This window comes from Ekhidna lutea (genome assembly GCF_900188325.1).
In the GTDB taxonomy this organism is placed as follows: Bacteria; Bacteroidota; Bacteroidia; order Cytophagales; family Cyclobacteriaceae; genus Ekhidna; species Ekhidna lutea.
Window position 1 is genome coordinate 115344 of sequence record NZ_FZPD01000003.1, and the last position, 57671, is coordinate 173014.

Genomic DNA, 57671 nt, shown 5'->3' on the forward strand with positions numbered 1-57671 from the left:
GAAAATAGCTGCAAATAAATGCCATTCCATTTCGAAAGAAGCTGCAGAAGTGATACTCAATGAATAACGAAGAATTACATCAATAACGATGACCAGCACCAACACAAGTGTGAGCCAGGAAACACCTTTTCCTATTGCGCTATTCAGTTTGTCGATCAGAGTCACTCGACGAAAATAGTAAAAGAACCGAAACCATCTTCATACCTTTGCAGAATGAAGGATATTAGGAAAGAGACGTTGGAGGGTTTGATGGATTGGTTTGAGGCAAACGGGGAAAAGAAGTTTCGCGCGAAACAGGTGTGGGAATGGTTGTGGGCGAAATCCGCGAAGACCTTTGATGAGATGTCAAATCTTTCAAAGCCACTTCGGGACAAATTGAAAGAAGAGTTTTCCATCAATCATATCTCGATTGATAATTCTCAACTCTCTAATGATGGCACCATAAAATCGGCGTTTCGTCTTCACGATAAACACTTAATAGAAGGGGTACTAATCCCTGCCGATGATCGAATGACAGCTTGTGTTTCTTCTCAAGTAGGTTGCTCGTTGAGTTGTAAATTTTGTGCTACCGGATTCATGAAACGTGAGCGTAATTTGGATGGAGGGGAAATTTATGATCAAGTAGTGGCAATCCGTGATCAGGCAGAGGAGCATTACAAGAAGCCACTTTCCAACATTGTTTTCATGGGGATGGGTGAACCTTTGCTCAACTACAAAGGGATGATGGAAGGGATTGATCGAATCACATCCGAGGATGGGCTGAATATGTCTCCAAAGCGAATTACTGTATCTACAGCTGGCATTGCTAAGATGATCAATAAGCTGGCGGATGATGAAGTCAAGTTTAATCTTGCGCTCTCTTTGCATGCGGCAGATGATAAAAAAAGGGACTCCATCATGCCTATCAATGAGACCAACACGCTTGATGCTTTGTTGAAATCACTAAACTATTTCTACGACAAAACAGGCAATCGGATCACCTTCGAATACATTCTTTTTTATGACTTCAACGATTCCATTGAGGATGCTGAGAAATTGTTGAAATACGCTCGTAAAGTTCCGGGAGTGCGCATCAACATTATCGAGTACAACCCCATATCGGAAGCATCCTTTACCAAAGCAGATCCGGAAACAATCGACCGGTTTGCCAATCACTTGATAAAGGGTGGAATTCATACCAGTGTAAGAAGGAGTCGTGGAAAAGATATTGATGCTGCCTGTGGGCAGCTGGCTAATAAATCGAAAGTTGCATAACATGGCCTGATCTTGGCACTTAAAAATTTAAAACGTTACAAATCAATTGCCCCGTAGAATAACTGATCGATTGGTTATAAAAAAAGTATTAGGTTTGCAGACCATTTTTCCTTAAGAGTGATTAAAAGAACTATCTCCCTACTTTCGATAATTGCAATTATTGTGTGTGAATCATTTATCGCCCCTACGCGATTATTTTCTACACAAAAAGTGGCAGCTGTTATTACTGATAGCAGACTTGTAGAGGCTTCCGGCCTGGATCAATCATATACTAATCCTGGATATTTCTGGACCCACAATGATAGTGGAGGGGAGCCGAAATTATACCTGATTGATACCAAGGGACACATTCAGATGGAGGTGGAGCTTGAGGGAGTTGCCAACATGGATTGGGAAGAGATTGTGACAGTTCAGGACGGTGATAAATCATACATATATGTTGCTGAGATTGGCGACAATAAAGCGGTAAGAGATGATATAAGCATTATTCGATTGGAGGAACCAAAAAAGATTCATAATGCAGTCCTTACTATCAAGAATGAAAACTTAACTATCATGCCTTTGCAGTATGCGGAAGGAGCCAGAGATGCAGAGGCATTAATGTTTGATCGTGTTTCAGAAGAGTTTGTATTGATCACCAAACGTGAGGAGAACTCCCTGATATATTCATTTCCATTCCAGCCAGGAAGTGAAAGGATTACAATTAAATCTAAAGGGACGATTCCAACTCGACTTTTCACTGCGGCAGACATGAACGAGCAGGGCGAGATTTTACTTAAACATTATGATGCCATTTACTTCTGGGGTGCTTCACAAGAGCCTGCTGTTGATCGTATTTTAGCATGGAATCCAATATCTATTGATTATTCTCCTGAGCCTCAGGGTGAAGCCATTTGCTGGTACCAAAAGAATTTCTACACCCTCAGCGAAAAGAACGTAGGCAAGCGTCAGGAGATGCTTTTCTTCGAGCGGTTGCGATAGCTATTTTAAACTTCCTGGCAATCTCCTGAGATGCACTCCACTACCGGTGGATTCTCGATTGCGCAATTTGATATAGCATCCGTCAACTCATTGTATTTTGCATTCAGCTCATTGTAACGCCCTCGGAGCTCTTCAAATCTCCCCTCATCAGCAATACTTGCATAGATGATGTAATCAGCGGGACCACCGCATGGTTTTACTCCATAGGCTACAGCTTTACAAGAATTATTATTTGTGCATGATAAATTGGTTAGCGAAACCATCTGAGCATATATGTCACTCATCTCATCCTGAAGCTCATCTGCTGTTAGATCATTATCATCGCTGCATGCGATTAGGCATACGCTTAGAAGAATTATTATGTATTTGCTCATGCTAAATCTGTTTGTAAGATTAATAAGCAAAATCTGTGCTATTTCTTGCTAGCATTGAAAAGCTTCTGCTTTTCATCCTTGCTAAGGCTCTCGTACCCCTTCTCTGAGATCTTGTCCAGAATGGCATCTATTTCAGCCTGAGGAGTTTTTCCTGCTTCCGTTGTGTTTTTTCCAGCCTTCTTCGCCGAGGGCCTTCTGCTTCCACTCCTGTGAGTAACCTTGATCTTTGGCTGGGGCTTAAACATACTTTTCACGAACTGGATAAATGAAATTACCCAGCTACCAATGTCTGTTCCTTTATTTAACTGTGATATGTAGATCCATCCCACTAAAGCACCACCAAGATGAGCTACATTTCCTCCAAAATTGCTATTTGCATTTATACCTACAAGAGAAAGCACAATCACAAAAAAAGCAATGTATTTTATTCTGACTGGTCCAAATAATAGTAAATGGAATGTGTAATTAGGCATTTTAGTTGCGGCAGCAACCACCACAGCATAAACTGCAGCTGATGCACCAACCATTCCCCAATCAGGTTGATTTAATAATGTGTTTGTTGCTGAATTATTATATGTAGGTATCAAATTGTAGGCCAGTAAATAAAGAATTCCTCCTCCTATCGCACCAAGGACATAAAGGCTAAGAACCTTGTTGCTTCCAAGATATTCATTGATTAATCTTCCAAATATGTAGAAAACATACATATTGAATAGAATATGAAAAATACCCGTAAGACTATGAGTAAACCCATAAGTCATGATTGTGTATGGTCTGAAAATAAATCGATCGAAAAGTGGAGGTATAACAAAGTGTTTATGAATTTCTTCAAAAATTGAAGCTGGTAAGAATATCTGTAGCAGTAAAAGAATTAAAAAAATTACTACGTTGATAATAATAATCTGAACTACAGCATTATTAGGCTTGCTCCAGGCGTTTGAAAATTCCTCTTTTATTCCTCCGTTCATTGTTTAATAAAATCTGCGGGTATTGTTTTTCCAGAGCTTTAACAAAATAAAAGCAATTAGCATTCCACTCAGGTGAGCGAGGTGCGCAACGTTATCGCCTGGCATCCGATTAAACTCTGCATATAGCTCATACATGGCGTAAAAGAATACAAGATACTTTGCTTTTATGGGTATAGGAGGAAAGAGCAAAAACAGTTCAGTATTTGGGAATAAGAACGCAAAAGCAAACAGTATTCCGAACACTGCACCTGAAGCTCCAACCATGGTTCCATTAGTCACCACACCCTGATAAATACTTCTTACTGCTGCTACTGTCTGTGATTCGTATGCAGCACTTTCATAATATAAGTCGATCAATTCCCCAGCTCTGGCCACATTGATATAGCCTTTGTTATTTATAACAAAGCTTTCAAAAGCCTCGGGACTTGGATCTTGCATGTAAGCTTCCGCCGCGTTTTTCAAAGGCAGTTTTTCAATTGCATCAGCAGCGCCATAGAGTATTCCGGCACCAATTCCGCAAACCAGATAAAAGATTAAGAATCGTTTAGATCCCCAGACTGTCTCCAGCATTGGTGCAAATACCAAAACCGCAATCATATTACCTACCAGGTGCCACATGCCACCGTGTAACCACATGTACGTGAGAAACTGGTATGGTGCAAACTCTGATGAGTAAATCACTCGCAATCCAAACCAATCATTGAGCGGCAACCTCAATACAGACGCGAGCAGCAAAATCGCAATGTTGATGATTAAAATATTTTTTGCAACTGGGGTGAGTCTTCTAAACACGTTTATTAATTCTAATTTCTAAACTTCTAATTCTAAACTTCCTGGTCAACTTCTAGCCCTTCTTAAACCAATCATTTATTTGCTCTAAACTAACCAAAACATACGTAGGATTCCCATCCGGCGTATAATTTGGTTGTTCACAGGCAAAGAGTCGATCCATCAAATGATCCATCTCTTCTTCCTTCAATTTATTACAGCGATTACCCGCTGTTCGCTTTGCCAGAGCCCTTGCCAGGCTTTCATTCTTGGGAAGATCAAGCTTCTCAGCATTAAACTTATATTGTTCTATTAGACCTTCAAATACCTCCTTTTCGTTGCAGGGAGCCAATTCTGAGGGTATTCCCTGGATTACAATCATGTTTTCGCTCATCTGCTCAAACTCAAACCCTAACTGGTTGATTTCACTTTTTAGCTCCATGGTCAAAGCAAAATCCGAAGGATTCAAATTAACCTGTTGTGGAAACATGCATGATTGTGAGGTGCCTATCCCACTTTTCATTGACTTCTGGTATTGCTCAAACAAAATTCGTTCAAGCGCAGATACTTTGTCAAGCACCACCATCCCACTCTTCACCTGCCGAAGCAAATAACGTCCGTGGAGGTGATAGGTTGGCTTTTTTTCTTCCTGCTCCGTGGGTTGATTCATAGAGCTGCTGAAAGTCGTCTGAACTACCCGTTCTTTCTCAGCTTCTTCGATGGTGGCAATTTCTTCCTGAGAAGCAGAAGCATAAAGCTCATTGAGTTTGTCCAATCGTTCCTGATTGCTTTCCAGTGATTTAAACGAACTGTAATCCCGATCTTTCTGAGAAGAAATGGTTTGGTTTTCTCGTTGGATATTGAGGTGTTCAAAGCTAACATCTGCCGAAAAATCCAATGAAGGTGTCACGTTAAAAGACGCTAGTGCCTGGCGAACAGCTGAGTTGATTACTCCATATAACATCCGGTCATCATCGAATTTCACTTCCGTTTTTGTTGGATGCACATTGATATCTACATGCACCGGATCAATCTCTATAAATAGCACATAGAAAGGAAAGTAATCTTCTTTTAAAAGTCCTTCATACGCCCGTGTAACCGAATGGTTGAGGTAGCTATTCTTGATGAATCGGTTGTTGATAAAAAAGAATTGTTCGCCCCGTGTTTTCTTGGCGTTTTCCGGTTTGCCAATATATCCGGTCACTTTTACCAGTTCGGTCTCCTCACTGCATGGCACAAGTTGCTGCTGATAATTCTTTCCAAAAAGCTGTACGATACGCTTACTTAGTTTCCCTCCATCCAGCTTATAGGTTTCCAAATCGTTCTGTACCATGGAAAATGCAATCTCTGGGTTAGCTAGAGCTATCCGCTGAAATTCATCATTGATGTGACGAAGCTCCACAGGATTTGATTTTAGGAAATTTCTTCTGGCGGGCACATTATAAAAAAGATTTTTCACACAGATCGATGTGCCTTGATTGTAGGCGATTGGCTCCTGGCTTTTTACTTCGGAAGACTCGATGATCAACTGAGTACCCAATTCATCATCCGCATGTCTGGTTTTGAGTTCTACCTGTGCTACTGCTGCGATTGAAGCCATGGCTTCTCCTCTGAATCCCAGCGTACGAATTTTAAATAAATCTTCGGAAGACCGAATTTTTGAAGTAGCGTGACGTTCGAAACTCATTCGTGCATCCGTGCCACTCATCCCGGACCCATTATCCACTACCTGGATAAGGGCTTTTCCGGCATCTTTTACAATCAATTTTACAGATGTAGCACCAGCATCCACGCTGTTTTCCAGCATTTCTTTTACGACAGAAGCAGGGCGTTGCACCACCTCACCAGCGGCAATTTGGTTAGCGATGCTATCAGGCAATAAGTGAATGACGTCACTCATTTGCGTTTTCTTAAAGATTTGAGCCGGTAGATTAAATAACCGGGCACGATGATCCAAAGTAGGTAATAGAAAAGATCATTTCCGAATTGTAACCATCCTAATACCATAACCCCAAGCAATGCGGCAATCCCTAATTGAAGCATGGAAGTAAAGGGGGCCGATTTTGTTTTTCTTTTAAAGCTGATACCAGAAGAATGGTAATCTCTTGTTTCTTTTCCTTCTATTTCTTCCTTTATTCGCTCTGTGCGTTCTTTTATTTCTTCCTTCACCGGATCATAATACCGTGGCTTGATCCGAAATTGCTGATGTTTTGGTAGACGAAATAAGGATGGAAATCGCATTGGGTATAGTTATTGGTCGAATGTTGTGTAAATGAACACGACATGAATGAAAAATTGTTCAAATTTAATCCCGACAAATGAGAATGGGTCAATAACAATGACCTGATTTAGCATTCTCACCAGTCAAAAATGAATTGCCGTCTATGAGGTATTGTTTCCGGCTGATATCCATTATTATGTGTGCTTCGGTTTTTGCCAATGAGTCAAAGACTACAGAAGAGGTATGGATTGATGGTGACTCTTTTTACGAGGCTATAAAACACAAAAAGAAGTCGACAATTTATTTCAAAAACTGGTCCCCCTATATCAGTCATTTTTTGGAGGATGAAAACTATTTTGTGGCTATACAATTAGGAAACACTTTCGATCCATTACCTCACGATCAGGTGGTACTTCCTTCACTTAATGCATTAGCCGCTATTGAGGATGATCAGCTTAGGGCCGATTATTTTATGTTTTTAGAAAGTTTCGGACGTACCAATGGAATCAACCATATGGTTTTACCCGATACTACTGGTTTTTCTTCATTTGAAAAGGAAGTAATCAAGCAGGCAAATGAGCGATCGCCATTTTACTTTTTACATAAATCATCCCTTTCCTATTCAATTCCCGAATCACGAAAGGAATTTGAAAACGTAGCTAAATCGAAACCAACCATCTGGATTGCAGATCAAGATGCCAGCCTTCGAAAATTTAATCGATGGAGTGGTAAACTAGGTGGCGCGAACCAGGCATCATTTTACTCAAAAATAAGAAAGGCCAAGCAGGAAGAATTCTTGCCGGCCTATGACATTCCTGAATCCCTTGGGCGGTCACTTTTCAACGCCAGTGTTGTAGCGATTGATCCAGCGCAAAAACTACCTCTTCAGGAAAAGGTCATTACCTATCTGGGTTCGGATGAACTGTTTCGAAAAAGACTAATGCAATATGCTCATGTTATTGAACATAGAGCCGAGGGAGTCCAATGTATTGTGGATAATCGGTTAAACGATCAGGAGGTTAAAACGGATGATATCGTCATCAATCACCGGTTTGAGAGTCAATACGAAACGGCGTTGATTATTTCAGGCATTGGTGTGGAGCGACAAGATGTGGTTTTAGGTAAAATGCTTTTTGGAGCGATGGAAATTGTAGGAAGAAGCTCAGTTTCTGGAGTCAGAAAAATTTATAACCCTGCGTTTCTTGGATACGCAGATGCGAAATGGGAAGGGATGAACCCTCAACATTTGCTGTGGATCGATTCGCTTGCCAAAGAAGCAATCGGTAAATATGCTACTCCTGGAATTCAACTTGCCGTTGTTAAAAATGGATCGATCGTTTTGGAAAAATCATATGGTTATTACACCTACGACAGCCTCCGACCAGTTCATAATCACACCCGTTATGATATAGCCTCTCTGACAAAAGTAATAGGCACTCTTCCTGCCATTGCCTTATTGGTTGATCAGGGAAAAATCAACCTCGATGACTCTGTAAGTATGCACTTAAGCGCTTTTAGGGGGTCTAACAAATCAAATGTCTCTATACGTCAATTACTTGCACATCACGGAGGTTTGAGATCCTATGTCCCATTTTGGAGTATGATGATGGATGGAGATCGACTGGATGCTTTCTACTATAAAACAAAAGAGGATGAAGAGAGAGACATAAGGACTTATGGAATGGATCCGCACCCTTCAATGCTTGACTCATTGAAGAGCTTCATCGTAAGATCAAAACTGATAAAAAACCCATCTGAATATCATTACAGTGATTTAGGATTTATGATTTTGCATTGGTTGGTTGAAGAAGTTTCAGGCCAACCATTCGATTCATTTCTGGAAGAGAATTTTTATAAGCCAATGAAGCTAACTTACACTTCATTTAACCCGCTTTCTAAGGGTGTTTCACCAACGGCCATTGCACCCACAGAATATGATCATCGTTACAGAAACTACCAGGTTTGGGGCGAAGTTCATGACCGGAATGCCCTGGTATTTGGAGGAGTAGCAGGGCATGCCGGACTATTTTCTACCGCAAGTGATTTAGCCAAAATACTGGCTATGATTATGAATGGAGGCTATTATGGAGGAAAAAAATACATCTCAAAATCCACGCTCGATCAGTTTAATGTCCGATATTTTGAGCATAATCGAAGAGGTCTTGGATGGGATAAAAAGGACGGGATAAAGGATTCGGCTTCCTCTTTAGCCAGCGATCAAAGCTATGGGCATACGGGTTTTACCGGCACGATGGTTTGGGCAGATCCTCAGGAAAATTTAATTTATGTGTTCCTTTCCAACCGCATATATCCGGATGCAAATAACTGGAAATTGGGAGAGTTAAATACCCGAACCCACATCCACGACATTATCTATCAGTCAATTCAGGATTGAAATTGAAACTTATTGAAGCCGGTAGCGGTTTAATCAACTTGAAGAAAAACACCTAATAAATGAAGGTAGGAATTGTATGTTACCCCACTTATGGTGGTAGTGGAGTTGTAGCCACAGAACTTGGGAAGTCTTTAGCCAAAAAAGGGCATGAAATCCACTTTATAACCTATTCCCAACCTACCCGATTGGATTTCTTCAACCCGAATCTTTATTATCACGAAGTAAGCGTAAAGTCATACCCCCTTTTTCAATATCCTCCATACGAGCTTGCGCTGGCAAGTAAAATGGTAGATGTGGTTTTAAATGAAAAGCTTGATTTGTTACATGTGCATTATGCGGTACCTCATGCATCCGCTGCATACATGGCACAGCAGATTTTAAAAACTAAAGGCTGTGAAATTCCATTCATCACAACCCTTCATGGTACGGACATTACCATTGTTGGGAAGGATGCAACGAATGAACCAGTGGTTACATTTTCTATCAATAAATCCGATGGAGTGACAGCTGTATCCCAGGATTTAAAAAATGACACGCTTGAGCATTTTGATATCTCAGTTCCAATCGAAGTAATACCAAACTTCATTGATTTGGAGCGTTTCAAGAAACAGCCCAAGGAACATTTTAAGAAAGCGATTTGTCCTAATGATGAGAAGTTGGTCGTTCATACATCAAACTTCAGGAAAGTGAAGCGTGTTGATGATGTGCTGAAAGTTTTTTGTGAGGTAAGAAAAGTAGTTCCGTCAAAGCTATTATTAATAGGAGATGGGCCTGAAAGAAAGAAGATGGAAGACATGGCCAGGGATATTTGTACAGAAGATATTCGCTTCTTAGGGAAACTAGAAGCCGTAGAAGAGGTCCTTTCAGTAAGTGATTTGTTTTTGATGACATCAGAGAAGGAAAGTTTTGGTCTTGCGGCATTGGAAGCGATGGCATGTGAGGTGCCCGTTATTTCATCCAACGCGGGAGGTTTACCTGAGCTAAATAATGAGGGTAAATCAGGGTATGTATGTGAAATTGGAGATGTAGATACTATGGTAAAACGAGCCATACATATTTTGGACAATAAAAACCTGAGCACTTTCAAAAAGGGAGCTCTGGCAAGAGCAAAAGAATTTGATGTAAACAATGTTCTGCCAATGTATGAATCTTTTTATCAATCCGTTTTAGAGAAACATAAAAAATCATTATCAGAGAGTTTGTAAAAAATTAGGGTTTGTTTTCCCTAATTTTGCCGACAATTAAACGAAGCAATGGAACTTAAGAATAAGCCACACGCCAAAGGAACAAAAGCACTTTTCAAGAATAAATTCATGGAAAGGCTTACGAGAACGCATATAGCTATTCCGCTTGTTGTATTCTCTGTGATTTCCATAGGACTGATGGTCTATGGATTTCAGCAATCGTACTTAAACACTACAAATGCCATACTTCTGTTCATAGGTGGGTTTATGGGATTTACCCTAGTTGAGTATTTGATGCATCGGTTCGTTTTTCATTTAACTCCCTCTACTGAAAAGCGAGAAAAATTTGCTTACACGGTACATGGGGTTCATCATGACTACCCGAAAGACAAAGATCGGTTGGCCATGCCGATCCCACTCAGCTTAACACTATCCACTGTCTTTTTCCTCTTGTTTCAATTAATCATGGGAGTCCATGTGTTTGCTTTTTTACCCGGCTTTTTGATGGGTTATGCTTACTACTTATGGATTCACTATATGGTACATGCATATCAACCGCCTAAAAATTTCTGGAAAGTGCTTTGGGTGCATCACGGCATTCACCATTATAAAGATCCGGGAAATGCATTTGGCGTATCATCCCCATTCTGGGATGTAGTGTTTGGCACAATGCCTAAGAAATAATTACTTATTTTCTTTCTTATTCTTCTTGGCAGCCTTTTTTGCCTCTCTGGCTTTTCGCTTTTCTGGGGAGGCAGGTTCTAGCGTGGCTTTAAACAAAAAATCCCTTGTTCCCCAAAATAAACTGGTGATTAATGTTGCGAATATGGGTCTTCTACCGGGCATAGTTTGTTAAAAATCTAACGTTAATTTAACGCAAAAAATTCTCATTTACATATTCCTTCAACGGAAGGAAATCATTCTTGTCGGTTTTTAGTTAAGTTAATGCTATGATCGGATACCGATTTACTGAATTTATACCCGAGAAAAATCCAGAGCAGACCACCTTTGATAATCTGCTCAATATTTTTCTTCAACTACTTGTCATCACCTCCGGAGATGTCAATGAGGCACTGAGCTGGCTAACCAACCTGGACAGAGAGCATTCAATCTCAACCGCTGATTATGGGATAGGAGATTTTATAGATGACCTTAAAAATAAAGGTTACATCGATGATAAAAACGAGAAAGGTGAGTTTAGAATCACTGCCAAAAGTGAGCAGGAAATAAGGAAAAGCGCACTCGAAGAAATCTTCGGTAAGCTGAAGAAATCTGGTAAAGGCAGTCATAAAACGGATCACACAGGAATAGGGGATGAGATTACCTCTGATTATCGCGAGTTTCAATTTGGCGACTCACTCGAGCAAATTGAAATGACTGAAAGTCTACGTAATGCACAAATCAATCATGGCTTAAATGATCTAACACTCACCGAGAATGATCTTGAGATTCGGGAGCGGGAATATAAAACGCAGACATCCACGGTACTGATGATCGACATTAGTCACTCCATGATACTTTATGGGGAAGATCGGATCACACCAGCGAAAAAGGTAGCAATGGCTTTGGCTGAGCTGGTGAAAAGAAAGTATCCAAAAGATACCCTTGATGTAATTGTCTTTGGCAATGACGCCTGGCAGATTGAAGTCAAAGATTTACCGTATTTAAACGTAGGTCCATTTCATACCAACACGGTTGCTGGCCTGGAACTTGCGATGGATTTACTCCGCAGAAGGAAAAACAAAAACAAACAGATTTTTATGATCACTGATGGCAAACCTACTTGCCTGAAAGAGGGAATTAAATATTATAAAAACAGCTTCGGGCTTGATCCGAAAATTTTAAATGAAACGCTAAACCTAGCTGCACAGTGTCGCAGGATTAAAATCCCGATCACAACCTTTATGATAGCTTCTGACCCATATCTTCAGGAGTTTGTGAGAGAGTTTACAGAAGTGAACAATGGCAATGCGTATTACAGCAGTTTGCAGGGGTTGGGTAATCTCATTTTTGAGGATTATCGCAGAAATAGAAGAAAAAATCTTTAGTGCCATTCGCACATTGAAAAAAATTATTGATGAAATACCAGGATTTAAATGCTGAGCAAAAGACTCGGATCAGTACGTTAGGAGAATTAAAAAATACAGGATATGGATCGCAATCCATAAAAGAAGAGCTGCGCAACAACCTGATCAAAACGAAGCGTGCAGGCGAAAATATTTTTGAGGGAATATGGGGCTATGAAGACTCAGTAATTCCTGATGTCGAACGCGCCATCCTTTCTCGTCACAACATTAACTTTTTAGGATTGAGAGGCCAGGCAAAAACCCGAATGGCACGAATGATGACGCGATTGCTGGATGAGTACATTCCGGTGATAAAAGACGCTCCGCTCAATGACGATCCACTTAATCCCATTTCAAAATTTGCGCGGGATCAAGTAAATGAACTCGGTGAAGATACACCCATTGGTTGGATGCATCGAGATGAGCGTTACACGGAAAAGCTGGCAACACCTGATGTGACCATTGCTGATTTGATTGGTGATGTAGATCCCATTAAAGCAGCCAGTTTAAAACTTCCTTATTCCGATGAGCGTGTGATTCACTTTGGGTTGGTACCAAGATCACATCGGGGGATTTTCGTCATCAACGAGCTACCTGATTTGCAAGCCAGGATTCAGGTAGCACTTTTTAACATTCTTCAGGAGGGAGATATTCAAATCAGAGGATTCAAATTAAGAATGCCTCTGGATGTGCAGTTTGTTTTTACTGCTAACCCTGAGGATTATACGAATCGGGGATCGATTGTAACACCATTAAAAGACCGGATCGATAGTCAGATCATCACACACTATCCATCATCGATTGATATAGGGAAGAAGATCACCAAACAAGAAGCAATTCTGGCTAAGGAACAGCAGGACAATATTGAGATTTTCGATCTAGCCAAAGACCTGATTGAACAAATCGCAATTGAAGCAAGAGATAGTGAATATGTGGATGCGAAAAGTGGGGTGTCCGCTCGCTTGACTATTTCCGCTTATGAAAATCTAGTCAGTGCCTGTGAGCGCCGGATGCTTATCAGTGGTGAGGCTAAAGCCAATGTTCGATTAACTGATTTTATCGGGGTGATTCCTGCCATTACAGGAAAGGTGGAGCTTGTCTATGAAGGAGAGCAAGAAGGGCCTGGAATTGTGGCCAACAATCTGGTTGGAAAAGCCATCCGTTCACAATTCATCAACTACTTTCCTGATCCGGAAAAGGAACGTAAAAAAGAAAAAGGGAACACTTATGAGCCGATCAAAGAATGGTTCGAAAAAGGAAACATGGTAGACCTGATTTTTGACGCGAAGGAGAAAGATTACCAGAAAGAACTAAAGGAGATTCCCGGCTTAGAAAAGCTCGTAGATAAGTACCAGAAAACTTCTCATGAAGGGTTTAAGTACTTTTTGATGGAATTCGCGTTATTTGGATTAGCGGAATATAGCATGCTCAGCAAGCATCAGCTGGAGCAAGGCATGCAGTTCAAAGATTTATTTACAAGCATGTTTTCCATGCCGGAAATGGGGGATGATGAATGAGAAGGTCAAAGAAGCACTTAAGTTAATTCGACAAGGAGAAGGCCAGTTTGTAGAGTTTAAGAACAAGGCGAAGTTTCCAGAGAAGATCATTCGTGAAGTGGTTGCTTTTGCCAACTCCAGTGGAGGTCATTTATTTATTGGAGTTAACGATAATGGATCACTGGCGGGCTTAAAATACCCTGAAGACGAGGAGTATGTTTTAACCAAAGCAATTGCAGAACTGTGCAGGCCGGCTATCAATTTCACCGTTGATTTATTGCAAGTGAAAGAAGACAAAGAGATTCTTCATTACCACATACCCGAAAGTAAAGACAAACCTCATTTTGCATTTCTTGAAAAGAAGCATCGTTATGGAAAAGCATTTGTGCGATCAGCAGATCACTCCATACAGGCTAGTTATGAAGTGAGGCAGATTTTAAAGAGAAGCAAGAGAGCGCATCAACCCATAGAATTTGAAGAAAAAACAAAACAGCTATTTCAATACTTTGAAAGTCACCCAGGGATTACGTTGAGTGAGTATATTGAATTAAGCGGCCTGAATAAAAAGCTTGCTTCTAATAAGTTAATCCATTTGGCTTTATCCGGTGCTTTAAAAATTGAGCCAAAGGAAGGTGGTGATATCTTCATGCCTACCGAATAATTTTCTTCAAATTCTATCTGTTTCACTTCTTTTTTTCAAGTGAAACTCCAATATTACAGATGATCCTCATCGGAACTATAAACCGCTAATCCGTATGGCTAAATCCTCCAGACAGAAAAAGATTTTCATTCTCGATACCTCAGTTATTCTTTACTCTCACGATTCCATTCTCAATTTTGCGGAGCACGATGTGGGGATTCCCATTACTGTTTTGGAAGAGCTAGACCAGTTTAAGAAGGGAAATGACACAAAGAACTTTGAGGCCAGGGAATTTATCCGGCTGCTAGATCGATTAGCTAAGGATCATAGCCTTCAAGACTGGATTCCATTAAATGGAAAAACAAAAGGTTGCTTTAAGGTCATAATGGATTCTGACAGTACGCTCGATGCTACCCAGGTTTTCAACGATGGCAAAAATGATCACCGCATATTAAATGCCGCGCTTACGATTAAAGAGCAAGAGCCAAAGCGAAAAGTCATCCTGGTTTCAAAGGACATCAACCTGCGTTTGAAAGCGAAATCCCTTGAGTTGCCTGCTGAGGATTACGAGACCGGTAAAATCAAAAATGTCAATACGCTCACCACTGGAAAAACTGAACTCGAAGACATTAATTCAGAACACATCGATGAACTATTCAAGAGGAATGTGATAGATCGAAAGAAAATCCTGAAGCGTAAGAAATTTCCGGCCAACAACTATTTTATTCTTAAGAGCGAGAAAAATTCTGTGCTAGGGTATTACAATCCTATTGAGGATACAGTTGAAAAGGTGGAAAAGCAGATGGTCTACGGGATCAAGCCAAAAAATGCCGAACAAACTTTTGCAATGCATGCCATCTTAAATCCGGAGATCAAGCTAGTCAGCATCAATGGAGTTGCAGGGACAGGTAAAACGCTTTTGGCGTTAGCATCTGCGCTGGAACAAAGGCGGAATTATAAGCAGATCTATTTGGCAAGGCCTATCGTGCCGTTGAGCAATAAAGACATTGGATATCTGCCTGGTGACATCAAATCAAAGCTAAATCCTTACATGGAGCCACTATGGGACAACTTGAAATTCATCCAGCATCAGTTCAAGGAAAATGACAAGGAGTTTACCCGTATTTCTGACATGGTGACTCAGGAAAAGCTGATGATTACTCCATTAGCATATATCCGTGGTAGAAGCTTATCAAACATCTTTTTCATTGTTGATGAGGCACAAAATCTAACGCCACATGAAATAAAAACCATAATTACGCGTGCAGGTGAAAACACAAAAATCATTTTTACGGGAGATATTTATCAGATTGACACGCCTTATCTGGATTCACAATCCAATGGCTTATCCTATTTGATTGACCGTATAAAAGATCATCCGATGTTCGCACATATCACGCTCGAAAAAGGTGAAAGATCCGAGCTTGCTAACCTTGCAAATGAATTATTGTAATGCCTTTTATTGACACCATTCAACCAGAACAAGCCGAAGGACAATTAAAGGAAATATATGATGGCTTGATCAAGAGTCGGGGGAAAATAGCTGAGGTGCATAAAATCCAGTCATTGAACCCAGAGTCAATTACCAATCACATGGATTTGTACATGACCATTATGTTTGGAAAATCGCCCCTGAGGAGGGTGCAAAGGGAGATGATGGCTGTTATTGTATCTATTTCCAATAAATGTGAGTACTGTCAGATCCATCATCTAGAGGCAGTAAAAAATTTCTGGAAGGATGACGAGAAGCTAAAAGCTTTTCAGGCAGATTTCGAAAACGCCCCATTGAATGACCGTGAAAAAGCACTTTGTAGGTTTGCAAAAGCATTAACGGAAACACCTGAAAAATCAAATGATGCAGGCCTTGTAAACCCTCTTAAAAACGCTGGATTCAATGACCGTGAAATTCTGGATGCAACGCTGGTCATTGCCTACTTCAATTTTGTAAATCGGATTGTGTTAGGCCTTGGTGTTAGTCTTGAAGAAAATCCTGGAGGATACAAGTATGAATAATGCATCCAAATTCGTTGGATTTCGTTAGGTTTAGCTTGTCAAAAAATTCAAATAAATGATCAACTTAAAGGACGTTAGCAAATTCATCGAATCTAAATATCAGCGCACTTTCATTTTGAAAGGGGTAGATCTGGAAATCAAAGAGGGTGAATTTGTCAGTATTATGGGGCCTTCCGGTTCCGGTAAATCAACATTACTCAACATCATAGGCATGTTGGATAAGCCCTCCGAAGGAGAGTATTATTTCATGGATGAGCCCGTTCACAAACTTCGGGAAAAACGTATTTCAAGAATTCACAAGGAACATATTGGGTTTATTTTCCAGGCTTACCATCTCATTGATGAGCTCACGGTTTATGAAAACATCGAAACGCCACTGATTTATAGGGGTGTAAAAGGAAAGGAACGAGCCAGCATGATCGCAGAAATGCTGGATAAGTTCAAAATGGTCGCTAAAAAGGATCTGTTTCCAGAGCAGCTTTCAGGAGGGCAACAACAGTTGGTTGGTGTTGTTCGAGCCATCATTGGTAAGCCAAAACTGCTTTTAGCTGATGAGCCGACAGGTAATCTTCATTCTACACAAGGTGAGGAGGTAATGGATGTGTTGAAACAGCTTCACAAGGAAGGAATGACGATCGTCCAGGTAACACACAATGAAAAATTTGCAGAGTATGGCTCTCGAATTATACAGCTTGAGGATGGCCGTGTAATGGATTAAAATAGAAAATCATGGTTTGACAGTTGGTTACCAAAATGTCTATCTTTGGATTAAGAGAAGATTATTTTTAACAAAACCAATTTAACCATGAATATGCCTGATTACGTAGAGCGATTAATTCATACCATCAGCGATTCCTTACCGGGAGTTGTAGGTGCTGTGATTGTTCTGATCATCGGTTGGCTTTTTGCAATACTTATTCGCAAAATCGTCCACAGTCTGATGAAGAAAACAGAGTGGGATGAACGCTTACTCGGCAATACCATTGTAGATACCAACAAATTCATTGCGAATCTGGTCTACTATGTCTTAATGCTAATCATTTTGCTGATAGTCCTTGAGATGTTAGGTGTGAGTTATGTGCTGGATCCTATCAGAAATATGCTCAATGAGTTCCTTGGATTCATTCCAAACATCCTTGCCGGGATGGCAATCGTATTCATTGGATACATTATAGCTAAGTTCATTTCTAACCTGGTGAAGATGGCCGGGAGTTTCTTCGACAGGCTTGCGAATAATATGGGCTTTAAGGAAACTGACAAGCTGGTTCATTTTATCCAGCAGGTAGTTTTTATTGTAATTTTCATCCCATTCATAATTCAGGGATTGAATGCACTACACCTTGAGGCAATTACAAACCCGGCAAACAATGTGTTGCATCAAATGCTGGATTCAGTTCCTAATATCATTGGCGCCATCCTGATCATATCAATATTTGTTGTAGGAGGCAGGTTCATAACTTCTTTTGTCAAAGACCTCCTCGCCAATGTGGGAATAGATAAGCTTGTTGAAAAACTACAACTAAAATCAGTGCTTGGGAAACAAAAATTATCAAGCATTGTGGCCAATATTATTTTCTACTTCATGGTCTTCTTCGGAGTAATTTCTGGCGTAGAAATGCTTGGACTTGATCGCCTAGCGGAAGTTTTACATACGATCCTTAACCTCTCCGGAAATGTACTTTTCGGCTTGATCATTCTTGTAATGGGTAACTTCCTGGGTTCCATCATTTTCAAGTCAATGAATGGCTCAGGGGAGAACTCATTTGTTGCAGGAATAGCACGGGTTGCTATTGTCGGACTGTTTCTGGCTATAGCGCTGAGAACAATGGGAATTGCCAATAGCATTGTGGAGTTGGCTTTCGGACTAACACTTGGTGCAATTGCGGTTGCAGTAGCACTGTCTTATGGACTTGGTGGGAGAGAAGCTGCTGGGAAGCACATGGAGCAAATCTTAAAGCGATTGCAGAGTAAGAAATAAATTAAAGCTAAAAGAAAGCCCTCGACAGCATTGTCGAGGGCTTTTATATTGTTATGCAAAACAGGCTGCCAATATGGGTTGGTACTGCCTGCCAAACTTTCGATAGCACCATTCTTTAAGCTGGTGGACTTCATCAGGCACAAGTGCCTTAATTGCCTTCCTTAGCTCTTTCTCGAATAGCCGTTTATCAAAGCTTACTTTCGACAAAATAGTTTTAAAGTATTCTAGCATGTGAATAATTGTTAATGATCAAACCCACACTATAAATTTGGCGTTTGGATTTGAAGAATGATAGATTTTAACATTAGTTAAGTAATAGTCAGGTGATATGAAATTAACGAACAAATTCCTGTTAGGTTGTGCTGTAATCTTCCTATCTACTGTCAATAGTTTCTCTCAGAATGTAGCCATTAAGTTAGGTAAAAATGAGATAGGAATCAATCAGTATTTCACCGTAACCGTCCAGGTAGAAAATGACAGACTCAAGCAATACAGCGATTTTCCCAATATAGAGGGATTTATCAAACGTGGTACTTCTTCATCTACCACCACCAACTATGTGAATGGTCGAATGTCATCCACTCAGAGCCTGACTCAGAATTATCAGGCTACAGAAAAAGGCACTTTTTTACTTCAACCTTTTTTTATGACCATTAATGGGGAGGAAGTAAAATCAGAAGGAACTCAGATAGTAGTAGGTGAAGCGGTTCAAAGACAAGCAAGGCAAAGTCCCTTTAGTCGCGATCCTTTTGACGATTTATTTGGAGGTCGATCAGAGCCTGAAGAGTTTTTAGACATTAAGGCGGACGCTTTTGTTGCACTCACATTAGACAAAGATGAGGTATACGTTGGAGAAGGTTTTACAGCAACTTTAGCGTTTTATGTTGCAGAGTCAAATCGGGCCGAAATGCGATTTTATAATCTGGCCAATCAGATCACTGAGATCGTGAAAACGGTAAAACCCCCTAACTGCTGGGAGGAAAATTTTAGTATTGATCAGATTTCAGGCGAGCCAATAACCATCGGAGGTAAAGCCTATGACCGCTACAAAATATATCAAACAACCTATTATCCTCTCACATTAAAAGATATTGAATTTCCATCCATCGGATTGAAGATGATCAAGTTTAAGGTTGCCAAAAACCCATCGTTTTTTGGCCGAAACAGGCAGGAAGATTACGAGACCTTTTACTCAAAAGAAAAAACGGTTAAGGTTAAAGACTTGCCGGCTCATCCTATGAAAGATCAGGTTGCAGTTGGAAACTATCGGCTGGATGAAAACATTAGTAACCGGGAACTTGAAACAGGTCAAAGCTTCAACTACTCATTCAACATCGTAGGGGAAGGAAATATCAGCTCGATTGAAGCACCAACTCCAAAGAATAATGATGCGTTTGACTTCTACGCTCCTAATGTCACACAGCGAGTAAATAGAGCTGCCGGTAAGGTTAGTGGGGTGAAGAGTTATGACTTTTACGCGATTCCAAATGAGCCCGGTGAGTTCAAGCTTGGCGATTACTTTTATTGGGTGTTTTTCAATCCTGAAAACGACTCATACGATACGCTACGCTCTGAGTACTCCCTTAACGTGTCTGGTGAAAGCAGGAAAAACTTAACAATAGCATCGAATGATTTGGGTGACTTCTACGATAAGATAGGCAGTGTCGACAATGAGCTGGAAGCTATTGGTGGGGATGATTGGGTTAAGATCATAGTTAATATCTTTATCGCTTTAACATTAGGCTTCACTGCCTATCTGCTGTTCAAAAAGACAGCATAATCGCATGAATAATTCTTTTGGTAACATTTTTAAGATTACCTCTTTCGGTGAGTCTCATGGTCAGGGTGTTGGAATCGTTATAGATGGCTGCCCTGCAGGCGTTGAGCTTGACGAGCAGTTTATTCAATCAGAACTCGATCGTCGTAAACCTGGTCAGTCCAGAATAACAACTCAAAGAAAAGAGGCGGATGGATTCGAATTTCTATCAGGGGTTTTTGAAGGCAAATCTACTGGGTCTCCTATCACAATCTTCATTAGAAATCAGGATCAAAAAAGTAAGGATTACGATCACATAAAAGATATCTACCGTCCTTCGCATGCCGACTTTACTTATCAGGAAAAGTATGGTGTTCGAGACTATCGTGGTGGTGGCAGAAGTTCAGCAAGAATTACTGCCGGATGGGTTGCTGCTGGAGCTATCGCAAAGTTGATTTTGAAAGAGATAGGCATTAAATGTCAGGCATTTGTATCGCAAGTGGGTGAGTTGAAACTAGAAAAAAACTATTTGGAACTCGACTTATCAAAGACAGAATCCAATGATGTAAGATGCCCTGATGAAGTCACAGCCAAGAAAATGTTTGAGTTGATCGATAATGTCAGAAAAAACCGGGATACGGTGGGAGGAGTGGTAACCGGAGTGATCTCTGGCAATCCTGTAGGCCTGGGGGAGCCTGTTTTTAATAAGCTGAATGCTACGCTCGGGTTTGCTATGTTATCAATCAATGCAGTTAAAGGATTTGAGCTGGGGAGTGGATTTGATGGAGTGAAAATGAGGGGTTCGGATCACAATGATGCTTTTGAGAATAAAGGATCTGAAATTGGGACTAAAACAAATCATTCAGGGGGTGTTCAGGGAGGCATTTCGAATGGAGAAGATATTTATTTTAATGTAGCCTTTAAACCCGTTGCAACAATCATGAAAGATCAGTCTTCAGTTGATGGGGAGGGAAATGCCATTACGGTTAAAGGAAAAGGCAGGCATGATCCCTGTGTGGTTCCACGAGCAGTGCCCATCGTAGAAGCCATGTCTGCATTAGTGATGGCAGATTTCTATTTATTAGCTCAAACCAATAAATTGCGAGGCTAAGCGATAGCTGATCAATTAATTAAGCGACTCAAATTACTATGAGAAATACACCCCTCCACGTCAAAATCATCATCGGTTTAGTTGCCGGTATCATTTACGCGTTTGTTTCTAGTGCCTTGGGATGGAATGAGTTTACCATCAATTGGATAGATCCTTTTGGAACAATTTTTATTCGACTACTGAAATTCATTGCAGTCCCACTTGTGCTGTTTTCGATAATTAGTGGCATCAGCGGCTTAAGTGATATTTCTAAGCTTGGCAGAATGGGTGCTAAAACGCTAGGGTTTTATTTACTTACAACCGTAATAGCTGTCGCATTAGGCTTGTTAGCAGTGAATACCATTAAGCCGGGGACGCACCTGGATGATGATCAACGTGTCAAAAACCGTATTGCATATGAACTATGGGCCAATGAAGACGGTGTTGAGATTAAGGACAAGAAGGATTTCCTAATCAATCCTAAATATGCCGATGCAGTAAAAGAGGTTTCGGGTAAAGAGCAGGATGTAGACATGAAGGTGGATAAAATGAAATCCACTGCGGAATCGAATAAAGAGAGCTCTCCCCTAAAATTTCTGGTGGATATGGTGCCAGAAAACCTTGTCTTCGCCATTTCCAATAACAGCTTGATGCTTCAGGTGATATTTTTTGCCATCTTTTTTGGGATTTCAATTGCCATGCTGCCCAATGGGAAAGCTCAACCCGTAATAGATCTCGTTAACAGCATCAATGAAGTTTTTTTAAAAATGGTCGAGATGGTGATGAAGGCAGCACCATATTTTGTTTTTGCATTGTTGGCAGGGGTTATAGCAAAAATGGCTAATACACCTGCCGAAGTACTGGAGATATTTAAGGGCCTGGGCTCATATTCGCTTACCCTTTTCGGAGCACTGGCATTTATGATTTTTGTATTCTACCCGTTGATTATAGTCACATTCGTGAAGGGTATGACTTACAAGCAGTTCTTCAAAAACATAAGTCCAGCCCAGTTGATGGCATTTTCCACCAGCTCAAGTGCGGCCACCCTGCCGGTAACTATGGAATGTGTTGAGGATAATATGGGTGTTTCCAGAAACGTAACAAGTTTTGTATTGCCTATTGGAGCAACAGTAAATATGGATGGTACCAGCATCATGCAGGCGGTTGCAGTGATATTCATGGCTCAGCTGCATATGGTTGACCTTTCTCTTGGACAGCAACTAACCATTGTACTAACTGCGACGTTGGCCTCTATTGGATCTGCAGCTGTGCCTAGCGCAGGCCTTGTTATGCTAATTATCGTGCTTCAGTCTGTCGGACTAAATCCAGCCTGGATTGCTATTATTTTCCCGGTAGACAGGATATTAGATATGTGTAGAACGGTTGTAAATGTAACGGGAGATGCAACAGTCGCTACACTGGTAGCTGGTTCTGAAAATGAACTTAAGCCAACTACAAATTAAGCCATCATCAGGTAAGAGACATATATAGTCAATCCTAACGTTAAAAGCGTTACAAGAACCATCAGCGAAATCTGTATTTTTCTGGTTACCATGACTTTGTGATTTTAGGGTGATAAAAACGATTATTAGAAGTATGGTACCTATTTAACGGGCTATACTAGCTGCCCTTTCGAACTTTTCTACGAACTTTGCAATTGTATTGCTAAACGCACAAACTATGCAGACAACACAAGAACCTCGAGTGGTTAATATCTATACAGAGTCAAACCCAAATCCCAACTCTTTGAAGTTTGTTGTTAACTTCATGTTAATGCCGGAAGGGATAAGCAGAGACTTCCCCAATTTAGATAGTACATCTGAAGCACCGCTTGCCAAAGCATTGTTTGAGCAGTTTGATTTTGTGACAGGAGTTTTCTACATGAGCAACTTTGTTACCGTTACTAAAAAAGAAGAAACGGAGTGGTTTGAAGTTAAGGCTCAGGTTCAACAATTCATCAAAGACTTTTTGACTGAAGGAAAGGCTATTCTGACGGAAGAAATCAAGGATAATATTGATGATGAGTTGACCGGAGATGATGCTGAGGCAAAAATCAAAGGTGTTTTAGAAGAATACATCAAACCTGCTGTTGAGATGGATGGTGGCGCGATAAAACTCTCATCATTCAAAGATGGTATTGTTACAGTAACGCTTCAGGGCTCTTGTAGCGGATGCCCTTCATCAACCATCACATTGAAAAACGGAATTGAAAATCTGCTTAAGCGGATGGTTCCTGAAGTAAAGGAAGTGGTTGCAGAAGAAGGCTGATTTTAGGAAATTAGGAGAAAAATTAACCTCCTAATGAAAAATCTCATTTACATATCCCTTTTGTTTTTAATGGTGATTGCCTGTGATCAATCGGGACAATCAAATGATGAACCATTTGAAGCAATGCCAGTGGAAGGTGTCTATGATTCTCTTTTGGCAGATGAAACAGGCGCTGATGACTATGGCATGCGCAGATACGTAATGGCACTTTTAAAAGAAGGTCCTAATCGTGAGCAGGATTCAGCTGAAGTAGCACAAATCCAAAGGGCTCATCTTGATAATATTACCCGCATGGCTGAAGAAGGTATGCTTGTGATGGCAGGTCCTTTCTTTGATAATTGGGAGGTAAAAGGAATTTACATATTTGCTGTGGAAACTATTGAGGAAGCAGAGGAGCTAACGAAAACAGACCCGGCAATTCAAGCTGGCAGGCTTGTTATGGAGCTACACCCATGGTATGGTAGTGCAGCGTTGATGAAAATGGGTGATATGCACGAAAAGCTGGCGAAGAAATCCATATGATTGCATACCGTATCAAAGTAACTGGAAGGGTACAAGGAGTGTTTTTCAGAGCCTCAACCAAAGAAAAAGCGGAGGACTTGGGAATAAAGGGTTTAGTAAGGAATGAATCGGATGGGTCAGTTCTGATTGAGGCTGAAGGCGAAGAAGTACTAATGCAGGAATTTATTGAGTGGTGCCAGGAAGGCCCTTTGATGGCAAGAGTAGATCATATTGAGAAGGAAAAAATCCCGGCACAGCATTTCGAAAGCTTTAGGGTCACGTATTAAGCTTTTGTGCTATTTCGAGAAACCAGCCACAAATTGCTCAGTAATTCGTGGTGCTTCACTCAAGTTTTCGTCTGTACCAATTTCAATCGCATTTGCTTTCCATTCAAAACGTGTAGGTTCTATAGACTTCAATGGAATCCCATTTTCGAGAAGTGTAAATGCGACAATCTGAATGTCTTCCAAAGGAACATTATTCCCATAATACATCACATTGCTACCTAATCCGGATGTTTCAGTAGCTTCTTTTTCATGAATATAATAGCCCAGCTCTTTCAGGGAGTATACTTTATTATCATCTTCACTGTGCCGATAATATCTAATGACAACATCTTCTCTAAGCTGCCCTGCGGGAAGGTTGGCTATAATCGGAGCGAGGTAGTAATTTTTAAGGTCTTGAAGCGAAGTGTTTGCAGATGTTGTTTGCTCGGTTGTGTTTGTTGATTCGGTAGCTGTTTCGTCACTGTTAGCAAAGCTATCACCACTTGTTTCTAAATTTTCAGTCGAATCATTTTCAGAACGATCTAATACTGGTGGGGGAGTGTCATTTGAAACTTGAGACTCGGGCTCGGAGGGGTTAAATATCTCTTCAGCCTGCCCAGTTTTTGGGGACTCCTTTCTAGCTTCAACACTTGTAAAGCTCTTATCTCTATTTTCGCTGTATTTCTTAGCGTCAAAGGCTGTGGCCTGGAGTAGTTTGATTATTCCAATAAACACGAGCGCCATTATGGCATAGATTGGATACTTACCCATTGATATAAATGTGATTTGGTAGCCTGAATTTAACCAAAATACTCATTGGGTACAAAAAAAGCCCTCATCTACAATTTGAGTAAATGAGGGCTTCAAAGAAGTTATTAAGCAGCTATCCTAGTTTTCTTTCTTATTTAGGTCAATTACAATCGGAGTTGCAATAAATATTGAAGAGTATGTTCCTACGATGATACCCACCAATAATGCAAAAGAGAATCCTTGTAGTACTGCACCACCGAATAAGAATAGAACAATTACCACAATCAAAGTAGTGATGGAAGTAATGAACGTTCTGCTTACCGTATTATTCAATGATTCGTTGAAAACAGGGATTAATTCTGAACCGGATTTAATACCCATATTTTCTCTGATTCTATCAAACACGACCACTGTATCATTAATTGAATAACCGATAATGGTCAGGATAGCAGCAACGAATACCTGATCCGCTTCAAATGAAATTCCTAACGTGTTTGCGATTGCAAATGCTGACAATACGAACAATGTATCATGGAATAGGGCGATAATAGCACCCAGTCCAAACTGCCACTTTCTAAATCGGAAAACGATGTAGATAAAGATACAAATAAGGGCAATGATTCCTGATTTATAAGATGAGTTCTTAATGTCATCAGCAATAGTTGCTGTAACCTTGGATGAACTTGAGATTGTAAAATTACCATCTGCAAGTTGCGATCCATCCTCGATAAAGGTCAACCCTGTGGTTTCAGCCAGACCTTTAATCAAATCATTTCTTACCAATGCATCTCCCTCATCACTTTCGTCATCAATTTTATAAGATGTTGTAATTTTCAAAATATTTGGAGCTCCAAAAGTTTTCACTTCAGTACCTGCATTCTCAAAGTAATCACCTAAAGAGGTTTTAATTTCTGTTGGGTTTCTAGGCTCATCAAAAGTGATCACATACGAGCGTCCGCCTTTAAAGTCTACCCCAAGTGTAATACCCTTGGTTAATAGTGCTACGATACCTATACCAATGAAAATGCTGCTAAACATGTAGGCAAGCTTTCTCTTACTAAGGAAGTCGATATTCAGATTGGAAAGCGCATTTTTAGAAAATGCATTAGCAAATGAGATTTTCGAATTGTCTCCTTTCTTAGAGAAAGCCTCTACAATAACCCTTGTGATAAATACTGCACTAAAGAATGAGCAGATGATACCGATCATCAATGTTATTGCAAATCCTTTTACTGGTCCCTGACCTAAGGTAAATAGGATAATCCCAACGATTAAGGTTGTGACGTTCGCATCAAAAATTGACCAGTATGCTTTTGAATATCCTGAAGAAATCGCGGCTTTAAGGTTTGACCCGTTTCTCAGTTCTTCTTTGATTCGCTCAAAGATTAGCACGTTGGCATCAATGGCCATACCGATGGTAAGTACTATACCAGCGATACCTGGAAGTGTTAATGATGTTCCAAATTGGGCAAGAATACCCATGATGAAGAATACATTGAAAAATAATGCCAGGTTGGCGATTAATCCACCTTTAGCATAGTAAATCACCATAAAGACAATTACAATGATCAGACCAACAAGAATGGAGTTAAGCCCTTGATCTTGCGCTACTTTTCCAAGTGTAGGACCCACGACTACATCTTCTACGATAGTTGTAGGAGCCGGAAGCGAACCTGCTTTCAGAATGTTAGCCAAATCTTTTGCTTCTTCGATGGTTTTGAATCCACCGGAAATTGATGAGCTCCCATTTGGAATCTCACCTCTTACATATGGAGCAGAAAAGACATAATTATCAAGTACAATTGCGATCCGCTGGCCGATGTTTTCACGCGTCATCTTGGCCCATGTTCTGGATCCTGTAGCGTTCATTTGCATTGAAACTTCAGGCTCTGCCCGCTCATTCAATGAAGCTGTTGCGCTGGAGATTGTTTCACCGGTCAGGGTAGCTTTTCCACTTCTGTTGGTAAGGATAGGGTACAACTCTAATAGATCCGGTCCGGTCAATTCTTCACCTTTATCCTTCGGTTGTACATCCCAAAGGAACTTCATATTCGCAGGTATCAAAGCCTGAACATCATCTCGTTCTAGAATACGATTAACTTTAGCTGTATCCTTTACATTGTAAAGTAGCCCTCCATACTGTGGAGTGCTTGCCAGTAATTCCAGTAGTGGAGATTGTCGAGTATTGATCAATGAATCCAGCTGATCATTCTTTACAGAATCACCATCGCTGGTAGATAAAGAATCGGCATCATTACCATCACCAAGGAGTGCTGTGATATCTTCTTTTGTTTGTTGTTCTTCAGCTGTGAGTGGAGCTGAGGAAGGATCCTTTTTCATTTCCTCAACAACCAGAGCGTTTATTGACATCAAAACCGGAGCTACACTCTCTTGCTGGTGTACTTCCCAAAACTCTAGTTTAGCAACACCTTGTAGTAATTTTCTTACCCGCTGAGGATTGTCAACACCTGGGAGTTCAATCTGAATTCTGCCTGTACCTTGAAGGCGCTGAATATTAGGCTGAGATGTCCCAAACCGGTCGATTCGAGTTCTTAGGATATTGAATGACCGGTCAATAGCACTTTCAACTTCTGTGTTAATAATATCTAACACTTCGGCATCAGTGCTTTGAAGACTAATTCTTCCACGGTTTGCAGCTGTTGCGAATATTTGAGCAAGCTCTTTTGAAGGAGCTCTTTCTTTGAATTCACTGTAAAACTCGTCCACAAAATTCAACTGAGTACCTCTTACATTTTGCTTTGCCTGATTTAAAGCAGCAACAAAATCCGCATCACCGCTATTGCCACTCAATCCCCTGATGATATCAATTGGAGATACTTCCAGAGTTACGTGCATTCCACCCTGAAGGTCAAGCCCGAGATTTAACTCTGTTTCTTTGATTTCTTTATAAGTGTAATCGATCCCAAAAAGATCATATACGGGTTCATTCCAAATTGAATCAAGGTATCGCTGCTTTTCAATTACATCTGTGGTGCCGTCAGCTTCTTGAGTAGCAGTAACTGCTTTTTGCTGAATGTTTTGTGAGATGTAGGTAAATGACAAATAATAGATACAGAGCAACGAGATCAGTATCGTTAGGAAAACTATAAATCCTTTGTTTTTCATTGTTTTATGGTTTGATCATTGACACTTGTCAATGAAGATTGGTTTTATTAAAAAATCTGTTGATTAGGTTTCGGGAGAATGGAAACCTTATGGTGCGTTTGGCGAAATAATTTGCCGAAATAGAATCTTTAATGCTTTTTGGGCTGAGGGTAAAATCTGCTTAACAACCGGTGCATTTTCAGTTTCTTCATCCTTATAAAAAACCTCTTCAAGTAAATAAGATTGATAGTCCAGATTAAACTGGATGGATGAAGATGGTACTGCTGCTGGCTTTGTTATTTGCTGATTTTCCTGACTTTCAGTGTCGCTTTGTTCCTGCTTATCTACTGCTTTTTCAGGAATAATAGCTGCTTGTGTAAGCACAAACAAACCAATCACCACTCCGAAAGCGGCTTGTAGAAATTTCTTCGATATATAATTAGTGGTTCTCAAAAGTGGGGCAAATGTAGTAAAATCACTGGTTAAGAAAAGTTGATATCACTTTTAGTGCAACATCAAAGTTTTTGTGATTGGGTATAATAAGGTCAGCCCATTTTTTTGATGGATCTATGTATTGCTGGAAAGATGGGGTCACATGGTGCTCAAAACGATATAACACATCACTAAGGTCATAGCCGCGCTCATTGGCATCTCTTATAATCCTCCGTTTCAGCATTAGGTAGCCAGGTGCTTCAATGTAGATTTTCAGGTTAAGTAAATCTCTGATTTCTTTGAAATGAAGTGTGAAAATACCTTCGACAAGAATCACCGGCTTGCTTTCTATTTTCAGGATTTTTGGCTTTACCTGATCGTTGTTGTATGTATACTCCTTTATTTCCAGGGTATCACCACTTATTAATTTTTTGAGGTCACCAGCAAATTTTGCCTGATCAATTGATTCAAGGGTGTCAAAATTTTCCACCCCCATTTTATCTTTAGGTTGAGCGTTTCTTTCAATGTAGTAGTTATCCATCGAGAGCAAAGCAACATTTTTCACTTCTTTCACCAGACGCTTGATGAAGAGTGTTTTGCCGGACCCACTACCTCCGGTTACGCCGATTACTATAGGTTTAGTCATTTGCTTGATGAAGGTGCTCGAGTAATTTTTGAACTGCTTTTGCGCGATGAGAAATCCTGTTTTTTACTTCACTAGATAACTCAGCAAAGGATTCTTCAAATCCATCAGGTTGAAAAATTGGATCGTATCCAAATCCATTGGCGCCTCTTTTTTGTGTTAAAATTGAGCCTTTTATCTCTCCTTTAAATTGATGCTCATTTCCAGTATCATCAATGTAGGTTACGATGGTCTGGAAAGCAGCTGACCTGTCACTCTCCCCACTGAGCTTCTTAAGCAAAAGATCCATGTTATCGTCAGCATCTTTTTTTTGACCAGCATATCGGGCAGAATAGACGCCCGGTTCTCCATTGAGTGCATTAACGAGCAATCCACTATCGTCAGATACTACCGGAGTTTTATATTGGTCAAAGATGTACCGGGCTTTGATGCGTGAGTTTTCCTCAAGAGTATCTCCTGTCTCAGCTATCTCTTCCTTGATACCCATTTCATCAAGCCCGATGATTTTAAAACCATCGGGCATGATTTCATTCAGCTCCTTTACCTTGTTTTCATTATGAGAGGCAAAGCAAATTTGCATCTTATTGCTTCGTTACTTTGATGGGGAGAAGTTCGAATGCAATAGGTGAATTTGGTTTAATAAAAACCCCTGAACCCCCTTGGCCATATGCTCTTCCGGATGGAATCACAATGAGAGCTTTGCCCCCGACTTTTAAATGTTGGAAAGTAGCAGCTATCCCCTCTGCAAAACCTGGAATAAAGCCTCCTTGGCCAGTTGGAATAGACCATCCGGATGCTGAGTAAGTTATGAAAAACGGATCGTATTGATTATGTGTGAATAGGCTTAATGTATCATCATTTAAAACATATGGGTTTTCTTCGTAGTGATTCTTCAATGAATCACCGATCTCTCTGATAGTGGTATCAAAAATGGTGTCACCCAAAGTTTTACCAATGTAATTAAACTCAACAAAGTCACTCTCGTCAATGACCTCCATATCTCCGGAATCCAAAATGACATATCTAATACCATTTTGTGTATTGCCGATTTGTTCATCAGCAAAACCACTCATCCGCAAGTATTCAATAATGGTGATACTATCCTTTTCAACCTGAACTGTTGGATCTACCTGTATTCTCACATTACCATCCCCACATGCCAGTAAGAAAAGGGCGGTTATTCCTACTAATAATCCCTTTTTCATCATCAGATTTATTATTCTTCTATTTCTACCAATTCTACATCAAAAACCAGAATTGAGTTCGGTTTAATTACAGGAGCTGAACCTCTATTGCCATATCCTAATGGACTAGGAACATATAAGGTTGCTTTTGCACCTTCATTCAACAAACCAATACCTTCATCCCATCCTTTTATCACTCTTCCTTGCCCGATTGGAAATGAAAGTGGTTGGTATTGTCTCCCTGGTCTAAAAATTCCTTGATCCTTAGCCACAGACTCAATGCTTGTATCAAAATATGTACCATCCATTAGATAACCTGCATAATTAACTTTTACAGTTTGTCCAGCTTCAGGTTGTGAACCATTACCTTCCTCGGTTATTACATACCTTAACCCACTTTCGGTGGTTTCCACATTTTCAACGCCTTGCTCTTCAAGATAATTGTCCAACAGCTCGTTATCAATTACCATCTGTTTTTCAGCCGCTTTTTCAGCTTTTTCAGCAACCATATCAAAGTAGCCTTGTTCTGTTAACTGGTCGATATAGGCAATTTGAAATTTGATTTTACTGTTCTCTGGGATTGAATCCGGAAGAGGAGCCCTGAATGTGTTGGTGAAAAGCTCTGAAGCTACTAGCTCAAAACCTACACTATCGCCTGTTCTTAATTGAGTTAAAACCTCGAACAGCTCACCCTGATTTACTTCGTTGTTTGGATCCACTTTCAATGGCATAGGCTCGTCAGTATCCATCATTACCTTTCCATCCTCGGTAGTGTATTTTATCTTAAACATAGAAACCAGACTGTCTACAGGTAAATTACCGTCTCCTTTTTCAAGGTATGTTACGGTAGTTCCTCCTTCAGTTTCAAATGTACTTGTACCACATGCAGCCATTGAAATGGCCAGTATTAAAAATCCTAAGTTTTTCATTTAATGTGTGTTTTTAAAATATCTTTTTCTATTAGTTCTTTGAATTTTTTCTCTGTTTCCTCAAGTGAAAGGTCTGAGGCTCCCCCAGAGGCATTCTTGTGCCCACCTCCGCCAAAGTATTCTTCCGCGAATTTATTCACAGCAAAGTCCCCAATACTTCTAAACGAAAGTTTTATTTCATTATCTCGCTGTATGATAATGGCAGCAACAACTATTCCTTTAATTGACAAGGCGTAGTTGACCAGTCCCTCAGTATCCCCTTGCTTTAACCTAAAGTCTTTGAAGTCTTCTTCACCAATGACAAAGTATGCGACCCTTGACCCCTCATCTACTTTCAGTTTTTCTGCAAGTGCATGCCCTAAAAATTTAAGCCTGTGCAGTGAATTTGTGTCGTAAATAAGTCGACTCACCTTGTTTACATCTGCACCCAGGTCTATAAGCTCAGCCACCATTCGATGAATTTTAGATGTGGTGGATGGATGTTTAAATGATCCTGTATCAGTCATTATCCCGGCATAGAGGCATTCGGCTATCCCTGCATCAATCGCCTCCTTACCACTGAACTCTACAATTAAGTCATAAATAAGCTCAGCAGTTGCTGCCGATTGATCATTCCAAAAGTTGAAGTCCGGTTGAATCTCAGGGTTAAGGTGATGATCAACCAATGCGATCTTAGCTGGTGAGGACATGGCGGCCTCTTTCAGGCCTTTAATCCGTCCAAAACCCGAAAAATCGAGGCAAAAAAGCAACTCAGCATCAGATAAGAGCTTTTCAGCTGCTTCTTTTGATTTCTCATAGTTGATTACCAATGGGTTTCCCGGCATCCACTCTAGAAAGTCGGGGTAGCTATTAGGAACAATCGTGCTTACGTCATGCCCTTGTCTGATCAGGAAATGGTGCAAGCCCAGCGATGATCCCAGTGCATCAGCATCAGGGTTTGCGTGGGTTGTGATAACGATTTTCCTAGGGGTTTGTAAGAAGTCCTTTAACGCCTGTGTGTCCTTCATAAAAAATGCCCGAGACGGGCAAATGTGAACCGCAAAATTACTAACATTTATAAAACCTAATAATGCTGAGTAAACTCTTTGTGATTCCCTTATTTTTGCGGCGATTTTAGAAGTGTAAACAAAAAAAGTATAATGGCAGGAAAAAAGACTTTTACAATGATTAAACCAGATGCTTTCGGAGCAGGTAATGCTGGTGCAATCATCAAAATTATTGAAGAAGCGGGGTTTAGAATTGAAGCAGCTAAGCTCACGAAGCTATCTGCTGAAAGAGCAGGTCAATTTTATGAGGTACACAAAGAGCGTCCATTTTATAAAGATCTGGTTGCTTACATGTCATCAGGTCCTATCATCGCAATGGTACTTGAAAAAGAAAATGCAGTTGAAGATTTCAGAAAGCTAATTGGTGCTACCAATCCTGCAGAAGCTGAGGAAGGTACAATCAGAAAGCAATTTGCCACTTCTATTGAAGCAAATGCTATTCACGGATCAGACTCTGATGAGAACGCGGCTATTGAAGCAGGCTTTTTCTTTTCTGCAACAGAGAGATTCTAAATTGTCTCAAAACAATGAAATCAGCCTGCACATTAAATTGAGCAGGCTTTTTTTATTTGGCATCTGCCATTGCAGACTCATCTCTGCGCTCAATCCAAAAATTATTAAACCCTTCTCCGAGTGATATGACTATTTGCTTTAGCTGCAGCAGCTCAAGGATTGAAAGAAAATTAAATATCACCAAAATTTTTTCCGGTTTCTCCTCAATCATTTCAATGAATGATAGCTTCTTCCCATAAACCAGTCGCTCCATCAGTTTAGACTTTTGCTTTTCTATGGTATATGGATATTGAACCACCTGGTGGACAGGCTTGTTTTGTTCGAATTCGTAGCGCTTCATCACTTTTTGAAACACCTTCATCATCTTATAAAGATCCAAATCCTGAAGTTCTGCCTCTACATTTATGGTCTCAGATAGGTGTCTGATCTCTTTTTTGAGGTTCCCTCTTTTTTCTCTGTCCAGCCGGTCGGTTTCCATTTGGGAGAGGGTTGACACAACAGATTTATATTTTTTATACTCCAATAGGTGTTTTACCAATTCTTCCCTTGGATCAATCTCATTCCCTTCTTCATCAATCACCGGGCGAGGAAGTAACATTTTAGCTTTTATACGCATCAATGTAGCAGCAACCAAAATAAATTCACTTGCTACCTCAACATTTAATTTTTCCAGATGTGCCAGATAGTCGAGAAAATCATCTGTGATCTTTGCAATAGGAATGTCATAGATATCCAATTCATCTCTCTCAATGAAAAAGAGCAATAAATCAAACGGCCCTTCGAAGAGAGGAAGCTTTATTTCAAATTTCTGATCTGTCACCACATCCCAAAATTACCGACAATATGGTATTTCACTTTGATTAATTTACCTTTCTATCTAATGCTTAATTTTGCAAGCTATTATTTTACGTAGGTTGTATATTCAAACAATCCGGGCAGAGCGGCGTTTGGAAGAAATACAGAAATATCATGGAGATTAAACCGGGACCACTTTTAGCAGAAATAGATTCACCTGATGATCTAAAAAAGCTGGATGTAAGACAGCTAGGACAGGTGTGTCAGGAGCTAAGAGACTATATCATTGATAATGTTTCTGTGTACGGAGGGCACTTTGGTGCTAGTTTGGGGGTGGCAGAGCTGACGGTTGCATTGCATTATGTTTTCAATACACCAAAAGATCAATTAGTATGGGACGTAGGTCATCAGGCATATGGTCATAAAATATTGACCGGCAGAAAGGGATCGTTCCATACTAATAGAAAGTATAAGGGCATATCAGGATTTCCCAAGCGAAGTGAAAGTGAGTACGATACGTTTGGAGTTGGCCATTCATCTACGTCCATATCAGCGGCTCTAGGTATGGCAGAGGCCTCACGTCTCAAAGATGAAAAAGATAAACAACACATTGCCATCATTGGAGATGGTGCTATGACTGGTGGAATGGCTTTTGAAGCCATGAATCATGCCGGAGTATCCAATTCAAACTTACTTATTGTCTTAAATGACAACTGTATGTCTATAGACCCAAATGTGGGTGCTTTAAAGGATTATCTTACTGACATTACAACCAGTCAGACCTACAATAAGGTTCGGGATGAAATTTGGAAGCTTCTTGGTAAAATCAGCAAATTCGGGCCTAATGCTCAGGAAATTGCAGCAAAGGTCGAAAACTCAATGAAGAGCTTTTTGTTGAAACAAAGCAACCTCTTCGAATCCTTGAATCTTCGTTACTTCGGCCCAATAGACGGTCATGATGTAAACCACCTGGTTGATGTGATGAATGATCTTAAAAAAATTCCTGGCCCTAAAATTTTACATTGCCTCACAGTAAAGGGTAAGGGGTATGAGCTGGCTGAGAAAGATCAAACGCTATGGCATGCGCCAGGTACTTTTGATAAGATCACGGGCGCTATAAACAAGAAAAAGTACGATAAACCTCAGCCACCTAAATTTCAGGACGTCTTTGGACACACGCTAGTAGAACTTGCCAAAAAGAATGAGAAGATAGTTGGTATCACTCCTGCAATGCCATCAGGTTCATCGATGAAAATAATGATGGAAGCCTTACCTGATAGGGCTTATGATGTTGGTATTGCTGAGCAACATGCTGTCACTTTTTCTGCTGGGCTTGCAACACAGGGCATGGTCCCATTTTGCAATATTTATAGCACCTTTATGCAGCGAGCCTACGATCAGGTAGTTCATGATGTATGTATCCAGAATCTTCATGTGGTGTTTTGCATGGATAGAGCAGGTGTAGCAGGTGCTGATGGGCCAACACACCATGGAGCATACGATGTGGCTTATATGCGGTGCATCCCTAATATGGTGGTTTCTGCACCAATGAATGAATCAGAGCTGAGGAATTTAATGTTTACTGCAAGTGAACATAATGGTCCATTCTCCATTCGCTATCCAAGAGGAACTGGTGTAATGCCAGAATGGAGAACAGAGCTTCAAAAAATAGAAGTTGGTAAAGGTCGCAAGCTTATTGACGGAGAGGAACTAGCTATTCTTTCAATTGGTCAGGTTGGCAATTATTCGCTAGCTGCTGCAGAGGATTTAAAATCAGAAGGAATCAACCCTTCAGTATATGATATGCGTTTTGTAAAGCCCCTGGATGAAGAAATGCTTCATGACATATTCAAAAATCACACGCATATTGTTACAGTGGAAGATGGATGTATTATGGGAGGGTTTGGTTCAGCTGTGCTGGAATTTGCTGCTGATAATAATTACAAAGCCACCGTTAAAAGGCTTGGTATACCAGATCGTATCATTGAACATGGCGAACAACCACAGCTTCATAGGGAGTGTGAATATGATGCCGAGGCAATCAAAAATGCAGTTCATCAGTTTATCTCTCATAAAGAGCCCACAGTCTAGTTATGATGGGATTCCGTCGGATTATGGAATCTGATTCAGAGATATTTTTCGTATTTTGAGGGATGAATATGCTGGCTACCACAAAAACCGCCATTCTTTTTATCATCTGTATGTTCGCCGCTATTGCCTGCAAGCAATCAAGCTCGAGTCAGGCAAACAATGAATACCCTGAGCGCGAAGAATTTATCGTTGATCTTGATTTAGATAAAATCAAGGAGCGGGGCTATTTAACAGCAATCATGGACAACAGCTCCACCGGGCTATTTGTTTACAAGGGTAAAACCATGGGCTATGAATATGAGCTTTTGAAGCTTTTCTGCGAGGAGCAAGGTCTGCAACTCAGGATTAATATCACACAAAATATTGGGGAAGGGTTCAATAAATTGAATACAGGTGAAGGAGACATTTTAGCATATAATCTTACGGTCACCAAAGAAAGAAAGAAGCGAATAGCTTTTACTCATTATCACAATTTGCAAAGACAGGTGCTAATACAGCGGAAACCAGAAAACTGGCGTCAAATGAAGCTTCATGAAATAGAAGCACAACTGATACGCAATCCGGTTGACTTAATAGGGAAAGAAGTAGTAGTTCGACCGCACTCGTCTTACTATGACCGTATGGTGAACCTATCTGAAGAGATAGGTGGAGATATTCTTATTGTACCTGGTGAAAGTAATGTTGAAACCGAGCAGCTCATCAGGCAGGTGGCTGAAGGCAAAATTGACTTTACAGTAGCAGAGGAGGATATCGCACTGGTCAATTCAACATACTATAGAAATATTGATATTAAAACACCAGTGAGTTTTTCAACGCAAATTGCATGGGGGGGTACGCAAAAATGCAAATGGCCTGCTCGTGGCGCTGAATGATTGGATTTTGAGAATGCGGAAGACGACAGACTATTATGTTATTTACGATAAGTACTTTAGAAGTTCAAAATCTGCGTTAAGAAGGTCGAGAAGTAAATATTCTTCTATAAGAGGAAATGCTATTTCGCCGTATGATTCTTTGATACAAGATGCTGCTGATGAGCTAGGCTGGGATTGGTTACTATTGGCAGCACAGGTTTTTAGAGAATCAAAATTTGATGAAAATTCAGAATCTTGGGCGGGAGCAATTGGACTAATGCAAGTAATGCCGCGAACAGGCAGAGAATATGGGGTTACTGATCTTTATGATCCTGTTCAAAATATTTACGCTGGCATGAAGCATATAATGTGGCTTCAAAGACAATGGGAGAAGAAAATTAGCGATGAAGATGAGCGATTAAAATTTGTCCTTGCTTCATATAATGTTGGTTTGGGTCACTTGCAGGATGCCGTAAGGCTTACTGAGAAATATGGAGGAAACCCCAAGTCCTGGCAAGATGTAAGTCAATTTTTACTAAAAAAATCAAGGTCTAAATATTTCAATGATCCAGTCGTACAGTATGGGTATTGCCGTGGTTCTGAACCCGTAGAGTATGTTGATCGGATTCTGGATATATACCAAAATTACAAAGAGATTCTTCAGTCCGAAGAAGAGACTGAGACCGCAGACGGGCAGAATGATCCTTCGTCATAAAAAATATGATGGTTACCTAAATTTATGATGAGGTATCTGTGGAAACCATCTATCTTTAAGTGTTTAATTAACTGTCTTGGATATGAAAAACCAGCACGAAACATTACTGGAAGAATATCATAAATCTCGAAAATCTGACATTACGATTGATCAGTTCACCTATATTCTAAAAATATATCCGTCGCTTCTTGTCTGTATGAGTGATGGAAAGCTTGATAAAGAGGAGTGGGATGGTGTGTTAAATATATCTAAAGGACTTGCTTTGCTCTATCTTGATCAGATGCCTAATACCAATGCTGAAAGAGTGGAAAGCCTTTTTAGGACCGAGTTCCGCTACTTGCTTGAAAATATTGACAAGTGGGAGAAGAAATTTCTTAATACGTTGAAAAGCTACCTGGAGGAGCATCCTGATGATCGAGAGTTTGTCTATGAAGCAATGTATTTGTTTGCCAATGCTGCTGATGGAATTTCAGCGGATGAACAGCGTACCATAGATAAATTATCTAGCCGCCTCGTTTTAGAGTATTAAATCGCTCGATAATCTCCGGTAGATTTATTTCACTAGCTTCATTTTCCAGTACATCATCCATGATTTTCTTTTGGATTTTTCCTAACCGAAGAGCTTCGGAATAAGGCATGTTCGAAAAAGTAACCATACTGTATAGTGGAATCCACTCCTTTGGGTATCGTTCTTGAATTTGAGCTTCAAGCTTCTTTCTTTTCAGGAAATTCGGGTCACCTACATGATCTCTCATTTCAATAAAATTATACAGTGCTAATTCAGAGATAGCATCTGCATCTTTCTTTCGCTTTGCAGAGTAGTCAGGCAAAACTTTCTTCCAATCCCAATTTTCAGATTCTGCCATCTCTATGAATAGGCGGACATCCTCAAATCCGGAATTCATCCCCTGACCGTAAAATGGAACAATGGCATGCGCAGCATCTCCAAGAAGGATTGTCCGGTTTTTATGCCAGGGCTCACATTTAGTGGTGATCAATGAAGAAGTAGGGTTATTGAAATACTGATCTGTGATATCCGGCATGTGTGTTTTGGCATCACGAAAGTACTTAGTGAAAAAGGCTTCTACTTCCGCTTTGCCGGTTAATTCTTCAAAAGATGGGCTGCCTTCAAACGGGAAAAACAAGGTACATGTAAAGGTCTTGTCATTATTTGGAAGGGCAATAAGCATAAAATTCCCTCTTGGCCAGATATGAAGGTAGTTGGGTTCTAGTCCGAATTCGCCATTCTTTGGATTAATGCAGAGTTCTTTATAGCCATGTTCGATGTAATGCTGAGAAAAATTAAAACGATCAGTGAACTGAAGTTTTTTTCGAACAGCAGAGAATGCACCATCCGTACCAACGATTAGATCACAATTAAACGAAGATTCATTTTCAAAAGAAATTATGTTGGAATCAAAGTCAATATCAACGCATTTGTGATCAAAAAGCACTTCTACTCCAGCTTCTTCTGCACTTTCGATGAGTAGCTGGTTAAGCTGAGCTCTTGAAACTGAGTTGATGAATTGGCCTTCTTTACCATAAGGTTGAAAGGTGAGCTTTCCTGTTTCATCGTGCATCATTCTTCCCTTCATCGGGATTAGAAATGGGGCTATCGTTTCATACACCCCAGCGAGCTTTAATGGCTGGATCCCACGATGGCTTAACGCAAGGTTTATTGATCTTCCAGCATCTACACTAGACTTTCTTGGATCACTTCTTTTTTCAAAGACCTGAACCTGAAAACCTTTTTTCTTCAGAATAACAGCTAATAATGATCCGACTAGACCAGCTCCTACAATTCCAATTTTATCCTTCATTAATGATTGCTTTTTCCAGGATAGAAACAAAATTCACGACATCCGTAAATGAATTATATAAGGGGACTGGCGCTACGCGGATGACATTTGGCTCTCTCCAGTCCAGAATAGCTCCATTATCCAAAAGGAATTCAAAAACGCTCTTTCCATGATTGATAAGATATAGTGATAATTGAGCGCCTCGTTCATTTGAGGAGCCCGGTGTTAACACTTTAATATTCTTGGTTAGTACTTCAGAGCTGTTGATAACCGACTCCATAAAGTCCGTCAACTTAATGCTTTTCGCCCTTAGGTTTTCTATTCCAGCCTGATCAAAAATATCCAAAGAAGCCAGATGAGAAGCATGAGACAAGATATTCACATTGCTCAATTGCCATCCGTCTACCGTAGGTATTGGGTTGATCTGATTTTTCATTTTAAATCGAGACTCAGAATCATGTCCCCACCACCCTGAAAGGCGTGGCATTTCGATGTTTTGACCATGTTTTTCATGTATGAATAGGCCACCCACACCACCTGGTCCTGAGTTCAGGTACTTATAAGTACACCACACCGCAAAATCAACATTGGTATCGTGCAATTGCATTGGAACATTACCTGCGGCATGTGCCAAATCAAATCCTGCGTAAGCTCCCACCTTATGAGCAGCTTTGGTAATTGCATCGATATCAAAAAGTTGTCCAGTGTAGTATTGCACACCGGGAAACATAACCAGAGCCAACTCATCTGAGAGTTCTTCAATTTTGGCAGTTATTTCAGCAGTACTTAGGTAGTCGGACCCATCCGTAGGCTCCAGTTCGATGAGGTTCTTATCAGGGTCTTGACCGCTCACTTTAATTCGTGAATGGACTGCATAAAAATCTGATGGAAATGCACCTCTTTCGATAAGAATTTTTGTCCGCTTTCCATTCGGGCGATAAAAAGAAGCCATCGCCAGATGCAAATTGGTTGTGAGGTTATTCATAGCTACCACCTCATCTTCTTTAGCACCTAGGATTTTAGCTAAAACAGATTTTGAATTTTTATGATAACTCACCCATGGCTTTGCACCTGTAAAGTGTCCTTCTACTCCATGTTTCTGCCATTTTTCTAGTTCGGCATTCACATATTGAGAGGTGGTATTAGGTTGTAATCCCAGCGAGTTTCCGCACAGATAGATACAATCTCCACCGTTTTTCTGAGGGAAATAAAACTTTGACCTGAAAGAGGCTAAAGTATCCTCTGCATCAAGTTTTTGCGCTTTTTTTAATATTTCTTCTTTCAAAATAATTGCTTAGTCAGTGAATCGTGGATCAGTTTCCATTGTTTCACCGCAATTATCGCAAGTTCTTAATTCTTCCGAATTGAAAAACGCTCTAAATCTTGGAAGAAAATCTTTTTCAACGTCCTTTAATTGGAAGTAGGTATCATGAAGCTTATGATTGCAGTGATCACAAAACCACATTAGCCCGTCGGTATGATTGCTTTGCCTTTTGCGCTCAACTACCAGACCGACTGTGTTTGCAGGGCGTGCTGGTGAGTGAGGCACTTTAGCAGGGTGAAGGTACATTTCCCCCTCCTTAATCGGAATTTTTACAGCTTTACCATCTTCCTGAATGGTGACTTCAATATCGCCTTCCAGCTGATAAAAAAGCTCTTCCGTTTCATTGTAGTGATAATCTTTTCTGGCATTTGGGCCTCCAACGATCATTACAATATAGTCTCCTGCTTCTGTGTAGAGATTTTTGTTGCCTACAGGTGGCTTTAGCAAATCTCGATTATCATCAATCCATTTTTGAAGGTTAAAGGGTCTTTTTATCGCCATGTCAGAGATGTTTATTTTTGAAGAAAAGTTAGAAAAAATTTATGGATTTAGACCTGAAAGGAAGAAGAGCTTTGGTTTGTGGTAGTTCCCAGGGTATGGGATTTGCCATTGCGAAAGAATTAAGTCAAATGGGAGCGCGGGTAACACTTTTTGCAAGGAATGAGGCTTCATTAAAAAAAGCATTGTCAGAGCTTGCTCCTGGTGATCATGATTATCTGGTAGCCGATTTTGATGATTTGCAAGCTGTCGAGAATGCAGTGGACGCGGGGCTGGCAAAAGCTTCTTATCAAATTCTTATTAATAATTCAGGAGGCCCTGCTCCAGGCCCATTGTCAGAAGCTTCACTCTCGGATTTTGAAACAGCGATGAATCGACATTTGCATGTGAGCCACACCTTAGTTCAGAAGTTGTTAGGAGGAATGAAAGAAGCTGGCTATGGACGCATTATTAACATTATTTCTACTTCGGTAAAGGTGCCGATACCGGGGCTCGGTGTTAGTAATACCGTCAGGGGGGCCATGGCTTCATGGTCTAAAACACTAGCTAATGAGCTGGGGCAATACGGAATTACTGTTAATAATATTTTGCCAGGGTTTATTAATACAGCACGAATCGATAGTTTGATTGCAGGAAAATCTCAGAAGCTTGGTAAGTCTGAAGAGGAAGTGGAGAAAGGAATGAAAAGTACCATACCAGCAGGAAGGTTTGGTGAACCTGAAGAAATTGCTGCTTATGCTGGTTTATTATGCAGCAAAAGTGGTGCATATATAAACGGAACAAGTTTAAGAATAGACGGAGGCAGAACAGGATCAATTTAAGCGTATGCAAACAATACAAAATTTTATAAACGGAGAATATATAGACCCAGTCAAGGCGGACTACCTCGATAATGTAGAGCCGGGTACCGGTAAGGTATTTTCAAGGATTCCTAATTCTACTAAAGAAGATTTAGATCGAGCTGTCGAAGCATCAAAAGCGGCGTTTAAGGCATGGAGTACCATGTCTGTAGATAAGCGAAGCAGGATACTTCACAAACTTGCGGACTTGATTGAAGCCAATTTGGATGACCTTGCCCTAATGGAAAGCCGCGATAACGGAAAGCCCCTTTGGTTGGCAAAGGCAGTAGATATCCCACGTGCAAGTACTAATTTTAGATTTTATGCTTCTGCAATTGTGAATTTCTCATCTGAAGCCCAGGTTTCAGAGGGTTTTATGGTGAATTATACCAGGAGGGCACCTATTGGGATTGTTGGCTGCATTTCTCCGTGGAATTTGCCATTATATCTTTTTTCATGGAAGATAGCTCCGGCACTTGCGATGGGAAACTGTGTAATTGCCAAGCCATCGGAACTAACACCTATGACTGCATTTTTGCTTGGGAAACTGGCTAATGAAGCAGGGATGCCTGCTGGTGTGTTAAATATTCTTCATGGCGAAGGAAAGGGTATAGGCCAGGCGATAGTAGAACATGAGGCGACAAAGGCGATTTCATTTACCGGAGGTACTGCAACCGGTAAAGTTGTAGGGGCTACTGCCTCACAACAATTCAAGAAAGTATCCCTGGAGCTTGGGGGAAAGAACCCAAATATCATCTTCGCCGATTGTGATCTGGAAGAAGCTGTCAAGACGAGTGTGAAGAGTTCATTTACTAACCAAGGGGAAATATGTCTGTGCGGGTCGCGAATACTCATAGAGGATTCCATCTATGAGGAATTCAAAAATCGTTTTATTGAAGAGAGTAAAAAACTAAAAGTAGGTAACCCCATGGAGGCTAGCTCGAACATGGGTGCACTTGTATCAGAAGGACATCTTGAAAAGGTAGATTCATATGTAAAACTGGCTCAAGAAGAAGGAGGAACAATTTTGCATGGAGGCAATAGAATTGATAAAGAAGGCTATTATTATGAGCCAACCGTCATCGAAGGCTTAGATAAAAGCTGTCGAACAAATCAGGAAGAAATTTTTGGGCCCGTAGTAACACTCAATAAATTCAGTTCCGAGGATGAGGCTGTTGAAGTGGCAAATTCTACTAGATATGGATTATCCTGTACGATTTGGACGTCTGATCTAAAGAAGGCGCATCGTGTTTCACATGCTGTTCAATCTGGGATTGTATGGGTAAACTGCTGGTTGCTAAGAGATTTAAGGACCCCTTTCGGAGGAATGAAGGATTCAGGAATTGGAAGAGAAGGGGGCAATGAAGCCTTGAGGTTCTTTTCAGAACCTCAAAATGTATGTATTAAACTTTGAGAAAAAGAAATAAAAAAACCCCTGACTAGACAGTCAGGGGCTAATTTCTATTCGGTTTCAATCGTGTATTTTATTGAGCAGCTTCTCCAGCTTTAAGTCTTGCAATCTTAAATGATTTCCTTTCCTTGTGTCCACAATAACCACAAGCATAATACTTCATCAATTCTCCCTCTTCTGTTTCGGTAGCGGTCTGAATTACATCTTCACGCTCAACCTTTAAAGTCTGGTAGTTACAATTGTTGCACTGAAGCGCGTGTAGTCTACCATTATATTTTTCAATTTTTGTGAAGCCTGACTCCTCATCGATCCACACATCGTAATCAACTGAAAAAGCATCTTCCTCAGCTTGCATCCCCTCATCAAGGTAAACATCTTCTTCTTCCTCACTCAATAGCTTCATTTTTCTGCCATCAGGAGAAGTTCTTGGAGTAAATCTCAGTTTTTTCAGACGCTTTTCAATAAAAAACGGATAGTAGAACTTCAGTACGTTTTGGATGATTACACCAAGAATTACCGCAAACATGGAACTCATGAAGAGTCTCACAAAGAACCATAACCATGTAGACTCACCAAACATCGTATTGAAATAAAGCGTACCACCAATAATGATTAGCAGTGCACCATTCCATAGCATGTTTATCTCATGCATGTTGATATAGTCATATCTGGTTTTATAATCTCCTGTAGCCAGCAGTTTCAAATAATGGCCTAAAAGAATCAACACTCCAACACCAGCCACAGCCATGGCAAGGTATCCTCCGTAAGTGTTCCAATTATTCAGTAGTTCAGGTGAAATAGGGTCAGTCATAGCGTCTATTTATTAAATCGGAAATACTCCTTATACAAAAATGTCACATTTTTTTAAAAACTCAACGTATCAAATTAAAATAAGAAGTTGCTAATTCCTTCATATTTTCCTGTAAAATATCAAAAAAATGTAACACGGACAATCATATTTTATACACCGACGGTATAGAAACCTTTAGGTATTTTTGCCGAAATCAATCAAATCTCAAATACAATATGGATTTTTCACTCAAAAAACTATTTTCATTATTACTCCTTGCGGGACTAATATTCGGATGTTCACCATCAAAAGAGGAGAATAAGAGCATCTCTGAGATGTCTGACGATGAGCTTACACAGTTGGCAGACTCACTCGCTAAAAAATATATTATTGTAGATGGTCATGTGGATTTGCCTTACCGGATGAACGTGAAAGGTTTCATGATCACAAAAACAGTCGAAGATGTTTCAGTTGAGACAACAGGTAACTTCGATTATCCAAAAGCCAAACGAGGAGGTTTGGATGCACCATTTATGTCTATTTATGTTCCTTCAAGATATCAGGAAACCGGTGGTGCAAAGGCGTTTGCCGATTCACTAATAGATATGGTTTCTCGTTTACCGGAGGCTTTCACATCAAAATTTGCCCTGGCTGATTCCCCAGCAGATATTGAAGTTGCTTTTGAACAAGGCTTAATCGCTCTACCGATGGGAATGGAAAACGGAGCACCTATTGAAGATGATATTAATAATGTAAAGTATTTTTTCGAGAGAGGAATTCGATACATTACTTTGACCCACTCTAAGGACAATCAAATAAGCGATTCATCTTACGACACTACTTATACGTGGAATGGAATTAGTCCATTCGGTGAAGAAGTAATTGCTGAAATGAATAAGTGGGGAATTATGGTAGATATCTCCCATGTGACCGACAGTGCAGCTTTCGATGCATTAAGCCTTACGAAGGCGCCTGTAATTGCATCACATTCATCTTGTCGTAAGTTCACACCAGGTTGGGAAAGAAATATGCCTGATACCTTGATTAAGGCAATGGCTGAAAATGGTGGAGTAATCCACATCAATTTTGGATCAAGTTTTCTGTCGCAAGAATCTCAGGACAAGTTTGAAAAAATGCAGGAAGACCTAACTAATTATAGAGCAGAAAATAGTTTATCTTCTGAGGATTCTCTTTACAAAGCATATGCGAAGCAATATGCGCTTGATAATGATGTATACGAGGATGTAGAAAAAGTAGCAGATCACATAGACCATGTTGTGAGCCTTGTAGGCGTTGATTATGTTGGTCTGGGGTCAGATTATGATGGAGTTGGAGATAGCCTTCCGAAAGGGCTTAAGGATGTGTCTACATACCCTAATCTTATTAAAGAGTTGCTAAAGCGAGGGTATACACCTGAAGAGATTCAAAAAATCTGTTATTTAAACACATTCCGTGTATGGAATAGGGTTCAGGAAGTAGCGCAGGAACTGCAATCTGACATTTAAGCAATTATTTCTTTCGCTTGAGTGAATTGATAAAGTTCGCCCAGGCGAAAGGATTGAGCAATTGATTCTGAGGCGGAGAGTATTTATTGATATATGACTGTCGCTGTTGCTGCATAAAGTATTGATGATTAGCATTTGGTGATGCAGGCAAATCAAGATAAGCCTGCGTCATCACCTGGCTATTGAGCCACTGGTAGATATTGGCATATTCTTTTTGCTCTGGCAATTCCATACTAATAAGAGCCTCTTTAAACATGCTTTCAGTTGGATATGGTCTGATTTCCACCTCCTCAAGGAATTTAATGTCGTCCTGGAGAGCTATTATCACCTTCAAACTCGACTGCTTATCGTGCGGTGGAATAATAAAATAAGCTCTTTTATAACCAACAGCGCTAAAGATTACACTATCCCCTTCCAGAACTGGCAATGAAAAAAACCCATACGGGTTTGTGGTTGTTCCACGTCCGGACTTTGGGATATAGACATGTGTGCCGGGTACAACTGATGTGCTGTCAGCACCGAAAACCACACCGGTAAATTGAATTACCTTATTAGCAGGTTGTTGTGCTACTATTTCAGCGAAAGAGAAAACAAAAAGTAAAAGTATCAGTATATATCTCAAATCAAGTTCCTTTGTCTATTAAAAGAGTTTTAGCCAATAAAAGTTTAACTTCGGTAAAAGTAGTGAAAAAATGAGGCTCAAGAATTTCAATCTGTCATTTGGCACCCAGATCTTCAAGTCATTTTCTGATGAGTCTCGTACGCGAATCATTCATTTACTATATCGTCAGGAAGAACTTTGCATTTCTGATTTAGAAGCTATTCTGGACTTTACTCAAACCAAAACGTCACGTCATATAACGTACCTAAAAAATGCAGGTTTGGTTACCTTTAGAAAATATGATCAATGGGTTTTTTACAGTATAAAGGAAGAGGGATACGATATGGTCAGCCAGATATTCGAATTTCTAAGTAAAGATCCAATTTTGAGAAAAGACCTGGAAACTTACAAAACGATGAATGCTAACCTTGCATTGGCAAAGAATAAGATTGAGGCGAAAAAGTATAACAGGTGAAGGGAATCAAGCACATTTTCTTCGATCTGGACCACACACTCTGGGATTATGATCGAAGCGCAAGGGAAACATTATTGGAGATTTATGGTGATCTGAATCTGACTGGCTTGCTAACAGAGAAAAAATTCATCAATACATTCTATGAGGTGAATGACAAGCTGTGGGTAAAGTATAATAATGGCCTGGTTGATCGTGAGTATATCAAAAATGAACGTTTCAACGAAGTGTTCCTCACGTCCGGAATAGATGTAGCAAAGTCGAAGGTGGCCTCATCTTACTTTATCAATAATTGCTCAATGAAGCCATACCTGATGTCGGATGCGTTGACCGCTCTTAATTACCTGTCAGGAAAACAGTATGAATTGCATATTATAACGAATGGCTTTTTAGACGCACAAAATCGCAAACTCAGCAGTTCAGGTATTGCTAAGTATTTCAAAGTGATGGTCACATCTGAATGCGCTAACTCAAGGAAGCCAAGCCCAGAAATTTTTGAATATTCCTTATCTGAAGCTGGCGCCAATAAGATGAATAGCATCATGATCGGCGACAACCCCAAAACGGACATTCATGGAGCAAAAGAATTTGGATTAAAAACGGTCTTTTATGATCCTTCAGGGAGGAAAAAATCACTCGCCGATTACACCGTTCAGTCGCATTTGGAGCTGCTAAAACTGTTCTGATTCAGCATCCTTAGCAACTATCAATATTTTGAACTATTCGCTTTACTTTTGCGCTCCATTCATAAACAACAAGAAGAGAGATGCCAAAAGGAAATTTTTTCGTGCCAGACCCAATCAATGAGCCAATATTAAGCTACGCTCCAGGCACCCAAGACAGAGAAGATTTATTAGCCAAGTATAAAGAGATGTATGCACAGCAGATCGAAGCGCCAATGTTCATTGGTGGAAAAGAAGTGCATACAGACAAAAAAATAGCGATGACATGCCCACATGATCATCAGCATGTTTTGGGACATTTCTCAGAAGGAGATGCTTCTCATGTAAATGAAGCTATAGATGCGGCTTTAGCTGTCAAAGAAGCTTGGGAAAAAATGACATGGGAAAACAGGGCGAGCATTTTCCTAAAAGCAGCCGATTTATTAGCTGGTCCTTATCGGACTAAAATTAATGCGGCTACCATGCTTGGTCAGGGCAAGAATGTGCACCAGGCTGAAATAGATGCGGCATGTGAATTCATTGATTTCTTACGATTCAATGCATCATTTATGCAAGAGCTCTACATGCAGCAGCCGATTTCATCAGAAGGCGTTTGGAACAGAATGGAGTACAGACCATTGGAGGGCTTCTTGTTTGCAATCACTCCGTTCAACTTTACCGCAATTGCAGGAAACCTGCCAGCAGCTCCAGCTATGCTTGGAAACACAGTAGTTTGGAAGCCTAGCTATACGCAAGTCTATTCTGCTCAGGTGATCATGGAAGTGTTGAAAAAAGCAGGTCTTCCGGATGGAGTAATCAACCTTATTTACGTAGATGGACCAGTAGCCGGAGAGGTTATTTTCAAACACCCTGATTTTGCAGGTCTACACTTTACGGGAAGTACGGGTGTATTTAAAGCACTTTGGAAGACAATTGGAGCTAACCTGGATCGATATAAAACCTACCCGCGAATCGTTGGAGAAACAGGAGGTAAAGACTTTGTGGTAGCGCACAAATCAGCTGACGCTAAAGAAGTAGCAACCGGATTGGTTAGAGGATCATTTGAATTCCAGGGGCAAAAATGTAGCGCTGCATCAAGAGCATATATCCCATCTAATATTTGGGAAGATGTGAAAAAATATATGGTCGAAGATTTGAAATCGATCAAAATGGGCTCTCCTGAAGACCCTTCCAACTTTGTGAATGCAGTAATAGACGGTGTGGCCTTCAAGAAAATTTCTGCTTATATCGACGAAGCAAAATCAGCAAAAGATGTGGAGCTGGTAGCAGGCGGAAATTACGATGATTCTAAGGGCTGGTTTATTGAGCCTACGGTTTTTGAGGCAAAAGACCCGATGTACAAGACCATGTGTGAAGAGATTTTCGGTCCGGTTCTTACCGTTCATGTTTACGATGAAAACAAATTTGAAGAAATTTTAGATATCGTGGATGCGACTTCACCATATGCATTGACGGGTGCAATCTTTAGCAAAGACCGATATGCTGTGGATATTGCAACGTACAAGCTGAGAAATGCAGCAGGAAACTTCTATATCAACGATAAGCCAACCGGAGCTGTAGTAGGCCAGCAGCCATTTGGTGGAGCCAGAGGTTCGGGAACCAATGATAAGGCCGGAGCTATGATGAACCTGATGCGATGGGTGAGTGCACGTACTATCAAAGAAACGTTTGTATCTCCAACTGATTACCGATATCCTTTTCTTGGATAATGGATAAGCTTAGACCCTTTCATCTCGCCGTTCCGGTAAAGGATTTAGAGGAAACCCGAATTTTTTACCGGGAGGTCATGGGGTTTGAAGAAGGAAGATCTTCCGACCGTTGGGTTGACTTCAATTTTTATGGACACCAATTTGTGATCCATATGGTGGAGGGAAAATCAGATCTTGAAGTAAATCCAGTCGATGGTCATGAGGTTCCTGTACCACACTTTGGTGTTGTTTTGGGATGGTTAGACTGGGAACACTTAGCCGAAAGGCTAAAAAAAGCACAGATTAAATTCATCATCGATCCATACATTAGGTTTGAAGGTCAGGTGGGTGAACAGGCTACTATGTTTTTTAAAGACCCATCAGGAAATGCCCTGGAATTCAAAGCATTCAGAAACGAAGCACAGATTTTCGCTAAATAATTCAGAAGAGATTCATTTTATCAAAAATCTTATCTACATTCAATTTATCATACTTAATAAATGAGTGAGATTAAGGAGAATAGGGTGGAAGCTATCATGAAGCTGACAATGTCCGAGGCATTGCAGGAAGGAAAATTCAAAGATTTTATTTCCGAGCTAATACCCCTTTTATGTAAAACATTGAACGCTTACAAATCTTCTTTTTGGTTGTATCGGTCAGACGCTGACGAGTTTGAAAGTATTCAGTCCTTTGATTTGGACACTAAAAAATCAAAGGCCGGACATGCTCTTGATCCCGCTAATTATTTAACATTCTCGGAATTACTCAAAAATCAATTATTTATTCATCTAGATACCACTAATGACAATAAGGAACTGGATGATTTTATCGTAGATTATTTGCTGAAAAACAGGTTAAGATCCTGGGCCAGTATTCAGGTATGGAATGATAATCGATTATTTGGAGTGCTCACTGTTGAATGGAAGTCAAAGAAAGATTTTGTGGCACAGGACCAGCTGGCCATGGTTGCAGGGGCATCAATGATCAGCCAATGTTATGATGCATTGATCAGGTTAAAAGAGGACTTTTTACACCGAAATGAATTAAGCACTCTCAAAGGAGAGGAAAAGGAAAAGGAAAAATTAGCTAAGAAATTATCAGATCATGCTTTTTACACCTCTCATAGCATCAGACATCCACTATCTACCATCTTAGCACTTATTGATCTTATCAAACTAAACTGGGAAAGCCGAGAGACCTACGAAGAGCTCTTGCAGCAATTAAAGATTGAGACTATGAATCTTGATGATGCAATAAGAGTCATGACCGCAAAAATTGAATTAGATTAGTTGCTCCAAATTAGAAATTGCGCCAAGCCTAAATGACCAAAAAAGCGAATAGAGTAAGGGAGGTAATACTCCGCAGAAGCACCTTAATCATTTTCTTTATTTTGATACTGGGAGCCTTCGGGCTGCTTCGTGTTGTTACTACACATAAAGACATTGATGATGTTGCAAATATTGATTTACCACTAATCGAAGTGCTAACTCAAATTGAAACTTACCAACTTGAGCAAGCTATCAATTTTGAACGCGCCATCCGTTATGCAGAGGAAATAGAGCCAGGGAATGACATTGCACTTCAGGGATTTGCGATGGCGGATAGCACATTTAGATATATGGCTGAGCTGGTGGATATACTCCTGGTAGATGCAGAACATCAAGTTTCTGAAGCCTTAAAAATCACTAATCAGGAAGCTCAGCGCATTAAGCTAAAAGGATTATTGCTGTCAATAAAAAAGCTAGAGAGTGATCACACAAGTTACGAAAACCATGCATTGGAAGTGGTTGACTTATTGGAAGAGGGCAGGCTGGAGGAGGCCGTATTTGCATCTGAACGTGTGGAGCATGAAGAGGATCAATTCAACAAACAAGTGGAAGGTGTCCTGATGAGACACGAGATGTTTACAGAGGCATTAGTGAAAATAGTAGAACAGGAAGAGGTGCTATCAATGAAGTGGATCGTGACACTTACCCTGTTGTTTATTATCCTCTCTCTGTTGGCTGTGTACACCTTCAGCTACAAAATTTGGCGTCCGCTAGAAGACATCCGCTCCGGAGCTGAGAAAATTGAAGCAGGTAACCTTAATGCAAGAATCAAGCTGAGCTCAAATAGTATTACTAGTGATATTGTAGATTCATTTAACTCCATGGCTGAGCGCCTAAGCTATTCCCAAAAAGAGATTGATCAATTTATTCATTTTTCATATAGCACAGCAGACGATTTGAAAGCCCCCATCACAAATCTTGGTTCATTACTTGATATGCTTGGTAAGGACAATGTAAACGCATCTAACTTTAAAGCAATCTTAAATAACGCAAGAAAAACAAATCAGCAACTAGAGAAGACGGTAAACTCGTTAGTTGAAGTGAATAAGGTTAGAGAAGAACTATCTTCAGAAAAAGATTATCTCAATATTGATGAGGTGCTAAAAGAGGTGGTTGCTACATCGGTAGCGAAAATCAAAAATGCTAATGCAACGATAAAGAAAGATTTTTCCGAGTGTACCCATATCAGCTATCCGAAGACACAGCTTAAAGCCATCTTCAAACACCTTTTATTAAATTCTTTGACATATCGAGATCCTGAAAAAGCATTACAGATTAGAATCAAGTCCAAGCAGAAAAATGGGCATACGACGATTATTTTTAAGGATAATGGACTGGGATTTGATTCGATTAAACACAAGGAAGAAATATTTAAACCGTACACAAGGTTGCATTCTCATGTAGACGGATCCGGCCTTGGTTTGTACATCATTAAAATGATTGTGGATTATCATAGAGGCGGAATCCGTGTCGAAAGCGAGTCTAGAAGGGGCGCCACATTCGCCCTTCGACTGGACTAAGCCAAATGGCTTTCGTAGATACTTTCTAAAAGCTCAGGAGACAAGGGTTTTGAAATGAATGCAGTAATGTAGTTTGATGATGCAGCTCTTTCTTCATCTTTGGAAGAAATAGATGAAGTAAGCATAACGACCTTTGAAGATTCCTTTATTTCCAACTTTTCATATTCATCCATAAAATCCCATCCATCCAAACCCGGCATGTTGAGGTCCAAAAAGATCACATCGGGACTATTTCCTTTGCTTTTAGCTTCATTTAAAAACTCTAAAGCATTCGGAACATTGTTTATTGTGTCAACTTCATCAGCAAATTTGGCGTGTTTGATAATGACTGAATTGATAGAGTTGACAATGTCATCATCATCGATGAGCAATACCTTTTTGAATTTTTCCAAAATTAAGCGATGGTTTATGCATAAAGTTAAGAAAGGCAATCAGAAAATTGATTTTGCTGAGTACCTTTTTATCTACATTTCGAATTAGGTAAATGTAAATAACAAATTTATAGTTTAACATGATTGCCAATTATACACGCCTGATATTAAATTTTTAAGCCTCGGGATGAGGTTTTCTTCTTTATTGAATTTTTTTTGTTTCACAGCATTGAGAATTGCAAATTGGATGCTTACATTTGCACTCCTTTTTAAGGAAACCTTCTCCCTTAGCTCAGCTGGTTAGAGCATCTGACTGTTAATCAGAGGGTCCTTGGTTCGAGCCCAAGAGGGAGAGCTTAAAACCCCGCTCCGATAGGTGTCGGGGTTTTTTTATGTCCTCATCACACAACTCCGGCAATCATATTACCAGCAACTTTTATAACCATGTCGGTTTCGGTATGCTGCATTCACTTACTGTTAAAAAGCCACACAAAACACGACATAATGACATGGTTATTTCAATAAAATGGAAAATAAAGCCATAATGTCAGTAATATTATTGGTAAAATCGATTGGTACAGAATTCGATCTATGCAATTGCAGAAATCAAAAACTAATTGTAAAACTTAAAAACTTAAGAAAATGGGACTTATAAAGTACAACACGAACGATTACAGACCTACAAGCTTTAGAAGCTTTGTGGATCGATTTTTCAATGATGAGTTTGTCGGTGGGTCAGTACCTACATTTTCGCCAAAAGTAGATATTGCCGAAACAGAGAAGCAATTTGAAGTTCAGCTACATGTTCCCGGCATGAAAAAAGGTGATTTCAACATTGATTTAAATGCTGACCAAATCACAGTAAGTGGCGAGCGAAAGTTTGAAAACGAAAAGAATGAGAAAAACTACCATAGCGTAGAAAGCTACTATGGATCATTCAGTAGAACTTTCTATTTGCCGGATGTGATCAATAAAGACAAAGTTGACGCTTCTTATCAAGATGGTATTTTGATTATCACATTGCCTAAAGATGAGAAGAAGGTTACTAAAAAACAGATAGCAGTTAAGTAGTGTTTGAGTAGGTGATTAGGGTATCTACCTTTTTTGGTGGGTACCCTTTTTTTGTTAAGAATAGTTAAGGTTATAGCAGCCTTGATGTTTTGTAAAACCATAAGGGCACTTTTACGGTATAATCATAAGCACAAAAAAGAAGCGACTATGAATAAAAGAAGTTTTATTATGGCAATGATCTTTTCCTCTGTATTTGGAGGGATTGTGGCCATCATCGGGTTTACAATCATTAACCCAAATGAAAAAGTCATTCAGACCACAACAAATGGAACCAGCCCTGTGAGTCTTACCAATTATGTGTTTGACTCATCAGATTTTGTGGTACCGGATGGTCTCAACTTTGTTTTCGCTGCTAAAAACGCTACCCCATCGGTTGTGCACATTAGAACAACTTATGAAAATGGGATGCGCGCAAACTCTCAATTCCATGATTTTTTTAAGGATTATTTCGGCGAACGATATGACCGGCGTGGAGGACCTTCCAGAGGAGCAGGTTCAGGTGTAGTGATTTCTGCGGATGGCTACATCGTTACCAATAATCACGTGATTGAAAATGCAGATGAAATTGAAATTGTATTTAATGATAACAGGAGCTATCAGGCAAAAGTAGTTGGTACAGATGAGGATACGGATTTAGCTGTGCTCAAAGTAGCTGCTGAGAATCTGGTAGCCGTAAACTATGGTGATTCGGATAATATTAATATTGGCGAATGGGTGTTGGCAATCGGGAACCCATATGAATTCCGCTCAACTGTGACTGCCGGCATTATTAGTGCTAAGGGAAGAAACATTAATATACTAAATGGAGATTATCGTATTGAGTCATTCATTCAAACAGATGCGGCGGTTAACCCTGGCAACAGTGGTGGTGCGCTCGTCAACCTCAAGGGAGAGTTGGTTGGCATCAACACAGCCATAGCATCTCCATCCGGAGCTTTCGCTGGTTATTCTTTTGCCGTCCCGGTTTCATTGGTTAAAAAGGTAGTGAGTGATTTGATTGAATATGGAGCTGTCCAAAGAGCTCTACTTGGAATTTCTATTTATGATGTAAATGCACAGGTAGCTGAAGATAATGATCTCAGTGTTCTGAAAGGAATTTTTGTAAACGGTGTTCAGGAAGGAAAAGCAGCAGACGAGGCAGGGATTGAAAGGGGTGATGTCATAGTAGCGATAGATGATAAACTGGTAAATAATGTAGCCCAACTGCAGGAACAGGTGGCTATAAAGAGACCAGGTGATGAGGTGGAAGTAAGGTTTATCAGAAATGGAAAGGAAAAGACAGTGGTAGCTAAGCTTAGAAATGAAGAAGGAACCCTGGATATTATAGAAGTAGCTTCGGACTATCGTATTGAGGGAGCCACTTTTGTAGATGTTTCGGATGCATTGAAGGATCGATTGGATATTGATGGCGGGGTACAGATCAAGGAGCTTGGTGAGGGCAAGTGGAGAGACGTAAGGATGAAAGAAGGCTTCATCATTACAGGCATTGACAATGAAAAGATTCAAAACATCAGGGATCTGGAAAACTACTTTAAACGACCAAGAACCGATGGAATACTAATTGAAGGGGTATATCCTGATGGAAGCAAGGCTCATTATGGTCTTGGGTTGTAAGCTACTCAACTATCTAAAAATGTCAAGTCCATCTTCGCGATGGACTTTTTTTATTTCCATACCTTCGAAAGGTGAAAAATGTGATAATCATAGGAGGTGGACTGGCTGGTCTAATAAGTGCGATTCTATTACGAAGAGAAGGATTTGAAGTTGTACTCTTTGAGCAAAAAAAATATCCATTTCACAGGGTATGCGGAGAGTACATTTCAAATGAAGTTGTACCTTTTTTGAATCATCATAAGCTCTTCCCTTTAGCTTTAAACCCGACCAACATTTCTCAATTCCAGCTCACCTCTGTTACAGGAAAAAGTCTGGAGATGCCACTTGATCTGGGAGGTTTCGGGATAAGTAGAAAATCATTTGATAGCTGGCTCGCTTCCAAAGCAGGGGATGAAGGTGTGGTAGTTATAAATGATAGAATTGTAGAGTGCTTGTTTGATAAGGATCAATTCAATTTAAAAAGCAAGCGGGGTGATAGCTTTGTGTCTGATTTGGTAATTGGAGCTTTTGGCAAGCGCAGCACACTCGACAAGTCCCTTCAGCGTTCGTTCATAGATCGTCGCTCCCCATATGTTGGAGTAAAATATCATATCAAAACTGATGCGATTGAGAATAATAAGATAGCTCTTCATAATTTCAAAAAGGGCTATTGTGGTTTGAGTGCTGTGGAGAATGAGACATACAATCTGTGTTATCTCACCAATAGATCTAACTTGAAATCTTCAGGATCGATTCCAGAAATGGAGCATGAAGTATTGAAGAAAAACCCTTTTCTGAATCATGTTTTTACTAACTCAGATTTTCTTTTTGAAAAACCGGAGGTAATAAATGAAATCTCATTTGAGAAAAAAGAGCCTGTATTCAATCATATTTTGATGACCGGAGATTCAGCAGGAATGATCGCTCCACTCTGTGGCAATGGAATGGCCATGGCAATTCATTCTGCTAAAATGCTAAGTGAACTTATCATCGAAAACCAAAAAGCAGGCTTTGACAGAAAAAAGCTTGAATTGGAATATGCCTCCTTGTGGAATCAAAATTTTGCTAAAAGGCTTTCTACAGGCAGATTCATACAAAAGCTTTTTGGTTCACCTCTGGTATCTGAAATTACGGTGCAAACGGGAAAGTCTTTCAAACCTTTTGCGAATTACCTGATGAAAAAAACCCATGGTCAGCCATTTAGCTGAGCCATAGAAAAACAAAAAATCCATTCAGCATCAGGGAGGAAATCAAATTTAATCGCATGGTCGATTCAAAGTTTGCAGCTTTTGAATCTTTTCTGACACGTAAATACCATCGTCCAAAAAAGAGAAGCACTGGCATCATTGCTGCAGCAAAAATGATTGCTACTTCGAATGAATAATAAGCGATAAAGTAATACAGAAATCCGACGGTGGAAATGGAAAATGAAATGGCAGTAAAATGAAAAGTTCCAAGGATACCTAATTTTTGACTTATGGTTGTATCCCCGCGTTTGGCATCTTCATCATGCTGATAGATCTGTGTCATAGGGTAGGAGCCCAATAAAAGCAAAGTGCTCAAAATACCGGGTATCTGTGTCGACCACTCAAGGGTATCATGAATCATGAGGTCATTGATGGCTATAAAACTTAACAAGAAAGTGAAATACCCCTGAAATATCCCTGCCGCCAGCCATCCCATAATCGGGAATTTTTTTAGTCGGATTGAAGGGTGACTATATGCCTTGGATATCAATCCGTAGATAAGAATCATCAATAAAAACTCCATGGATATCAGAAAACTGAGAACTAAGCCTAAACCATCAAGGACCAGCGAGACCCAGTAAAGTTCCTTTGTCACTTTAGGGGGGTGCTTAAGTCCTCCAATGCTTTTTTCATCTTTATCGAAGTATGAATTGTAGCCATTGCTTGCTGGGTAAACCAGAAAATGCAGAATAATAAATGCTAAAAGAAGATTTACTGTGTTTACAGTGTATGACACACTCAAAGCCAGCAGAAATACTGGCAACAAAAAAAAAGAAAAAGGAATGCGCAGATGAAGTAATGTGGATTTTTTCAAGGGGAATCAATCTTCTCGAGTAAAAGTTGGTTAATATTAATGAACTACTCGCAGATGACCGCATATATTCAAAGCATAGGAACCGCACTGCCACCCAATCTGGCCACTCAAAACCAGATAGCTGATTTTATGGTGAGTCATCTCAAGTTGAATAAAGTTGAGGAGAAAAAATTACGGGTTTTATATCGTGCAAGTGGCATTAAGCAGCGTTATTCCGTTCTAAAGGATTTCAGTGAAAATCTCAATGGCCAGAGTTTCTTCAAAGAAGATGCATTTCCATCTGCAAAGCCACGCATGTTGATTTATCAGGAACATGCGATCAACCTTGCATTTAATGCATGTAATCAGGCTTTGAAAGATAGCACATGTAATAAAGAGGATATTACACATCTTATCGCTGTGAGCTGTACTGGTATGTATGCGCCGGGCCTTGATATTGAACTAATAGGTCGTCTAGGCTTAAAGACTACAACACAGCGTACTTCGATAAATTTTATGGGATGCTACGCTGCATTCAATGCCATGAAGGTGTCCCAAAATATTTTAGGGTCAGATCCTAAGGCGAACGTTCTCATAGTGTGTGTAGAATTGTGCAGTATCCATCTTCAGGAGAAAAAGGATGATGAAAACTTATTAGCAAATGCCATTTTTGGAGACGGTGCGGCGGCAATGGTTGTCTCTTCAGCGCCTGCAAAACGTTCGTTAAAAATGGAGAGCTTTTACAGTGATTTAGCGCTTCAGGGGCGGGATGAAATGGGTTGGTACATAGGTGATCATGGATTTGAAATGCACCTAAGTGCCAGGGTACCGGACGTGATTAAAGATGGAATCGCTGAGTTAACTG

The 57671-nt window shown here is 40.1% G+C and carries 59 protein-coding genes and 1 tRNA gene (2 of these 60 cut by a window edge); 37 read left to right on the forward strand and 23 right to left on the reverse strand.

All coding sequences use genetic code 11. The features are described from left to right. Positions 1-165 carry the 5' portion of a TRAP transporter small permease subunit gene (locus CHB71_RS08205; RefSeq protein ID WP_089356438.1) on the reverse strand. 324 nt of this gene lie to the left of the window's left edge, so 165 of the gene's 489 nt are visible here — the first part of the coding sequence; it begins with the start codon at positions 163-165; the stop codon falls past the left edge of the window. Positions 166-213: 48 nt separating this feature from the next. Here CHB71_RS08205 and rlmN point away from each other — a divergent pair, with 48 nt between their 5' ends. After that, positions 214-1254 (forward strand): 23S rRNA (adenine(2503)-C(2))-methyltransferase RlmN, encoded by a 1041-nt coding sequence (rlmN, locus tag CHB71_RS08210; protein ID WP_089356439.1) that lies wholly within the window; start codon positions 214-216, stop codon positions 1252-1254. Between the two features lie 162 nt (positions 1255-1416). Beyond that, a complete protein-coding gene (locus CHB71_RS08215) occupies positions 1417-2235 on the forward strand; it encodes a hypothetical protein (RefSeq protein WP_144017372.1) in 819 nt (272 codons plus the stop codon). 5 nt (positions 2236-2240) lie between these two features. On the opposite strand, the gene CHB71_RS08220 is transcribed toward CHB71_RS08215, so the two are convergent. Genes CHB71_RS08220 through CHB71_RS08240 form a run of 5 tightly spaced genes read right to left on the reverse strand, consistent with a single transcriptional unit; the run spans position 2241 to position 6586 of the window. Continuing rightward, a complete protein-coding gene (locus CHB71_RS08220; RefSeq protein ID WP_089356441.1) occupies positions 2241-2609 on the reverse strand; it encodes a hypothetical protein in 369 nt (122 codons plus the stop codon). A gap of 38 nt (positions 2610-2647) precedes the next feature. After that, positions 2648-3577: a rhomboid family intramembrane serine protease gene (locus tag CHB71_RS08225; RefSeq protein ID WP_089356442.1), complete on the reverse strand. Its 930-nt coding sequence runs from the start codon at positions 3575-3577 to the stop codon at positions 2648-2650. A 3-nt stretch (positions 3578-3580) separates the two neighbouring features. After that, a complete protein-coding gene (locus CHB71_RS08230) occupies positions 3581-4369 on the reverse strand; it encodes a rhomboid family intramembrane serine protease (protein ID WP_089356443.1) in 789 nt (262 codons plus the stop codon). A 52-nt stretch (positions 4370-4421) separates the two neighbouring features. Then, entirely contained in the window at positions 4422-6245 is a 1824-nt protein-coding gene (mutL, locus tag CHB71_RS08235) for a DNA mismatch repair endonuclease MutL (RefSeq protein WP_089356444.1), read from the reverse strand. After that, positions 6242-6586 (reverse strand): hypothetical protein, encoded by a 345-nt coding sequence (locus CHB71_RS08240; protein ID WP_089356445.1) that lies wholly within the window; start codon positions 6584-6586, stop codon positions 6242-6244. Before CHB71_RS08240 ends, mutL begins: the two co-directional genes overlap by 4 nt. 143 nt (positions 6587-6729) lie before the next feature. Between CHB71_RS08240 and CHB71_RS08245 the strand changes: the two genes are divergently transcribed. The 10 genes from CHB71_RS08245 (at position 6730) to CHB71_RS08290 (ending at position 18338) form a co-directional block, all read left to right on the forward strand. Next, a complete protein-coding gene (locus CHB71_RS08245) occupies positions 6730-8961 on the forward strand; it encodes a serine hydrolase domain-containing protein (protein ID WP_089356446.1) in 2232 nt (743 codons plus the stop codon). A 59-nt stretch (positions 8962-9020) separates the two neighbouring features. Further along, on the forward strand, positions 9021-10166 hold the full coding sequence (gene bshA, locus CHB71_RS08250; RefSeq protein WP_089356447.1) for an N-acetyl-alpha-D-glucosaminyl L-malate synthase BshA: 1146 nt from the start codon (positions 9021-9023) through the stop codon (positions 10164-10166). A gap of 48 nt (positions 10167-10214) precedes the next feature. Beyond that, on the forward strand, positions 10215-10829 hold the full coding sequence (locus CHB71_RS08255; protein ID WP_089356448.1) for a sterol desaturase family protein: 615 nt from the start codon (positions 10215-10217) through the stop codon (positions 10827-10829). A gap of 266 nt (positions 10830-11095) precedes the next feature. Next, positions 11096-12193: a vWA domain-containing protein gene (locus tag CHB71_RS08260; RefSeq protein WP_089356449.1), complete on the forward strand. Its 1098-nt coding sequence runs from the start codon at positions 11096-11098 to the stop codon at positions 12191-12193. Between the two features lie 29 nt (positions 12194-12222). Then, entirely contained in the window at positions 12223-13728 is a 1506-nt protein-coding gene (locus CHB71_RS08265; RefSeq protein WP_089356450.1) for a sigma 54-interacting transcriptional regulator, read from the forward strand. Then, the gene (locus CHB71_RS08270; RefSeq protein WP_089356451.1) at positions 13718-14368 is read left to right on the forward strand and encodes an AlbA family DNA-binding domain-containing protein; all 651 of its coding nucleotides are present in this window, start codon (positions 13718-13720) and stop codon (positions 14366-14368) included. The genes CHB71_RS08265 and CHB71_RS08270 overlap by 11 nt, the downstream gene beginning before the upstream one ends. A 94-nt stretch (positions 14369-14462) precedes the next feature. Beyond that, the gene (locus tag CHB71_RS08275) at positions 14463-15800 is read left to right on the forward strand and encodes a PhoH family protein (RefSeq protein ID WP_179213351.1); all 1338 of its coding nucleotides are present in this window, start codon (positions 14463-14465) and stop codon (positions 15798-15800) included. Continuing rightward, on the forward strand, positions 15800-16360 hold the full coding sequence (locus tag CHB71_RS08280) for a peroxidase-related enzyme (RefSeq protein WP_089356453.1): 561 nt from the start codon (positions 15800-15802) through the stop codon (positions 16358-16360). Before CHB71_RS08275 ends, CHB71_RS08280 begins: the two co-directional genes overlap by 1 nt. Positions 16361-16415: 55 nt before the next feature. After that, positions 16416-17078 carry an ABC transporter ATP-binding protein gene (locus CHB71_RS08285; protein WP_089356454.1) on the forward strand — a complete coding sequence of 221 codons (663 nt, stop codon included), beginning with the start codon at positions 16416-16418 and terminating at the stop codon, positions 17076-17078. Between the two features lie 93 nt (positions 17079-17171). After that, positions 17172-18338, forward strand: coding sequence for a mechanosensitive ion channel (locus CHB71_RS08290; RefSeq protein ID WP_179213352.1), 1167 nt, complete (start codon positions 17172-17174; stop codon positions 18336-18338). 51 nt (positions 18339-18389) lie between these two features. Here CHB71_RS08290 and CHB71_RS08295 read toward each other — a convergent pair whose 3' ends face one another. Further along, positions 18390-18569, reverse strand: coding sequence for a hypothetical protein (locus CHB71_RS08295; protein ID WP_089356456.1), 180 nt, complete (start codon positions 18567-18569; stop codon positions 18390-18392). 97 nt (positions 18570-18666) lie between these two features. Here CHB71_RS08295 and CHB71_RS08300 point away from each other — a divergent pair, with 97 nt between their 5' ends. The 6 genes from CHB71_RS08300 (at position 18667) to CHB71_RS08325 (ending at position 24240) form a co-directional block, all read left to right on the forward strand. Then, positions 18667-20118, forward strand: coding sequence for a BatD family protein (locus tag CHB71_RS08300; protein WP_089356457.1), 1452 nt, complete (start codon positions 18667-18669; stop codon positions 20116-20118). A gap of 4 nt (positions 20119-20122) precedes the next feature. After that, a complete protein-coding gene (aroC, locus tag CHB71_RS08305) occupies positions 20123-21205 on the forward strand; it encodes a chorismate synthase (protein WP_089356458.1) in 1083 nt (360 codons plus the stop codon). Positions 21206-21243: 38 nt separating this feature from the next. Further along, on the forward strand, positions 21244-22647 hold the full coding sequence (locus CHB71_RS08310; RefSeq protein ID WP_089356459.1) for a dicarboxylate/amino acid:cation symporter: 1404 nt from the start codon (positions 21244-21246) through the stop codon (positions 22645-22647). A gap of 217 nt (positions 22648-22864) precedes the next feature. Beyond that, positions 22865-23452, forward strand: coding sequence for a NifU family protein (locus CHB71_RS08315; protein WP_089356460.1), 588 nt, complete (start codon positions 22865-22867; stop codon positions 23450-23452). Between the two features lie 33 nt (positions 23453-23485). Next, the gene (locus CHB71_RS08320) at positions 23486-23974 is read left to right on the forward strand and encodes a YciI family protein (RefSeq protein WP_089356461.1); all 489 of its coding nucleotides are present in this window, start codon (positions 23486-23488) and stop codon (positions 23972-23974) included. Continuing rightward, positions 23971-24240, forward strand: a complete 270-nt coding sequence (locus tag CHB71_RS08325) for an acylphosphatase (RefSeq protein ID WP_179213353.1) — start codon at positions 23971-23973, stop codon at positions 24238-24240. The genes CHB71_RS08320 and CHB71_RS08325 overlap by 4 nt, the downstream gene beginning before the upstream one ends. A gap of 9 nt (positions 24241-24249) precedes the next feature. On the opposite strand, the gene CHB71_RS08330 is transcribed toward CHB71_RS08325, so the two are convergent. From CHB71_RS08330 to CHB71_RS08365, 8 genes are all read right to left on the reverse strand, one after another. Next, positions 24250-24990, reverse strand: coding sequence for a hypothetical protein (locus tag CHB71_RS08330; protein WP_089356463.1), 741 nt, complete (start codon positions 24988-24990; stop codon positions 24250-24252). A 117-nt stretch (positions 24991-25107) separates the two neighbouring features. Then, positions 25108-28095, reverse strand: a complete 2988-nt coding sequence (gene secDF, locus CHB71_RS08335) for a protein translocase subunit SecDF (protein ID WP_089356464.1) — start codon at positions 28093-28095, stop codon at positions 25108-25110. A gap of 87 nt (positions 28096-28182) precedes the next feature. Continuing rightward, positions 28183-28527 (reverse strand): hypothetical protein, encoded by a 345-nt coding sequence (locus CHB71_RS08340; RefSeq protein ID WP_089356465.1) that lies wholly within the window; start codon positions 28525-28527, stop codon positions 28183-28185. Between the two features lie 22 nt (positions 28528-28549). Continuing rightward, positions 28550-29152: a uridine kinase family protein gene (locus CHB71_RS08345; protein ID WP_089356466.1), complete on the reverse strand. Its 603-nt coding sequence runs from the start codon at positions 29150-29152 to the stop codon at positions 28550-28552. Then, positions 29145-29729, reverse strand: a complete 585-nt coding sequence (gene rdgB, locus CHB71_RS08350; RefSeq protein ID WP_089356467.1) for an RdgB/HAM1 family non-canonical purine NTP pyrophosphatase — start codon at positions 29727-29729, stop codon at positions 29145-29147. The genes CHB71_RS08345 and rdgB overlap by 8 nt, the downstream gene beginning before the upstream one ends. A 1-nt stretch (position 29730) precedes the next feature. Next, positions 29731-30357, reverse strand: coding sequence for an FKBP-type peptidyl-prolyl cis-trans isomerase (locus CHB71_RS08355; RefSeq protein WP_089356468.1), 627 nt, complete (start codon positions 30355-30357; stop codon positions 29731-29733). 8 nt (positions 30358-30365) lie between these two features. Beyond that, a complete protein-coding gene (locus tag CHB71_RS08360) occupies positions 30366-31262 on the reverse strand; it encodes an FKBP-type peptidyl-prolyl cis-trans isomerase (protein WP_089356469.1) in 897 nt (298 codons plus the stop codon). Continuing rightward, positions 31259-32269: a DHH family phosphoesterase gene (locus CHB71_RS08365; RefSeq protein WP_089356470.1), complete on the reverse strand. Its 1011-nt coding sequence runs from the start codon at positions 32267-32269 to the stop codon at positions 31259-31261. Before CHB71_RS08365 ends, CHB71_RS08360 begins: the two co-directional genes overlap by 4 nt. 132 nt (positions 32270-32401) lie before the next feature. Between CHB71_RS08365 and CHB71_RS08370 the strand changes: the two genes are divergently transcribed. After that, on the forward strand, positions 32402-32821 hold the full coding sequence (locus CHB71_RS08370) for a nucleoside-diphosphate kinase (RefSeq protein ID WP_089356471.1): 420 nt from the start codon (positions 32402-32404) through the stop codon (positions 32819-32821). Between the two features lie 52 nt (positions 32822-32873). On the opposite strand, the gene CHB71_RS08375 is transcribed toward CHB71_RS08370, so the two are convergent. Further along, on the reverse strand, positions 32874-33644 hold the full coding sequence (locus tag CHB71_RS08375) for a segregation and condensation protein A (RefSeq protein WP_089356472.1): 771 nt from the start codon (positions 33642-33644) through the stop codon (positions 32874-32876). Positions 33645-33790: 146 nt separating this feature from the next. Between CHB71_RS08375 and dxs the strand changes: the two genes are divergently transcribed. The 4 genes from dxs (at position 33791) to CHB71_RS08395 (ending at position 37802) form a co-directional block, all read left to right on the forward strand. Beyond that, positions 33791-35707: a 1-deoxy-D-xylulose-5-phosphate synthase gene (gene dxs / locus CHB71_RS08380; RefSeq protein ID WP_089356473.1), complete on the forward strand. Its 1917-nt coding sequence runs from the start codon at positions 33791-33793 to the stop codon at positions 35705-35707. 68 nt (positions 35708-35775) lie between these two features. Further along, positions 35776-36579: a transporter substrate-binding domain-containing protein gene (locus tag CHB71_RS08385; RefSeq protein WP_179213354.1), complete on the forward strand. Its 804-nt coding sequence runs from the start codon at positions 35776-35778 to the stop codon at positions 36577-36579. A gap of 13 nt (positions 36580-36592) precedes the next feature. Further along, on the forward strand, positions 36593-37273 hold the full coding sequence (locus CHB71_RS08390; RefSeq protein ID WP_089356475.1) for a transglycosylase SLT domain-containing protein: 681 nt from the start codon (positions 36593-36595) through the stop codon (positions 37271-37273). Between the two features lie 82 nt (positions 37274-37355). Then, positions 37356-37802, forward strand: a complete 447-nt coding sequence (locus CHB71_RS08395; RefSeq protein WP_089356476.1) for a TerB family tellurite resistance protein — start codon at positions 37356-37358, stop codon at positions 37800-37802. On the opposite strand, the gene CHB71_RS08400 is transcribed toward CHB71_RS08395, so the two are convergent. Genes CHB71_RS08400 through CHB71_RS08410 form a run of 3 tightly spaced genes read right to left on the reverse strand, consistent with a single transcriptional unit; the run spans position 37777 to position 40897 of the window. Next, positions 37777-39093 carry an FAD-dependent oxidoreductase gene (locus CHB71_RS08400; RefSeq protein WP_089356477.1) on the reverse strand — a complete coding sequence of 439 codons (1317 nt, stop codon included), beginning with the start codon at positions 39091-39093 and terminating at the stop codon, positions 37777-37779. The two genes, CHB71_RS08395 and CHB71_RS08400, sit on opposite strands and share 26 nt — an antisense overlap. Then, complete coding sequence (gene kynU, locus CHB71_RS08405; RefSeq protein WP_245811234.1) at positions 39083-40357, reverse strand: kynureninase; 1275 nt, start codon at positions 40355-40357, stop codon at positions 39083-39085. The genes CHB71_RS08400 and kynU overlap by 11 nt, the downstream gene beginning before the upstream one ends. Positions 40358-40366: 9 nt before the next feature. After that, positions 40367-40897 (reverse strand): 3-hydroxyanthranilate 3,4-dioxygenase, encoded by a 531-nt coding sequence (locus CHB71_RS08410; protein ID WP_089356479.1) that lies wholly within the window; start codon positions 40895-40897, stop codon positions 40367-40369. 41 nt (positions 40898-40938) lie between these two features. Between CHB71_RS08410 and CHB71_RS08415 the strand changes: the two genes are divergently transcribed. Continuing rightward, positions 40939-41715, forward strand: a complete 777-nt coding sequence (locus CHB71_RS08415) for an SDR family oxidoreductase (RefSeq protein WP_089356480.1) — start codon at positions 40939-40941, stop codon at positions 41713-41715. Between the two features lie 4 nt (positions 41716-41719). Next, entirely contained in the window at positions 41720-43147 is a 1428-nt protein-coding gene (locus tag CHB71_RS08420) for an aldehyde dehydrogenase (RefSeq protein ID WP_089356481.1), read from the forward strand. A 70-nt stretch (positions 43148-43217) separates the two neighbouring features. Here the strand turns inward: CHB71_RS08420 and CHB71_RS08425 are convergent, their stop codons facing one another. Next, positions 43218-43955: a hypothetical protein gene (locus tag CHB71_RS08425; protein WP_089356482.1), complete on the reverse strand. Its 738-nt coding sequence runs from the start codon at positions 43953-43955 to the stop codon at positions 43218-43220. Between the two features lie 215 nt (positions 43956-44170). On the opposite strand from CHB71_RS08425, the gene CHB71_RS08430 reads away from it, so the two are divergent. Continuing rightward, positions 44171-45439 carry a dipeptidase gene (locus CHB71_RS08430; RefSeq protein ID WP_089356483.1) on the forward strand — a complete coding sequence of 423 codons (1269 nt, stop codon included), beginning with the start codon at positions 44171-44173 and terminating at the stop codon, positions 45437-45439. A gap of 4 nt (positions 45440-45443) precedes the next feature. Here the strand turns inward: CHB71_RS08430 and CHB71_RS08435 are convergent, their stop codons facing one another. Beyond that, the gene (locus CHB71_RS08435; RefSeq protein ID WP_089356484.1) at positions 45444-46061 is read right to left on the reverse strand and encodes a carboxypeptidase-like regulatory domain-containing protein; all 618 of its coding nucleotides are present in this window, start codon (positions 46059-46061) and stop codon (positions 45444-45446) included. A gap of 70 nt (positions 46062-46131) precedes the next feature. Here CHB71_RS08435 and CHB71_RS08440 point away from each other — a divergent pair, with 70 nt between their 5' ends. From CHB71_RS08440 to CHB71_RS08465, 6 genes are all read left to right on the forward strand, one after another. After that, positions 46132-46515 carry an ArsR/SmtB family transcription factor gene (locus tag CHB71_RS08440; protein ID WP_089356485.1) on the forward strand — a complete coding sequence of 128 codons (384 nt, stop codon included), beginning with the start codon at positions 46132-46134 and terminating at the stop codon, positions 46513-46515. Further along, positions 46512-47198 (forward strand): YjjG family noncanonical pyrimidine nucleotidase, encoded by a 687-nt coding sequence (locus CHB71_RS08445; protein WP_089356486.1) that lies wholly within the window; start codon positions 46512-46514, stop codon positions 47196-47198. Before CHB71_RS08440 ends, CHB71_RS08445 begins: the two co-directional genes overlap by 4 nt. A gap of 80 nt (positions 47199-47278) precedes the next feature. Next, positions 47279-48904 carry an L-glutamate gamma-semialdehyde dehydrogenase gene (pruA, locus tag CHB71_RS08450; RefSeq protein ID WP_089356487.1) on the forward strand — a complete coding sequence of 542 codons (1626 nt, stop codon included), beginning with the start codon at positions 47279-47281 and terminating at the stop codon, positions 48902-48904. Further along, complete coding sequence (locus tag CHB71_RS08455; protein ID WP_089356488.1) at positions 48904-49323, forward strand: VOC family protein; 420 nt, start codon at positions 48904-48906, stop codon at positions 49321-49323. Before pruA ends, CHB71_RS08455 begins: the two co-directional genes overlap by 1 nt. A 60-nt stretch (positions 49324-49383) precedes the next feature. Next, positions 49384-50172, forward strand: a complete 789-nt coding sequence (locus CHB71_RS08460; RefSeq protein ID WP_089356489.1) for a GAF domain-containing protein — start codon at positions 49384-49386, stop codon at positions 50170-50172. A 32-nt stretch (positions 50173-50204) separates the two neighbouring features. After that, positions 50205-51731, forward strand: a complete 1527-nt coding sequence (locus CHB71_RS08465) for a sensor histidine kinase (RefSeq protein ID WP_089356490.1) — start codon at positions 50205-50207, stop codon at positions 51729-51731. On the opposite strand, the gene CHB71_RS08470 is transcribed toward CHB71_RS08465, so the two are convergent. Continuing rightward, a complete protein-coding gene (locus tag CHB71_RS08470; RefSeq protein WP_179213355.1) occupies positions 51728-52123 on the reverse strand; it encodes a response regulator in 396 nt (131 codons plus the stop codon). The genes CHB71_RS08465 and CHB71_RS08470 overlap by 4 nt on opposite strands. A gap of 260 nt (positions 52124-52383) precedes the next feature. Here CHB71_RS08470 and CHB71_RS08475 point away from each other — a divergent pair. The 4 genes from CHB71_RS08475 (at position 52384) to CHB71_RS08490 (ending at position 55974) form a co-directional block, all read left to right on the forward strand. Beyond that, positions 52384-52457 (forward strand) — tRNA-Asn (locus CHB71_RS08475). Between the two features lie 287 nt (positions 52458-52744). Further along, positions 52745-53173 (forward strand): Hsp20/alpha crystallin family protein, encoded by a 429-nt coding sequence (locus tag CHB71_RS08480; protein WP_089356492.1) that lies wholly within the window; start codon positions 52745-52747, stop codon positions 53171-53173. Positions 53174-53320: 147 nt separating this feature from the next. Next, positions 53321-54787 (forward strand): S1C family serine protease, encoded by a 1467-nt coding sequence (locus CHB71_RS08485; RefSeq protein ID WP_089356493.1) that lies wholly within the window; start codon positions 53321-53323, stop codon positions 54785-54787. A gap of 71 nt (positions 54788-54858) precedes the next feature. Then, the gene (locus CHB71_RS08490; protein WP_089356494.1) at positions 54859-55974 is read left to right on the forward strand and encodes an NAD(P)/FAD-dependent oxidoreductase; all 1116 of its coding nucleotides are present in this window, start codon (positions 54859-54861) and stop codon (positions 55972-55974) included. Here the strand turns inward: CHB71_RS08490 and CHB71_RS08495 are convergent. Beyond that, positions 55967-56779 carry a UbiA family prenyltransferase gene (locus tag CHB71_RS08495; RefSeq protein ID WP_245811235.1) on the reverse strand — a complete coding sequence of 271 codons (813 nt, stop codon included), beginning with the start codon at positions 56777-56779 and terminating at the stop codon, positions 55967-55969. The two genes, CHB71_RS08490 and CHB71_RS08495, sit on opposite strands and share 8 nt — an antisense overlap. A gap of 87 nt (positions 56780-56866) precedes the next feature. On the opposite strand from CHB71_RS08495, the gene CHB71_RS08500 reads away from it, so the two are divergent. Continuing rightward, a protein-coding gene (locus CHB71_RS08500; protein WP_245811236.1) for a type III polyketide synthase crosses the window boundary here: on the forward strand, positions 56867-57671 show its 5' portion. The gene runs 305 nt beyond the window's last position; 805 of the gene's 1110 nt are visible here — the first part of the coding sequence; its start codon is at positions 56867-56869; its stop codon lies off the right edge, out of view.

Excerpts from the sequence above, each read along its gene's own strand:
- CHB71_RS08240 (WP_089356445.1), bottom strand. The coding sequence starts at position 6,586 with ATGCGATTTCCATCCTTATTTCGTCTACCAAAACATCAGCAATTTCGG.
- CHB71_RS08300 (WP_089356457.1), top strand. The coding sequence starts at position 18,667 with ATGAAATTAACGAACAAATTCCTGTTAGGTTGTGCTGTAATCTTCCTA.
- rlmN (WP_089356439.1), top strand. The coding sequence starts at position 214 with ATGAAGGATATTAGGAAAGAGACGTTGGAGGGTTTGATGGATTGGTTT.
- CHB71_RS08280 (WP_089356453.1), top strand. The coding sequence starts at position 15,800 with ATGCCTTTTATTGACACCATTCAACCAGAACAAGCCGAAGGACAATTA.
- CHB71_RS08465 (WP_089356490.1), top strand. The coding sequence starts at position 50,205 with ATGACCAAAAAAGCGAATAGAGTAAGGGAGGTAATACTCCGCAGAAGC.
- CHB71_RS08425 (WP_089356482.1), bottom strand. The coding sequence starts at position 43,955 with ATGACTGACCCTATTTCACCTGAACTACTGAATAATTGGAACACTTAC.
- CHB71_RS08255 (WP_089356448.1), top strand. The coding sequence starts at position 10,215 with ATGGAACTTAAGAATAAGCCACACGCCAAAGGAACAAAAGCACTTTTC.
- CHB71_RS08400 (WP_089356477.1), bottom strand. The coding sequence starts at position 39,093 with ATGAAGGATAAAATTGGAATTGTAGGAGCTGGTCTAGTCGGATCATTA.
- CHB71_RS08390 (WP_089356475.1), top strand. The coding sequence starts at position 36,593 with ATGCGGAAGACGACAGACTATTATGTTATTTACGATAAGTACTTTAGA.
- CHB71_RS08355 (WP_089356468.1), bottom strand. The coding sequence starts at position 30,357 with ATGATGAAAAAGGGATTATTAGTAGGAATAACCGCCCTTTTCTTACTG.
- CHB71_RS08485 (WP_089356493.1), top strand. The coding sequence starts at position 53,321 with ATGAATAAAAGAAGTTTTATTATGGCAATGATCTTTTCCTCTGTATTT.
- CHB71_RS08270 (WP_089356451.1), top strand. The coding sequence starts at position 13,718 with ATGATGAATGAGAAGGTCAAAGAAGCACTTAAGTTAATTCGACAAGGA.
- CHB71_RS08245 (WP_089356446.1), top strand. The coding sequence starts at position 6,730 with ATGAGGTATTGTTTCCGGCTGATATCCATTATTATGTGTGCTTCGGTT.
- CHB71_RS08315 (WP_089356460.1), top strand. The coding sequence starts at position 22,865 with ATGCAGACAACACAAGAACCTCGAGTGGTTAATATCTATACAGAGTCA.
- CHB71_RS08320 (WP_089356461.1), top strand. The coding sequence starts at position 23,486 with ATGAAAAATCTCATTTACATATCCCTTTTGTTTTTAATGGTGATTGCC.
- CHB71_RS08225 (WP_089356442.1), bottom strand. The coding sequence starts at position 3,577 with ATGAACGGAGGAATAAAAGAGGAATTTTCAAACGCCTGGAGCAAGCCT.
- CHB71_RS08345 (WP_089356466.1), bottom strand. The coding sequence starts at position 29,152 with ATGACTAAACCTATAGTAATCGGCGTAACCGGAGGTAGTGGGTCCGGC.
- CHB71_RS08360 (WP_089356469.1), bottom strand. The coding sequence starts at position 31,262 with ATGAAAAACTTAGGATTTTTAATACTGGCCATTTCAATGGCTGCATGT.
- CHB71_RS08385 (WP_179213354.1), top strand. The coding sequence starts at position 35,776 with ATGCTGGCTACCACAAAAACCGCCATTCTTTTTATCATCTGTATGTTC.
- aroC (WP_089356458.1), top strand. The coding sequence starts at position 20,123 with ATGAATAATTCTTTTGGTAACATTTTTAAGATTACCTCTTTCGGTGAG.
- CHB71_RS08220 (WP_089356441.1), bottom strand. The coding sequence starts at position 2,609 with ATGAGCAAATACATAATAATTCTTCTAAGCGTATGCCTAATCGCATGC.
- CHB71_RS08430 (WP_089356483.1), top strand. The coding sequence starts at position 44,171 with ATGGATTTTTCACTCAAAAAACTATTTTCATTATTACTCCTTGCGGGA.
- CHB71_RS08370 (WP_089356471.1), top strand. The coding sequence starts at position 32,402 with ATGGCAGGAAAAAAGACTTTTACAATGATTAAACCAGATGCTTTCGGA.
- rdgB (WP_089356467.1), bottom strand. The coding sequence starts at position 29,729 with ATGCAAATTTGCTTTGCCTCTCATAATGAAAACAAGGTAAAGGAGCTG.
- CHB71_RS08325 (WP_179213353.1), top strand. The coding sequence starts at position 23,971 with ATGATTGCATACCGTATCAAAGTAACTGGAAGGGTACAAGGAGTGTTT.
- CHB71_RS08295 (WP_089356456.1), bottom strand. The coding sequence starts at position 18,569 with ATGCTAGAATACTTTAAAACTATTTTGTCGAAAGTAAGCTTTGATAAA.
- CHB71_RS08410 (WP_089356479.1), bottom strand. The coding sequence starts at position 40,897 with ATGGCGATAAAAAGACCCTTTAACCTTCAAAAATGGATTGATGATAAT.
- CHB71_RS08260 (WP_089356449.1), top strand. The coding sequence starts at position 11,096 with ATGATCGGATACCGATTTACTGAATTTATACCCGAGAAAAATCCAGAG.
- CHB71_RS08440 (WP_089356485.1), top strand. The coding sequence starts at position 46,132 with ATGAGGCTCAAGAATTTCAATCTGTCATTTGGCACCCAGATCTTCAAG.
- bshA (WP_089356447.1), top strand. The coding sequence starts at position 9,021 with ATGAAGGTAGGAATTGTATGTTACCCCACTTATGGTGGTAGTGGAGTT.
- CHB71_RS08395 (WP_089356476.1), top strand. The coding sequence starts at position 37,356 with ATGAAAAACCAGCACGAAACATTACTGGAAGAATATCATAAATCTCGA.
- CHB71_RS08460 (WP_089356489.1), top strand. The coding sequence starts at position 49,384 with ATGAGTGAGATTAAGGAGAATAGGGTGGAAGCTATCATGAAGCTGACA.
- CHB71_RS08455 (WP_089356488.1), top strand. The coding sequence starts at position 48,904 with ATGGATAAGCTTAGACCCTTTCATCTCGCCGTTCCGGTAAAGGATTTA.
- secDF (WP_089356464.1), bottom strand. The coding sequence starts at position 28,095 with ATGAAAAACAAAGGATTTATAGTTTTCCTAACGATACTGATCTCGTTG.
- CHB71_RS08480 (WP_089356492.1), top strand. The coding sequence starts at position 52,745 with ATGGGACTTATAAAGTACAACACGAACGATTACAGACCTACAAGCTTT.
- CHB71_RS08420 (WP_089356481.1), top strand. The coding sequence starts at position 41,720 with ATGCAAACAATACAAAATTTTATAAACGGAGAATATATAGACCCAGTC.
- CHB71_RS08365 (WP_089356470.1), bottom strand. The coding sequence starts at position 32,269 with ATGAAGGACACACAGGCGTTAAAGGACTTCTTACAAACCCCTAGGAAA.
- CHB71_RS08285 (WP_089356454.1), top strand. The coding sequence starts at position 16,416 with ATGATCAACTTAAAGGACGTTAGCAAATTCATCGAATCTAAATATCAG.
- CHB71_RS08330 (WP_089356463.1), bottom strand. The coding sequence starts at position 24,990 with ATGGGTAAGTATCCAATCTATGCCATAATGGCGCTCGTGTTTATTGGA.
- CHB71_RS08275 (WP_179213351.1), top strand. The coding sequence starts at position 14,463 with ATGGCTAAATCCTCCAGACAGAAAAAGATTTTCATTCTCGATACCTCA.
- dxs (WP_089356473.1), top strand. The coding sequence starts at position 33,791 with ATGGAGATTAAACCGGGACCACTTTTAGCAGAAATAGATTCACCTGAT.
- mutL (WP_089356444.1), bottom strand. The coding sequence starts at position 6,245 with ATGAGTGACGTCATTCACTTATTGCCTGATAGCATCGCTAACCAAATT.
- pruA (WP_089356487.1), top strand. The coding sequence starts at position 47,279 with ATGCCAAAAGGAAATTTTTTCGTGCCAGACCCAATCAATGAGCCAATA.
- CHB71_RS08415 (WP_089356480.1), top strand. The coding sequence starts at position 40,939 with ATGGATTTAGACCTGAAAGGAAGAAGAGCTTTGGTTTGTGGTAGTTCC.
- CHB71_RS08265 (WP_089356450.1), top strand. The coding sequence starts at position 12,223 with ATGAAATACCAGGATTTAAATGCTGAGCAAAAGACTCGGATCAGTACG.
- CHB71_RS08290 (WP_179213352.1), top strand. The coding sequence starts at position 17,172 with ATGCCTGATTACGTAGAGCGATTAATTCATACCATCAGCGATTCCTTA.
- CHB71_RS08310 (WP_089356459.1), top strand. The coding sequence starts at position 21,244 with ATGAGAAATACACCCCTCCACGTCAAAATCATCATCGGTTTAGTTGCC.